General features: G+C 53.1%; 64 protein-coding genes (1 of these 64 running past the window's edge). 21 read left to right on the top strand and 43 right to left on the bottom strand.

All coding sequences use genetic code 11. The features are described from left to right. The 3 genes from yyaC to E5161_RS15500 all read left to right on the top strand — a co-directional run. Positions 1-225: the final stretch of a spore protease YyaC gene (yyaC, locus tag E5161_RS15510; RefSeq protein WP_136778732.1), read on the top strand. Its footprint begins 381 nt before the window's first position; 225 of the gene's 606 nt are visible here — the last part of the coding sequence; its start codon lies beyond the left edge, outside the window; the stop codon is at positions 223-225. A 113-nt stretch (positions 226-338) separates the two neighbouring features. After that, positions 339-1085, top strand: coding sequence for a type I methionyl aminopeptidase (gene map / locus E5161_RS15505; RefSeq protein ID WP_136778731.1), 747 nt, complete (start codon positions 339-341; stop codon positions 1083-1085). 137 nt (positions 1086-1222) lie between these two features. Continuing rightward, positions 1223-2296: a Gfo/Idh/MocA family protein gene (locus E5161_RS15500; RefSeq protein ID WP_136778730.1), complete on the top strand. Its 1074-nt coding sequence runs from the start codon at positions 1223-1225 to the stop codon at positions 2294-2296. On the opposite strand, the gene E5161_RS15495 is transcribed toward E5161_RS15500, so the two are convergent. The 20 genes from E5161_RS15495 to E5161_RS21180 all read right to left on the bottom strand — a co-directional run bounded on the left by E5161_RS15495 (position 2229) and on the right by E5161_RS21180 (position 14935). Further along, a complete protein-coding gene (locus E5161_RS15495; RefSeq protein ID WP_136778729.1) occupies positions 2229-2837 on the bottom strand; it encodes a histidine phosphatase family protein in 609 nt (202 codons plus the stop codon). The genes E5161_RS15500 and E5161_RS15495 overlap by 68 nt on opposite strands. Positions 2838-2862: 25 nt before the next feature. After that, complete coding sequence (locus tag E5161_RS15490) at positions 2863-3708, bottom strand: aminoglycoside 6-adenylyltransferase (RefSeq protein WP_136778728.1); 846 nt, start codon at positions 3706-3708, stop codon at positions 2863-2865. A 30-nt stretch (positions 3709-3738) separates the two neighbouring features. After that, complete coding sequence (locus E5161_RS15485; RefSeq protein WP_136778727.1) at positions 3739-4695, bottom strand: D-2-hydroxyacid dehydrogenase; 957 nt, start codon at positions 4693-4695, stop codon at positions 3739-3741. 14 nt (positions 4696-4709) lie between these two features. Then, positions 4710-5903: an MFS transporter gene (locus E5161_RS15480; protein WP_136778726.1), complete on the bottom strand. Its 1194-nt coding sequence runs from the start codon at positions 5901-5903 to the stop codon at positions 4710-4712. After that, positions 5900-6877 carry an ABC transporter ATP-binding protein gene (locus E5161_RS15475; RefSeq protein WP_136778725.1) on the bottom strand — a complete coding sequence of 326 codons (978 nt, stop codon included), beginning with the start codon at positions 6875-6877 and terminating at the stop codon, positions 5900-5902. The genes E5161_RS15480 and E5161_RS15475 overlap by 4 nt, the downstream gene beginning before the upstream one ends. Before the next feature lie 14 nt (positions 6878-6891). Continuing rightward, positions 6892-7692, bottom strand: a complete 801-nt coding sequence (locus E5161_RS15470; RefSeq protein ID WP_136778724.1) for an ABC transporter permease — start codon at positions 7690-7692, stop codon at positions 6892-6894. 4 nt (positions 7693-7696) lie between these two features. Continuing rightward, positions 7697-8488, bottom strand: coding sequence for an ABC transporter permease (locus tag E5161_RS15465; RefSeq protein WP_136778723.1), 792 nt, complete (start codon positions 8486-8488; stop codon positions 7697-7699). 56 nt (positions 8489-8544) lie between these two features. Continuing rightward, positions 8545-8895 (bottom strand): hypothetical protein, encoded by a 351-nt coding sequence (locus E5161_RS15460; RefSeq protein WP_136778722.1) that lies wholly within the window; start codon positions 8893-8895, stop codon positions 8545-8547. A 14-nt stretch (positions 8896-8909) separates the two neighbouring features. Then, a complete protein-coding gene (locus tag E5161_RS15455) occupies positions 8910-9362 on the bottom strand; it encodes a hypothetical protein (RefSeq protein WP_136778721.1) in 453 nt (150 codons plus the stop codon). A 111-nt stretch (positions 9363-9473) separates the two neighbouring features. Continuing rightward, the gene (locus tag E5161_RS15450) at positions 9474-10157 is read right to left on the bottom strand and encodes a class I SAM-dependent methyltransferase (protein ID WP_136778720.1); all 684 of its coding nucleotides are present in this window, start codon (positions 10155-10157) and stop codon (positions 9474-9476) included. A 96-nt stretch (positions 10158-10253) separates the two neighbouring features. Continuing rightward, entirely contained in the window at positions 10254-10673 is a 420-nt protein-coding gene (locus tag E5161_RS15445; protein ID WP_211246744.1) for a GNAT family N-acetyltransferase, read from the bottom strand. Positions 10674-10700: 27 nt separating this feature from the next. Continuing rightward, the gene (locus E5161_RS15440; RefSeq protein WP_136778719.1) at positions 10701-11306 is read right to left on the bottom strand and encodes a LysE family translocator; all 606 of its coding nucleotides are present in this window, start codon (positions 11304-11306) and stop codon (positions 10701-10703) included. 9 nt (positions 11307-11315) lie between these two features. Then, complete coding sequence (locus E5161_RS15435) at positions 11316-11738, bottom strand: GNAT family N-acetyltransferase (RefSeq protein ID WP_136778718.1); 423 nt, start codon at positions 11736-11738, stop codon at positions 11316-11318. A 10-nt stretch (positions 11739-11748) separates the two neighbouring features. Further along, positions 11749-12252, bottom strand: coding sequence for a DUF4188 domain-containing protein (locus E5161_RS15430; RefSeq protein ID WP_136778717.1), 504 nt, complete (start codon positions 12250-12252; stop codon positions 11749-11751). A 35-nt stretch (positions 12253-12287) separates the two neighbouring features. After that, a complete protein-coding gene (locus tag E5161_RS15425; RefSeq protein WP_246042324.1) occupies positions 12288-12620 on the bottom strand; it encodes a helix-turn-helix domain-containing protein in 333 nt (110 codons plus the stop codon). Between the two features lie 33 nt (positions 12621-12653). Next, entirely contained in the window at positions 12654-13061 is a 408-nt protein-coding gene (locus E5161_RS15420; RefSeq protein ID WP_136778715.1) for a DUF1801 domain-containing protein, read from the bottom strand. A gap of 87 nt (positions 13062-13148) precedes the next feature. Next, a complete protein-coding gene (locus E5161_RS15415; protein WP_169306715.1) occupies positions 13149-13400 on the bottom strand; it encodes an SHOCT domain-containing protein in 252 nt (83 codons plus the stop codon). Between the two features lie 79 nt (positions 13401-13479). Further along, a complete protein-coding gene (locus E5161_RS15410; protein ID WP_169306714.1) occupies positions 13480-14151 on the bottom strand; it encodes a BsuPI-related putative proteinase inhibitor in 672 nt (223 codons plus the stop codon). Positions 14152-14246: 95 nt separating this feature from the next. Next, positions 14247-14735: a VOC family protein gene (locus E5161_RS15405; protein ID WP_246042301.1), complete on the bottom strand. Its 489-nt coding sequence runs from the start codon at positions 14733-14735 to the stop codon at positions 14247-14249. A 131-nt stretch (positions 14736-14866) separates the two neighbouring features. Beyond that, positions 14867-14935 carry a hypothetical protein gene (locus E5161_RS21180; protein ID WP_246042320.1) on the bottom strand — a complete coding sequence of 23 codons (69 nt, stop codon included), beginning with the start codon at positions 14933-14935 and terminating at the stop codon, positions 14867-14869. 216 nt (positions 14936-15151) lie between these two features. On the opposite strand from E5161_RS21180, the gene E5161_RS15400 reads away from it, so the two are divergent. Then, positions 15152-15328, top strand: a complete 177-nt coding sequence (locus E5161_RS15400) for a CsbD family protein (RefSeq protein WP_136778712.1) — start codon at positions 15152-15154, stop codon at positions 15326-15328. A 55-nt stretch (positions 15329-15383) separates the two neighbouring features. Here the strand turns inward: E5161_RS15400 and E5161_RS15395 are convergent, their stop codons facing one another. Further along, positions 15384-16142: a hypothetical protein gene (locus tag E5161_RS15395; RefSeq protein WP_136778711.1), complete on the bottom strand. Its 759-nt coding sequence runs from the start codon at positions 16140-16142 to the stop codon at positions 15384-15386. A gap of 200 nt (positions 16143-16342) precedes the next feature. Between E5161_RS15395 and E5161_RS20865 the strand changes: the two genes are divergently transcribed. Continuing rightward, on the top strand, positions 16343-16510 hold the full coding sequence (locus E5161_RS20865) for a hypothetical protein (protein WP_169306713.1): 168 nt from the start codon (positions 16343-16345) through the stop codon (positions 16508-16510). A 40-nt stretch (positions 16511-16550) separates the two neighbouring features. On the opposite strand, the gene map (E5161_RS15390) is transcribed toward E5161_RS20865, so the two are convergent. The 4 genes from map (E5161_RS15390) to E5161_RS15375 form a co-directional block, all read right to left on the bottom strand. After that, the gene (gene map / locus E5161_RS15390; RefSeq protein WP_136778710.1) at positions 16551-17297 is read right to left on the bottom strand and encodes a type I methionyl aminopeptidase; all 747 of its coding nucleotides are present in this window, start codon (positions 17295-17297) and stop codon (positions 16551-16553) included. Positions 17298-17321: 24 nt separating this feature from the next. After that, complete coding sequence (locus E5161_RS15385) at positions 17322-18416, bottom strand: M24 family metallopeptidase (protein WP_136778808.1); 1095 nt, start codon at positions 18414-18416, stop codon at positions 17322-17324. Between the two features lie 110 nt (positions 18417-18526). Next, positions 18527-18991 (bottom strand): DnaJ family domain-containing protein, encoded by a 465-nt coding sequence (locus E5161_RS15380; protein ID WP_136778709.1) that lies wholly within the window; start codon positions 18989-18991, stop codon positions 18527-18529. A 62-nt stretch (positions 18992-19053) separates the two neighbouring features. Beyond that, complete coding sequence (locus E5161_RS15375; RefSeq protein ID WP_136778807.1) at positions 19054-19980, bottom strand: aldo/keto reductase; 927 nt, start codon at positions 19978-19980, stop codon at positions 19054-19056. A gap of 122 nt (positions 19981-20102) precedes the next feature. Here E5161_RS15375 and E5161_RS15370 point away from each other — a divergent pair, with 122 nt between their 5' ends. Together E5161_RS15370 and kamA are read left to right on the top strand one after the other, a co-directional pair. Next, the gene (locus tag E5161_RS15370) at positions 20103-21599 is read left to right on the top strand and encodes a sigma-54 interaction domain-containing protein (protein WP_246042299.1); all 1497 of its coding nucleotides are present in this window, start codon (positions 20103-20105) and stop codon (positions 21597-21599) included. Positions 21600-21677: 78 nt separating this feature from the next. Continuing rightward, complete coding sequence (kamA, locus tag E5161_RS15365; protein WP_136778805.1) at positions 21678-23087, top strand: lysine 2,3-aminomutase; 1410 nt, start codon at positions 21678-21680, stop codon at positions 23085-23087. 84 nt (positions 23088-23171) lie between these two features. On the opposite strand, the gene E5161_RS15360 is transcribed toward kamA, so the two are convergent. The 4 genes from E5161_RS15360 to E5161_RS15345 are packed head-to-tail and all read right to left on the bottom strand — an operon-like array spanning position 23172 to position 27104. Next, positions 23172-24440, bottom strand: coding sequence for a peptidase (locus E5161_RS15360; protein WP_136778708.1), 1269 nt, complete (start codon positions 24438-24440; stop codon positions 23172-23174). Further along, entirely contained in the window at positions 24437-25111 is a 675-nt protein-coding gene (locus E5161_RS15355; protein ID WP_136778707.1) for a 3-oxoacid CoA-transferase subunit B, read from the bottom strand. The genes E5161_RS15360 and E5161_RS15355 overlap by 4 nt, the downstream gene beginning before the upstream one ends. Continuing rightward, a complete protein-coding gene (locus tag E5161_RS15350; protein ID WP_136778706.1) occupies positions 25054-25773 on the bottom strand; it encodes a CoA transferase subunit A in 720 nt (239 codons plus the stop codon). Before E5161_RS15350 ends, E5161_RS15355 begins: the two co-directional genes overlap by 58 nt. Further along, a complete protein-coding gene (locus tag E5161_RS15345) occupies positions 25770-27104 on the bottom strand; it encodes an aspartate aminotransferase family protein (RefSeq protein ID WP_136778804.1) in 1335 nt (444 codons plus the stop codon). The genes E5161_RS15350 and E5161_RS15345 overlap by 4 nt, the downstream gene beginning before the upstream one ends. A 233-nt stretch (positions 27105-27337) precedes the next feature. Here E5161_RS15345 and ablB point away from each other — a divergent pair, with 233 nt between their 5' ends. Further along, positions 27338-28225 carry a putative beta-lysine N-acetyltransferase gene (gene ablB, locus E5161_RS15340; RefSeq protein WP_136778705.1) on the top strand — a complete coding sequence of 296 codons (888 nt, stop codon included), beginning with the start codon at positions 27338-27340 and terminating at the stop codon, positions 28223-28225. Here ablB and rpoN read toward each other — a convergent pair. From rpoN to E5161_RS15320, 4 genes are all read right to left on the bottom strand, one after another. Next, a complete protein-coding gene (rpoN, locus tag E5161_RS15335) occupies positions 28190-29518 on the bottom strand; it encodes an RNA polymerase factor sigma-54 (protein WP_136778704.1) in 1329 nt (442 codons plus the stop codon). The two genes, ablB and rpoN, sit on opposite strands and share 36 nt — an antisense overlap. A gap of 18 nt (positions 29519-29536) precedes the next feature. Next, positions 29537-31168 (bottom strand): flavin monoamine oxidase family protein, encoded by a 1632-nt coding sequence (locus E5161_RS15330; RefSeq protein WP_136778703.1) that lies wholly within the window; start codon positions 31166-31168, stop codon positions 29537-29539. A 166-nt stretch (positions 31169-31334) separates the two neighbouring features. After that, entirely contained in the window at positions 31335-32804 is a 1470-nt protein-coding gene (locus E5161_RS15325; RefSeq protein ID WP_169306712.1) for an ATP-binding protein, read from the bottom strand. Between the two features lie 103 nt (positions 32805-32907). Further along, positions 32908-34173, bottom strand: coding sequence for an MFS transporter (locus tag E5161_RS15320; RefSeq protein ID WP_246042297.1), 1266 nt, complete (start codon positions 34171-34173; stop codon positions 32908-32910). Positions 34174-34272: 99 nt separating this feature from the next. Here E5161_RS15320 and E5161_RS15315 point away from each other — a divergent pair, with 99 nt between their 5' ends. Next, positions 34273-35505 carry an aminopeptidase gene (locus E5161_RS15315; protein ID WP_136778700.1) on the top strand — a complete coding sequence of 411 codons (1233 nt, stop codon included), beginning with the start codon at positions 34273-34275 and terminating at the stop codon, positions 35503-35505. Between the two features lie 54 nt (positions 35506-35559). Here the strand turns inward: E5161_RS15315 and E5161_RS15310 are convergent, their stop codons facing one another. Next, complete coding sequence (locus E5161_RS15310) at positions 35560-36333, bottom strand: arylamine N-acetyltransferase family protein (protein ID WP_246042295.1); 774 nt, start codon at positions 36331-36333, stop codon at positions 35560-35562. Between the two features lie 164 nt (positions 36334-36497). On the opposite strand from E5161_RS15310, the gene E5161_RS15305 reads away from it, so the two are divergent. After that, entirely contained in the window at positions 36498-38081 is a 1584-nt protein-coding gene (locus E5161_RS15305; protein ID WP_136778699.1) for an ATP-binding protein, read from the top strand. Positions 38082-38232: 151 nt separating this feature from the next. Further along, positions 38233-38712 carry a C40 family peptidase gene (locus E5161_RS15300; protein WP_136778698.1) on the top strand — a complete coding sequence of 160 codons (480 nt, stop codon included), beginning with the start codon at positions 38233-38235 and terminating at the stop codon, positions 38710-38712. Positions 38713-38782: 70 nt separating this feature from the next. Here E5161_RS15300 and E5161_RS15295 read toward each other — a convergent pair whose 3' ends face one another. Continuing rightward, on the bottom strand, positions 38783-39130 hold the full coding sequence (locus tag E5161_RS15295; RefSeq protein WP_136778697.1) for a hypothetical protein: 348 nt from the start codon (positions 39128-39130) through the stop codon (positions 38783-38785). 179 nt (positions 39131-39309) lie between these two features. On the opposite strand from E5161_RS15295, the gene E5161_RS15290 reads away from it, so the two are divergent. Further along, positions 39310-39840: an RNA polymerase sigma factor gene (locus E5161_RS15290; protein WP_246042293.1), complete on the top strand. Its 531-nt coding sequence runs from the start codon at positions 39310-39312 to the stop codon at positions 39838-39840. Further along, positions 39827-41041, top strand: a complete 1215-nt coding sequence (locus E5161_RS15285) for a hypothetical protein (RefSeq protein ID WP_136778695.1) — start codon at positions 39827-39829, stop codon at positions 41039-41041. The genes E5161_RS15290 and E5161_RS15285 overlap by 14 nt, the downstream gene beginning before the upstream one ends. A gap of 19 nt (positions 41042-41060) precedes the next feature. Here E5161_RS15285 and lspA read toward each other — a convergent pair whose 3' ends face one another. Together lspA and E5161_RS15275 are read right to left on the bottom strand one after the other, a co-directional pair. Beyond that, positions 41061-41531, bottom strand: a complete 471-nt coding sequence (lspA, locus tag E5161_RS15280; RefSeq protein ID WP_136778694.1) for a signal peptidase II — start codon at positions 41529-41531, stop codon at positions 41061-41063. After that, entirely contained in the window at positions 41528-41854 is a 327-nt protein-coding gene (locus E5161_RS15275; RefSeq protein ID WP_136778693.1) for a winged helix-turn-helix transcriptional regulator, read from the bottom strand. Before E5161_RS15275 ends, lspA begins: the two co-directional genes overlap by 4 nt. A 147-nt stretch (positions 41855-42001) precedes the next feature. On the opposite strand from E5161_RS15275, the gene E5161_RS15270 reads away from it, so the two are divergent. From E5161_RS15270 to E5161_RS15260, 3 genes are all read left to right on the top strand, one after another. After that, positions 42002-42370, top strand: a complete 369-nt coding sequence (locus E5161_RS15270) for a DoxX family protein (protein ID WP_136778692.1) — start codon at positions 42002-42004, stop codon at positions 42368-42370. A gap of 62 nt (positions 42371-42432) precedes the next feature. Further along, positions 42433-42870, top strand: a complete 438-nt coding sequence (locus tag E5161_RS15265) for an Rrf2 family transcriptional regulator (protein WP_136778691.1) — start codon at positions 42433-42435, stop codon at positions 42868-42870. Positions 42871-42955: 85 nt separating this feature from the next. Further along, a complete protein-coding gene (locus E5161_RS15260) occupies positions 42956-43597 on the top strand; it encodes an NAD(P)-dependent oxidoreductase (RefSeq protein ID WP_136778802.1) in 642 nt (213 codons plus the stop codon). 61 nt (positions 43598-43658) lie between these two features. On the opposite strand, the gene rsgA is transcribed toward E5161_RS15260, so the two are convergent. From rsgA to helD, 3 genes are all read right to left on the bottom strand, one after another. Continuing rightward, positions 43659-44747 carry a ribosome small subunit-dependent GTPase A gene (rsgA, locus tag E5161_RS15255; protein ID WP_136778801.1) on the bottom strand — a complete coding sequence of 363 codons (1089 nt, stop codon included), beginning with the start codon at positions 44745-44747 and terminating at the stop codon, positions 43659-43661. 341 nt (positions 44748-45088) lie between these two features. After that, the gene (locus E5161_RS15250; RefSeq protein WP_136778690.1) at positions 45089-45676 is read right to left on the bottom strand and encodes a guanylate kinase; all 588 of its coding nucleotides are present in this window, start codon (positions 45674-45676) and stop codon (positions 45089-45091) included. Positions 45677-45745: 69 nt separating this feature from the next. Next, positions 45746-48103 (bottom strand): RNA polymerase recycling motor HelD, encoded by a 2358-nt coding sequence (gene helD / locus E5161_RS15245; protein ID WP_169306711.1) that lies wholly within the window; start codon positions 48101-48103, stop codon positions 45746-45748. Positions 48104-48319: 216 nt separating this feature from the next. Between helD and E5161_RS15240 the strand changes: the two genes are divergently transcribed. Further along, the gene (locus E5161_RS15240) at positions 48320-49720 is read left to right on the top strand and encodes a SpoVR family protein (RefSeq protein WP_136778688.1); all 1401 of its coding nucleotides are present in this window, start codon (positions 48320-48322) and stop codon (positions 49718-49720) included. A gap of 71 nt (positions 49721-49791) precedes the next feature. Next, complete coding sequence (locus tag E5161_RS15235; protein WP_136778687.1) at positions 49792-50676, top strand: SDR family oxidoreductase; 885 nt, start codon at positions 49792-49794, stop codon at positions 50674-50676. A gap of 62 nt (positions 50677-50738) precedes the next feature. On the opposite strand, the gene E5161_RS15230 is transcribed toward E5161_RS15235, so the two are convergent. Both E5161_RS15230 and E5161_RS15225 read right to left on the bottom strand, forming a co-directional pair. Further along, the gene (locus E5161_RS15230; protein ID WP_136778686.1) at positions 50739-52088 is read right to left on the bottom strand and encodes an MATE family efflux transporter; all 1350 of its coding nucleotides are present in this window, start codon (positions 52086-52088) and stop codon (positions 50739-50741) included. Positions 52089-52280: 192 nt separating this feature from the next. After that, positions 52281-54176, bottom strand: a complete 1896-nt coding sequence (locus E5161_RS15225) for a PrkA family serine protein kinase (protein WP_136778685.1) — start codon at positions 54174-54176, stop codon at positions 52281-52283. Positions 54177-54294: 118 nt separating this feature from the next. Between E5161_RS15225 and E5161_RS15220 the strand changes: the two genes are divergently transcribed. Next, complete coding sequence (locus E5161_RS15220) at positions 54295-55140, top strand: DUF2161 domain-containing phosphodiesterase (RefSeq protein WP_136778684.1); 846 nt, start codon at positions 54295-54297, stop codon at positions 55138-55140. Then, positions 55137-55460: a Rieske (2Fe-2S) protein gene (locus E5161_RS20860; protein WP_169306710.1), complete on the top strand. Its 324-nt coding sequence runs from the start codon at positions 55137-55139 to the stop codon at positions 55458-55460. The genes E5161_RS15220 and E5161_RS20860 overlap by 4 nt, the downstream gene beginning before the upstream one ends. A gap of 21 nt (positions 55461-55481) precedes the next feature. Here the strand turns inward: E5161_RS20860 and E5161_RS15210 are convergent, their stop codons facing one another. Then, a complete protein-coding gene (locus E5161_RS15210; RefSeq protein ID WP_169306709.1) occupies positions 55482-56621 on the bottom strand; it encodes an aminotransferase class I/II-fold pyridoxal phosphate-dependent enzyme in 1140 nt (379 codons plus the stop codon). Positions 56622-56782: 161 nt separating this feature from the next. On the opposite strand from E5161_RS15210, the gene E5161_RS20855 reads away from it, so the two are divergent. After that, complete coding sequence (locus E5161_RS20855; RefSeq protein ID WP_169306700.1) at positions 56783-56929, top strand: hypothetical protein; 147 nt, start codon at positions 56783-56785, stop codon at positions 56927-56929. Positions 56930-57108: the final 179 nt, after the last annotated feature.

Raw genomic sequence — 57108 nt, 5'->3', positions numbered from 1 at the left:
CCAGGATCCGGCGTGCATAAAGAGCTGTCTCCGGTAGGGGATATTCATATTTCCGGTGTGGTGAACGTTGCCGGATTCATGGAATACCTCGTGCTTCAAACGACTCGCCTTCATGTCGTCATGTGCATGGCAGATTTGATCGCACGCAGCGTATACAGGGCAGTAACAGCCTCAGCCAGAGGACAGGTCTCTCCGCAAGACCTCGTGGTTACGCAAAACGGATAAACCGACGTCACAGCCGTTGCCCGTCAGCCCCTTGTTCCCGCGAGGGGTTTCTTTTGTTGCGCACGTCATATAATATGATTACATTCGCTTTAGGGTAAGGAGAATTGAGATTCATGATTCGAATCAAGACGCAAGAGGAAATCGCGAAAATGAAAAAAGCCGGAGAAATTCTGGCCGCCTGCCACCGGGAAGTTGCGACGCTCATCCGGCCGGGCATCACGACAATGGAAATCGACCGATTTGTCGAGTCATTTTTAAAGAAACACGGGGCGACACCGAAACAGAAAGGCTACCACGGTTATCCTTATGCCACCTGCGCTTCCGTCAACGACGTCATCTGCCACGGCTTCCCGAAAGAAGAACCGCTCCGGGACGGGGATATCGTTACGGTCGACATGGTGGTGAACTTGGACGGCTGGCTGGCCGATTCCGCATGGTCTTATGCTGTCGGGCATATCTCCAATGAAGCGGAGCATCTGCTCACGATCACCAAACAGGCGCTGTATATCGGCATCGAGAAAGCGGTCATTGGCAACCGGATCGGGGACATTTCGCATGCGATCCAAACGTTCGCGGAAGGGAACGGATTGTCGGTGGTGAGGGATTTTCTCGGGCATGCCATCGGGCAGGAGATGCACGAAGATCCGCAGGTGCCGCACTACGGCCCGCCCGGCCGGGGACCCCGGCTCCGGGAAGGCATGGTCATTACGATCGAGCCGATGCTCAATCTCGGTTCGTACGAATGCACCATCGATCCGGACGGCTGGACGGCCAGAACGATCGACGGCCGGTTGTCGGCACAGTATGAGCACACCATCGCCATCACCAAAGACGGTCCTCTCATCCTGACCGAACAGTAAACAACCAACGGCGGACTCCATCTCCCGGAGCCGCCGTCTTTTTATGCGTTGGTGTTGTCCACCCCTCATGAAGTTCATGTACAATAAACGATAATAGGCGAGAAAAAGTATTTATGATTGTTCAGGGGGGATCCGGAATGAGCGCTGCTCATCGAATAGCCGTTGCAGGCTGCGGCTCTATGGCGAACGAATGGGTAAAATACGCGATCGGACGAGACAACGCGGAGATTGTGGCTCTCGTGGACATTAACCCGGAGGCCGCTTCCGCTATGGCCGACCGCTATGGTTTAACATGCGCGGTGTATACCGATGTGGAAAAAGCCGTGAAAGAGTCGGGAGCCACACTTGTATTCGACATCACGATCCCTTCCTCTCACTTTCAGGTAGGGACCACGGCCATGCTCCTGGGATGCGATGTATTCTCGGAAAAACCGCTGGCGGAGACATTAGACCAGTGCCGGGAGATGGTCCGGATCAGCGAGGAGACCGGCCGTATGCATGCCGTCATGCAGAATCGGCGGTTCAACCCGCAAATATTGGCGCTGAGCGGCTTGATCCGGTCCGGAACGGTCGGCAAGCCGGGATACGCGGGCGTCGATTTCTTCCTCGGCCCGCATTTTGGCGGATTCCGCGATGCGATGGACAACCCTCTGCTGCTCGACATGGCGATCCACACGTTCGATCAGGCACGCAAAATACTCGACGCCGATCCGGTATCCGTTTATTGCCACGAATATAACCCGCCCGGCTCCTGGTACGCAGGCAACTCATCGGCGGTTTGCATTTTTGAAATGTCGGACGGTTCCGTATTCTGTTACAGGGGTTCTTGGAGTGCGGAAGGAGCACAAACCTCGTGGGAAGGCGAATGGCGGGTGACCGGAGAACGCGGCACGGCGATATGGGATGGTACGAATCCGCCGTACGCGGAAATCGTCGCGCGAGGCGACGAGGAAGGCAAATTCATCCGCGACTTCGTTCGCGTCGAAGCCGAAGTACCTACAACGCGCCATACGTTCCACGCAGGGTGCCTGGACGAGATGTTCGATGCGCTCGAGCAAGGCAGACGTGCGGAGACCGATTGCCGGGACAATATCCGCAGCATGGCCATGGTATTCGGCGCGGTCGAAAGCGCCCGCAAAGGCGTTAAGGTGATGATAAATGATTCACGGATGCGAACATCTCAATCTGATAACAGCCAGTCTTATAGATGAGTTTTGTAATGGAACACTCGGGGATGAGACTGCTTTGGCGGATGATGAATTGAGGTTGCCAAAAATCTAGCTCTTCTTCTGAAAATTCGTTAACAAGAAAATCGGTGATCAGTCCTCCGTGTGTGACAACTACAAAGGCGGAATCATAGCGGCTCGATTCCGCCAATTCCATTAAGCATGCAGACAGGCGCTCACCTGCGCGTCTGGCAGAATCACCGACAGGCGGCAGGAAGTCCCGCTCACGTGTGCATCTGTCCCACATCGCAACGAATTCATCAAAGCTTTGGCCGGGCAGATCGCCCCAATTCGCCCGCTCTCTTAAACGAATATCCTCTGATACGGGCGCGAAAGATACGGCAGCGATGAACGCTGCCGTATCTTTCGCCCTTCTCAGAGGACTGCATAGGACTGCCTGGACAGGCAGACTCCGAAAATACCGGGCTGTCGCTTGAGCTTGCGCCACGCCTTCTTTCGCGATCGGAACATCTCCGATCGCCTTTTCTTTGATCGCGTGTCTCACCAGATAAAAGTTCGCGCTCATGCCGCACCTCTTTCGGCCGGTTCCTTCACATTCTGTGAACAGCTTTCAAATAAGACGTGACCTGTTTGTCCTCGTCGAGGGCATATACAAAGCCAAAATGTTCAGCCACGCCGATAGCAATTTCCCGAAACAAATCGCACATCGTAAACAGCGCCTGCCAAATATGCTCGTAATCGCCGTCTGCGTAGGTTCGGACAAATGCCTCCCAGTGGCGCGGCTCAAGGAACTTTACGAAATATTTGCCGGCCTTTCCGGGACTCTCCTTAAAGCCGGTCTTGATCCCGATATGCCACGTTAACATCATCATCAGCATATCCCGGACCGGACCTTCGAACATCGTTTTCGCGTAAGGCAACTCCCGTCTCCAGAGGCCTTTGGCGATATAAGTGCTGACCCACCAAAATTCGTTGCAGCAATCCGAGAATTGATTGGCGGTAGGCGGCATAGGCAAATAATCGCGATTGCCCGGCGGCGGGAGAGGAGGAAGAATGCCGTCCTTGTCCAACAAAGGAACGCTCAGGCTGTCAAAGTGCAGCTTATTCAGCTTGTCGAGTGGATGAAACGTAAGATCGATGCGATTGCCGTCCGTGAACAGCATCAGAAAAGCAAAGCTGTCGCGAGGGTCGTCATCGGCCAGGCTGTTCTCGTCCGGTGTCTGCATGATGAGAATATCTCCGAAGCGCTGGATCCAGCTGCGATCTGCAACGAATGATTCCAGTTCGGATACCACATAGACAATGTCGTAGTCTTGAAAACGATCGCGCGGGGCAGTGGGATCGCCGCGTGACCCGCTCATGACGACCGCTCGAATCCGCGTATCCTCCTTCGCGAATCCAAGAATCAAATCCAACATCATTCGTTCGCTTCGCACGGTTTCACCCTCCCCCACCGATTGCGGATCTCAATATTGCTTCGCGAAATCAACCCGGTTCACGGACGGCTCGCGCCCGTTCAAGTAGTCCTGTAAATTTTGCAGAAAAATATCCATCGCCCGTGCGTCATATTCGACGTTTGATCCGGCATTATGCGGTGTCATGATCACGTTGTCCATCTCCCACAACGGGCTCTCGGCAGGCAAAGGCTCCTGCTCAAATACATCCAGACCCGCTCCGGCAATCGATCCCTCACGCAATGCCTCAATCAGCGCCTCGGTATCCGTCGTGGCTCCACGCCCGATATTGAGATAATAGGCAGTGAGTTTCATCGCCTGAAACTCAGCACGGCCGAACATGTGGCGTGTACGCTCGGTCGAAGGGAGCGTGTTCACCACGTAATCGCTTTGCTGAAGTACTTCATGCAGTCCCGTCAGGTCGAACATCCGATCCACATTGGGAGTAGGCTGGCCGGAAAGACGAACGCCGAGCACTTTCATCCCGAACGCCTTGGCCAGTCTGGCCGTTTCTTCCCCAATGGCTCCGACCCCGATAATCCCCACCGTTCGACCGTGGATTTCATTTAGCTGACCGAAGCTTCCCCACTCTTTCCGCCCTTGATAGCGAACGGCCGTATGGAGCTTCCTGGCGAACATCATCATCATGGCCAATATATTTTCGGAGATCGGATAGGCATGAACCCCGCTTGCGTTGGTTATCTTCACTCCGTGCTTGGCGAATGCTTCGAGCGGCAATTGGTCGACGCCGGCCCCCCAATTTTGCAGCCAACGCAGCTTCGAATCCGGGCCTAATACCTCTTCAGCGGCAACTCGGCTCCAGGCGATTAAAATTTCGGCATCTTTCAGACGTTCTTTCCAAAGCGTGGAGTCCTGGGTTCTCTGAACAATCTCCCACCCTTTGGCCACTTCTTGAATTCTGGCGATTTGATCGTCGGGCAGACGAATCAGACTCACGATTGTACCCATGCATGCCACTCCCATCATCCGTTTAAAGTATTCATGCTCGCTTGTTTATTTTCCGTGTACAACACTCTGCCAATGATCACTAACGCCGCTGTGACCAGCACGATAGGGATGAAAAAAATGTTCGGCGATATGCCTTTGACGGTGAACGGCAACAAATATCCGATAAGTGAAGCTGCTTGCGATATGACGATGTACAGGCTGGCCCCGAAGCCTGTGTAGTTGATAAACATGCGCTGCACATATCCCATGGCGACTCCGTACAAAATCGAGACCGATAACGAATACACCGGCTGCACCGCGAAGAACAGCCCGATCGGCGAAGCCGCCGCATATACGGCATACGCGACGACCGCACATGCGCCACCCAAGAAAATAATCGACTTGCTGCCGTACTTCGCGACCCAATACCCGGTCAATGTCATGAACAGCAGCTCGAATACCGCCTGACAGCTCCATAGATAGGAAAACAAATCCGGCCGCTTGAACAGTTCATTAAACACGAGCGGCAAGTACAAACCGCGAATCGCGTCGGCACAAGAGATCATGAGCAGCGCGATCAGCATGATTAAAGAGAACGGTTCGCCGCGTTGCGAGGATTTCGCTTCCTTGTCCCCTGCTACCTCGCGGTAAAACAGCAGCAGCAAGAAAAGTCCGGCATACCCCGCCACATTGCCCCACAGTACGCCTTGGAATCCCGTTACGAGATACAGGTTGGCGCCCAGGAGCAGCCCCATGAAAAATCCGACGCTGAAGCCGGCTCTCAGCCACAGCATGGCGATTTCGACAATGGACTCGGCCTGTTTGCTGAATTGGCTGCGAGCCATCGCGAAAATTTGCCCCATAATGAGCCCGGACGGGGCCATCGCAATCGCCATACCCGCCAGAGCCCCGGCATAATCGTCGGCTTGAATATAGACGATGAGGCCGGCCAAGCAAATGACCGAGGCGATCAGGGGCAAACCTTTTTTTCGCTTGATTCTGTCGCTGACAATGCCTACGCCGAGCGTCACCATCATGTTCAACAGGAGTGTGATGGAGAATATGGACGCGATTTCCCCCTTGGATAAACCGAGGGAATCGCTCATATAGACCGCATTCATGGGAGCGAGTATGCCCGTGCCGATGCCGTAAACAAAAATAGACGTCAGCAGGGAAAGAGCTCCATTCAAACCGACAAAACGTTTCAAATCCGCTGTAATTTTGCTCATTTTTCAAATATCCTTCTCACGGTATCTTCGATATCCGGTTCCTTCACATTCACCTCACGGATCCGATTCGTTTGCGCTAGTTGGGTGATAGCGTCGACGAGGCTGATGATGTTTTTATCGATGGAGACATACTTGCGCTGTCCGTCTTCCTGAATAACCTTTAACCTACCATCACTCACTTGAAGTGCCGCGTCCTCCTCCAAATCGAGGATAACAATCGTAGAATCGCTGTAAGTCTGTTTAAACTCGTGCAGAGTGCCGTCGAACATTTTTCTCCCATGGTCGATCATGATGAGCCTGTCGCATATTTCCTCGATGTCGTTCATGTCATGCGTGGTCAGTATGACGGTGGTCGCTTTCTCCCGGTTGATCTCGCGGATAAACTTCCGGATTTTGCTTTTTGCCACCACATCCAGACCGATCGTTGGTTCGTCCAAATACAAGATCTCCGGGTCATGAAGCATCGCCAGCGCCAGATTGGCACGCATTTTTTGTCCCAAGCTGAGCTGTCTCGTGGGTCGCCTTACAAATTCTTGCATATCGAGCAACTCGACGAAAAACTGAACATTTCGTTTGAAAGCCGCAGCATCGATTTTGTACATCCGCTTGTACAAATCGAACGTCTCCTCCATCGGCAAATCCCAGTACAGCTGTGAACGCTGACCGAACACGACCCCGATACGACCTGCGTTACGTTTGCGGTTCTCGTGAGGAACCAGACCGCCTACTTCTATTTGTCCCGAGGTGGGTACAAGAATACCCGACAGCATTTTGATCGTAGTAGACTTGCCAGCTCCATTGGCGCCTATGTAACCTACAAGCTCGCCCTTCGCGATGGAGAAATCGATTCCGTCTACAGCCGTCTTGATCTCATAGGGTTTGTAGACAAGTGACTTCAGCGCGTTGGCGAAGCCTTTTTGCCTCGGATAAACCCGAAATTGCTTCGTCACATTCTGCATCTCGATGAATGCCATTCTTCATCTCCTTCCTAAGATCCCGTGCTTTTATATCGGTTGATGCCGAAATGCCAGAACCAAAGGGCGAGCGCGAACATCACAAGCCCGACGAGCGGTGTCATGAATTGAAAGGCAGGATGAAATACCGAGAAGTCCTGTTTGCCCAAAAAAAACTGCGCCGGATAAAAGTTGATGAAGGCGAATGGGATCACGAAAGTGAGCAATATTTGGATACTTTTGTGATAGATGGATAGCGGATAGTTGGCAAAATCTCGAAATTGAAACAGAACGTTTTGCATACCGTTGCTGTCAACAATCCAAAAAGCCGGAACAGAAGTGAAAAGGAATACTGCCCCTTGAATTAATGCTCCGCCTATGAGGATAAGCAGTAACATCAATATATTCGTGAATGTAAACGGAATATCCAACATGACGAAACTAACCACAGTGACCGGAACCGCCAATACGACATGGGTGATGTAACCGAAATTAAATTCCCGGCTTACTAAATACAGGAAGGGGTTCAGCGGGCGGGTCAGTATTTCGTCGAATTCACCTGTTCGTACCAAGTGCGATAATTGTGTGCAGGGATTGTAAAAGAAAAACCCGGCCAGTGCGTAAGAGTTAAGGCTCAAGGCGTAAAGCAGCACGACCTCGAACGGCTTCCAGCCTTGAATATCCTGAAACCGATGAACCATGACCCAGATGAGAAGCAACTGTACTCCGTATGCGATCCATTGGGCGAAAAACCAGAACAGGAACATTTTCCGATACTCGATATGGGATACGATTCGGATTTTGATAAACTCCAAATACAGCTTAAAGGTGTGCATCCGCTCACCCCCCTTGTACGGTCAGCTTTGTTTGGATTTTGCTCCACATGAACCGCTCGACTAACCAGAGAACGACCAGCCATGCGAGTTGAATCACTATGATAGACATTGCTTCGGAAGGCGTGACGCGACCCAGGTAAATATTGATCGGTTCAAAATAGATGAGCCGGAAAGGTAGGAATAGGGTGACTTCGCGCAAAATATCCGGATAAAACCAGATCGGCACGAATGTTCCGCCGAACAGCGTTACCGCTGTGAGGAGGAACCAGGAGGTAGGATGCGCCGCCTTCGACCAGAACGAGATGAGTCCCACGATATAGTTGATGGAGAAGATGATAAGGATGCCGAAAAACAAGCAAACGATGAAAAGCGAGAGCATGAGAGGATCGGCGGGCATCTCGAAGCCATAGATGAGCGCGGCCAGGATACATACCGGCAGAGCGTTGAGCAGCACTTGGTAAAGATTTTCGCCGAGCTGGTCGGCATAAACAAAGTACTTAAAACGAATGGGCCGCAAAAAATCCACAGCGATCGTGCCGTCCACTACTTTCGCTGCGATTTTATCTCCCATCCGCGTTTGCGTAAGCGCTGACACAATTGCCGATATGACGATAAAGTTCAGCATGTCCATCAACGAGACGCCGTTGATGGAGTCACGTCCGGCATACAATGCTGTCCACACATTCACCATAATAAATACTCTCAAACAAGTCGAGAGCAGGTAAATATATGCGCTGGTCCGATAAACGAATTTCTGTTGGAACGATTTTTGCAAAAACAGTAAGTACGTGCCCAATTCGATTCCCCTCGCCCGACTTGGCTTACTGGCACTTGCGGATGAAAACGGATTTTTTATATAGCGTCCACGATACGCTTGATCACTTGTTCCTCAGTGGAATCCGTGAATTCTTCGCGGTTGATGATCAATTCTCTCAGCAGCTTTTCGTCGTCGTTTCTGCCGATCAAGGCTTTGCCCAGTTTCATGAGCCACGTTCCTTTTTTATAGACCCTTATGATCAACCGGCGATCTTTGGCATCCCAAATCAGACGCGTCAGCCCCCCGGCACTATCAAAAACCGAATACATATTTCCATTCATCTGACTATGCTGATGTTTGGTCTTTCGATAACCTTTCGGTTTCAGGCTTTGCTCCACTTCTGTTTCAATTCGCTCATAAAATTCCTTTGTCATTTGAAGGTTCATGGCATGGTCCCTTTTCACTTTTTAGGTTTGTTACCTTGCTTCATAAGAACTAAGTTCCTTAACCCATTCTCTTCAAACTCCACTTCATATTCTTCTTCAAGTTCAAACAATCTTGTTCTATGCTTTTCTTTTAATTCACTTACCGGGCCGATTTCCTTCAATAAATCCCTGTTCGCTAACTTCATTGAGAGCTGTTCCCAAAACGTGGAATCGTCATATTCTTCAACAATTGGCATGATCGATTCCTCGAATTCCATTGTCGTATAAAAACTGGTTCCTTCTTCGGTTACTACGTCATCTGCTTGAAAATTTTTAGCATGAGATAGTATGTAATGTTGGAGCAGTTCGTACTTTTCCAGTCTTTCGTCGCCTTCCGCTCCTGTGCGTGTGGCGTTTGCAAGCCAATTGCCTAGGAACAACAATTCAATCAAGTCTCTGTATTGTTTATTCGTGAGTTCGATTTTCACTTATGAAGTCTCCTTTTATGATTTTCCCGTAAGTCGACCATACCACGCCACGGGATGAATGTTTATTCCAATGTACCATTAATGGGTTTGAGTGTGCCAAGGTCTTCAAGCTTATGGTTTGACAGCCGACCAAATGTATCTCCATTCTTTCATTCCCAACGTGCCACCATCTATTTTATATTCATCAATCAAGGAGTAAAACTGTTGACGATTCTCATGCAATCTATAATCAATATTTCCCGGCATGTCTGAAAGAAACTTGGCCAGTTCATTTTCATCGGGAAACAAAATTGTAGCTTGATCAAATATATCAATGTTAATCCTTACGAAACCGTTACTCTCCAAGCGTTCTTTCACCTTATCCATGGCACCGGAATGGATGCCCATAATCTTGCCGCCGGATTTCAAAATACGAGGATGATTGATTATTGATGTCGGACCTCGACGGCTGTAGATCAAATCGAATTCAGCATCTTTAAACGGCAACTGCTCTTTAGTTGTAGTCCAAATAAAACGAATATTGATCGGAGACGATTCATTTTGATTTTGTACGGCGATTTTGATCATTTCCTTTGAGTTATCAAAACCGGTTATTTGCCGTGAGTATGGAGACATTCGTATCGTAAAGTCACCATGTCCGCATCCTGCATCCAACGCGTGTTCGCACTCTGATAACAAAGATATTAGTCGTTCTTCGAATATTTTTTCCCCCGAAATCCCTTCAATTCGGAACGATGCACGTGTCTTGTATCCGCCATTCCGGCGGGCAATCTCATCATACCATTCAACTCCCACGGACAACCCTCCTGGTATTACAAAACGACCCAGCCTCAGATCGCTGTTATCCTAAGCTGGATCGGTGTTGTGCGTGTCATCTTCTTTTATGTTCGATCACAAGTCTTTCCTAAAAAATACTTCTCCGATTCCACCTTCATTTATGCCGGCAATAATGCCTACTTCTTGAAAGCCAATATGTCTATGCCATGCTTGGGGCTCAGCTTCGTTTACCTGAGACGAGCTATACAAGTTACTGTGACCTGTATTTCTCAGGTGTTCCTCTACAAATTCCATGAGCTGCTTGCCGATGCCTTTACCTCGATGATCAGGCAAAATAAAAATTAGCCCGATATAAGGGATTTTGGACCAAATATACTCTAATCGCAAATATCCGATAATTCGACCTTCCAGCTCTGCAATGATCGCTTCTTTGTTCCCAAGCTTCCACTTCAGAAACTCCGGTTCGAAATGAGAATCCATTTTCGTGACGTTATCGAAGTCATCACTGCCCGCAAATCTGACGATGTATTCCACGTCCAGGCCCCCTTGACGCAGGATGATTTACATGAACGTTTTGTAAAGACTATACATGCCGAATCCCAGTAAAATAAAGGCCGATAGACTGTTGATCCATTTCATGATCCTCGTACTCATCATTTGTCTGAAGGATCCCACAATGCTGATTAAGAAAAGCCACCAAATAGCGGATCCCACAAACACTCCTAGAACCAGAAATAATGACTGATCCGATTCCGATGCTATATTCATTCCAGCAAATATCCCTACAAACGAAACAATGGTTAAAGGATTTGTCAAAGTCAAAAGCAGTGTCGTACCGAATGTCTTCATGTAATTTAGTCTTGCGATGTCCGGTGCATGATCATGCCGGATAGGCGCTCTAAACGTTTTGTAAGCCAAATAGAGTAAAAACACCGCGCCTAAAACGTTGATCCAGATCGATTGCTTGATTAAAAACTGCATGACCAAAGACAGACCCAATGCCGCTACGCTGCCATAAACGGCATCGGCCGTCGCAGCTCCCAAACCGGCAGCGAATCCCATTATCCTTCCTTGATCAAGCGTCTTCCGTATACAAAGTACACCAATTGGTCCAACCGGTGCGGCAATGGAAAAACCGAGGATGATTCCTTTTAGTATTGGAGCCATTTTGTCTCCTTATAATTCCTTCATCAAGTAATAATGTTTATACCCTCGGGGTGCATTATCGATAACTGCAATCTCTTTATAGCCATGCTTCTTGTAGAACTCCGGCGCTTGAAAACTGAAGGTATTGAGTTTAATAAATGTGCAGCCCTTTTGCCTGGCTATTAGCTCTATTTCATTCATCAGCTTCGAGCCAACCCCGTGCCCCCTAAAGTTTTGGTCAACCCACAATATATCGACCTCTATCCAGTTCCAGCATACCGCACTATTTAATCCGCCAATAATCGTACCCTCATGATTTTTAATATTCAGGTTGATTTCCTCGTACACGTTCATTATTTCTTCAGCTACGTGCTCTGCATTGAATTTGACTAGGCTCTTTCTGACAAACTTACTCTCCTCAGCAGAGCTCGAATGAATTTGAAATGCTCTCATGCTAACCTCCTTATGGATTATCAGGAGTCGGAACAGCCGGATCATTTTCTCCGCCCATTCTTCTTCTGGATGTTTCCTTCATGCCTACTGCCGGAATGTGTCTTCCGGCTTTGGCTAAACCAAATTTCGGCATATTCCCATACACGCACTCATACTGTCCAGGACCGATCACATACGTTTCATGGTAAATGCCCACCGTTCCGTCGGTCCCAATCTTTTTATTGAAGTTCTTCCAAGCCTCGAGATGAAGTCCTTCACGAGCATACTTCTCGAGTTGTTCGTAGCTTTTCCAATATTGAAGTAGAATCGGTCCTCTCAAACTCCAAAAAATTTCTGTGCTGATAAAGCCAAGCTCCGGATTTTGATAGAGTTCTCTGATCATGGGACCCATCGCTGTAAAAACTGGCAACCATTTATGTATAGCGAACATTCGGTTAATTCTCATCCCAATGACAAATACAACGAATGAACCTTCCATCTCGGCTGTGTATCTGCCTGGAATCGCTTTTGCCATCCCAATCACTCCATCATTGTGGTGATTTCGGCTGATTAATATTGAGTTCTTTGTGTTGTAGCTTGATTTAACCAATCATTTAAGCCATTGGTGCTTATGTAAATGTCTTTTCCGATTCTAATCATCGGGAACAACTTGCCTGTGAAACTGCCGTTATTATTTAGCGCGTTCTCTTCGGAGGAAATGATGGTTCTAACCTGGAACTCGGAGAGATTTAAATATTCCGCAGTTTCCTTCAATGTCATTAAAGACTTGAGGCTGTGATCACTTGAATATTTATTTTGTCCTTGATGATTTTGAATGATCAAACAGCCAATTATGATTGAGACTCCTAAAATAGCTGAACTAAGGAGAAGACTTAAATTCATTTGTTTCAACAATTTGACCCCCTATATGGCATTTTACTCAAACCCTGGACTTGTTACTTCCATCCACTTCACTACGAGTTCTGCAAGCTTCTCTCGAGCAGCTTCCACTTCGCTCCTATTGGCGAATTTTACAATCGCCCTGTCGCCGGTAACCCATTCTAACAAGCCCGTGGTGTCCTCAAATAGAGGTTCATTGCCTTGATTCGCTTTGGGTTTGGCACCGCAATGAAAGATGAGTCGAAAAAAGCCTTTCCCTTGCAAATTAAAGGTCACTCGATCTTCGTTATGCATACAGAAGCTCGGCGCATTCCATTTAATATGTTCCGTAATTTGTTCATTTGCACCTAAAATGATTTTTCGAACTTCCTCAATTTCCATCTTCAGCGGATGCTCGAGTTTATTCAAAAATTCGAGTACTTGTTGATGACCGGAAGGTTTCATTTCCTCACTCCTCACTTTCCATAATTATACATTCAATAGCGAATAAAATTAAACCCCTTGGAAACTTACTTCCAAGGGGCACGTGCTTCACTGATAGTTTGCAAATAATATTTCTTTCTTTTTCGTAAATTCTTCTTCTGAGATGATGTTCTTTTCTCTCAACTCATTAAGTTTTAATAATTGATCATGCACGTTAGCTTCCGGCTTCGCTTTTGCGAATGATTTAACTGTCGCTACGATTGAAAAAGGTACTGCATATAACAACCCTAGAATTCCCCATCCGGCTGCTGATTCAGGATTATCAGTACCCGATAGCGCTAATATAAATAATAAGCTCAATGAAAACCAAACGATTCCGATTTACCGCCGATTCTGCAAAAGAACCGGACGGTATTACAGGTTGATACTTCCACCATCGTTACTTCACAACAAAAGACACTTCAACGCTGGCGGTCTTCCCATCTCTAGGCGTGAGCCAAGCCTCAAGTGTGTAATCCCCTTTTTCCAGACCAAGCGCAGTCGTATCAATCTCATAGGACAATGCTTCTCCTTGCTTGATTACTTCTTCCCCCAAAACTTGAGCGAACGAAGCAAGAGAGGAGTATAAATAGACTGTTTCACCCTTGCTGTTTTTGACTGCAAAATCATATCGCTGCGAAGATGTAAATTCCAATCTCACTTCACGTTCCGTTTGGTTTTTCACGGAGTACGTATACTTACCGGCTGACGTTTCCGTTAAACTTGGCTCCAATCGCCCCACCCATATCCCATGTGGATTGTTATCGGTAATCGCAATGGTTCGAGTTGATCCATCCCAGGCGACATTCTTATTGAACTCCTTGGTCATAAAGCCGATCGGAACATAAGTTGTGCCTTTGTATTGGAACGTAACAGGCACATTCTCCATGCCGTTGTGGAATTGATTGGCCTGGTCTCCCGACACGATTGTATTACCGTTTAAAGTGATCGTCAGCGGTTTGGTATTCACTTTGATCGATTCCACATATTGGCTTGCATAACCGACACCCACCGTTAAGACGCTGCCGAGGATCATTCCGCCAACCAACGTTTTGGCCAATTGTTTCTTCACGCTGAATTCCTCCTCTGTTGCATTGTTGTACCTATTCAGACGCAAATCATTAACCAAAATGTTGCATTCCATAAAAAAGATGCTTAGCAGCATCTTTAGAAACGGATCATGGCTCCTCTTGCATCGAATTCCGCTGTTGAATTCCAAGCGACTTCCCACGCATTTCCTTCGGGATCTAAAAAGTATGATGTTCTGCCGCCCCAAAATGCATCGCTGGCTTCCCTTATAATTTTCCCCCCAGCCGCCCGCACTTCATCCGTGACTAGATCTACTTGTTGCGGTTGGTCTACATTAATCGCGAAAGTAATCCCTTTAAACCCGCTTGTTGTTTCAACGGACTCCAGTCCGGAATCTTTAATCAGTTCTTCCAAAGGAAATAAGGACAACAAGACTCCAGCCGTCGTGAACACACAGTAATGATCCGAGCTGATCTCCAACTCGCTCCAGCCTAGTTTTTGATAAAAGGATCTCAACGCAGGAAGATTTTTTGCACCAATCGTAATTAAGCTTACTCTCTCTGGTACCACATCAATCGCCTCCAAAATGAATGGATGAATAGGTTTTATTTTAATTCTTAACTCCATTGTGATATCATATGAGCTAAGAAGCCGAGTGCGGCTAACACTCGGCGACACAATTGGCTTGGATGGGCTTATCCCTTCTAGGTCTTAGACGGTAAAAACCCACCTTCGGCGGTCAACCTTGGGGTGGGTTTTTACTTTCTCTTGTAGTTGTTTCCGATGTAAGTTAAAAGGGCAATTACACAAGTTGCGAAAAGAATCATGATCGTTATTGCGTCTCTCAACTCCATGGTCTCACCTCCTTTCGAAGGGAAACCATGCCCACCCAAGATTCAATTGTAACTTCATTATACCATTACGCCCCAAATAAAGAGAACAAACGTTTGGTTTGTTTGTCTTCATTTTCCGTACCCGCATTGGCTTCGACATCCTCCGAAAAGGGTAAATACATGGTACCCCAGCGAAAGGAGATGTTGAACATGGGTGACCATAACGGAATCAGCGATAAAATCAAAGGCGGCGTTTCCAAAGCGAAGGGTGAAGTGAAAGATCAGGTTGGGAATGCCACGGATAATACCCGTCTTCAGTTGGAAGGGAAAAAGGATAAGCTAAAAGGCGAGGTTCAGGAAAAAATCGGCGAACTGAAAAGCCATTGACCCACGCTAAACAAACACCTGCAAGGCACAAGCCTTGTGGGTGTTTGTTTTTGTATCACTTCAGGATCCGCAGCATTTGAACGACCGGACGACCGTCACCCTTCAGGACAGCCTCTCGGCTTTGAAGCTGGGAAGAGCCGTCCCCGTCCAGAAAGATACCGTCCTGAAGCGCGTAAAAAATGCCGATAGATTCCACGATTGCCTTACGAAAAGCGGCTAGCGTACCTTCGTTGCTGCTGACCACCAAGTACACATTGCCTTCAAAATCATAGACGGCAGCAGAACGCAGCCGTTCTTCATCCGCAAAAGGCGCATGTTCCTCCAACATTTGCTCCATCCATATATCATCCTGTGAAAGACTCATACTAATGCCGCCCTGCGCCCAGTAATGAGTACGGTTCGAAACAATCAACTCCGACGCCTCGCGGGCGACTTGCACGCTGAGTTTGTCGATGCTGCCGTCCCACACAAGCGTCCCTCTCGCATACTTTACATTTGTCATTCCAACACCATATGTACCGGCTGCCTGGTTTACGGGGACATCATTGACAATGGCAATGCTGAGCAACTCTTTTTGATAGAAAAATCCCCCATTAATGCCGTAATAACGAGTCGAAGGCACATTGTCATGAATACTCTCGGGCATCAAATTGGAGGGTCGGGTGCGTAAATAATGAAGCTCCATACCGTTCGAGGCCCTCTTATGTCCATATGTATAATCCCTCGGTGCATTAGGAACTGGAACACGTCTATCGCTAGTCGGCCAAGCAATCCAGAAAATGCACAAACTAAAAACTGAGACGATCAGAACCATGGTGCCAAATCTCTCGGGATGTCGGCGTTTCTCCGTTTGCAGCGTATGAATCCCCTCTTATCTGCATGCGCACTGTATCTCTAATATTTCAATAAGCACTCTGTTTTCCCTTTCCCGGCAAATGGGAAAACTGCTGCTGCGGGCGGATAGCGAAATTTGGAAAGGGACACGCTAATGGACCGGAAGGGAGGTTTTCGCATATGCCGGATGAGAAAATCCGCGATGAAACGGACGGAGATCCCAGCACCCAATACGAGGATACGAGTGCTTATGAACGATACGGGTTCAGGGTCGGAGACAACAGTGAAATCTCGGGCGAGGATGAGTCGGAGAGACCTGCTGACTTGCTGCCGGGAGCGGATTATTAAAATAAGCGAAAGAGGTTGCGTGAGCAACCTCTTTCCTTGTTCAGGCAACCGTTAAAATAATCGGCTGATCCCGCGTAATCACGATCGTGTGCTCATGCTGGGCGGCCATGCATCCGTCCGGTACGGTCAATGTCCAGCCGTCTCGCTCTTCCCACACATGCTCGGCGCCGGTTGACAGAAAAGGCTCGACCGTGATGACCAGACCTTCCGTTAGCACCCGTTTGTCGCGCCGATTGTAAACCGGCAAAATCTCCTCCGGATACTCATGGATCGATCGGCCGACTCCGTGGCTGCACAAGGTTTTGATCACCCGATACCCGCCGTGCGCCGCCTCGCGTTCGACGATTTTGCCGATTTCGCTCACCAGCACTCCATGCTTAAGCGAGGAGATGACTTTCATCATCGTATCGTGCGTGTGACGGCAAAGACGCGTGACCGCTTCTGAATACGGCGGAATTTGAAAAGAGTGCCCTGCATCCGCCACATAGCCGTTCTTCTCCGCGCATACATCGATGTTGATCAGATCGCCCGGCTGAATGACCTGATCTCCCGGCACGCCGTGCGCGACGGCCCGGTTCACGCTGATGCAGGTATAGCCCGGAAAATTGTACACTTTCTTCGGGGCCGACACGGCTCCCTGGCGGCGAAGCAGCTCACCGCCGATGTCGTCCAATTCCCTCGTGGTCATGCCGACCCGCACGCTGCGCTTCATCTCTTGTATCGTGGACGCCACGATACGGCCGATTTCCTTCAGATGTTCCAAGTCCTCCAACGTGCCGACCGTCATGCTCCCAGCCTCCAGTAATTCAAGCTATACACCAATTACGGTCCATTCTTTCGGGAAAGATGTCAGCACTTCGGCGCCGGTCGGTGTGACCAGGACGTTATCCTCGATCCGCACGCCGCCAAGACCCGGAATGTATATGCCCGGTTCCGCCGTGAACACCATGCCCGCTTGCAGTAAATCCGGATTTAGCCCGTGGATGGACGGATACTCATGGATCTCCAGCCCAAATCCGTGGCCTGCGCGGGTGATGAAATATTCACCGTCTCCCTTACTTTCAATGACTTGGCGTGCCGCATGATCCAGACTCCCGAACGTAACGCTCGGGCGCACCGCTTCAATCATTTTCATGTTGGCCTGAAGCACCGTATCGTAAATCTCTCTGCATCGCGTATTCACTACACCAACGGCGAAAGTCCGTGTCAAATCGGAGGCATAGCCGTCCACAAACACACCCGCGTCAAAAAGCAGCAGCTCGCCTTCCTGGATCTCCTTGGTCCCGGGTACTCCGTGCGGCAATCCGGTTTTCGCACCCGATAACACCATGGTGTCGAACGAAGGGGCGTCAGCTCCGAGCTTCTTCATCCGATATTCCATCTCCGCTACGAGGTCGATTTCCGTAACCCCCGGCTTCACGTATGGAATCACCGCACGAAACACTTCTTCGATACATACAATGGCCCGCTTGATAACGGCGATCTCCGTCTCGCTTTTAATAACGCGCATCCTATTGAGTTCCGGCTCCACATCGACCGCTTGCATCGCACCTGTGGTCTGCATCAGCGCTTCGTAACGATTCACGCTCAGATGATCTTTCTGGATCCCGATCCGCGCCACCTTTTCCGGCAGATGCCTTTTCAAAATCTCGTAAGGATTGTCCGTGTCTTCATGCGCGTAAATTTGCGTAACCGTGGACACGCTTGCCGCTTTTTCATAATCCAGCTTGGGTACGACCAGGAATGGCGATTCGCCTTTCACGCACACCAGCGCCAAAAACCGTTCATGCGGCTCCGAATAAAAACCCGAAAAATAATACACCAGCTTCGGCAATGTCACCAGAATCACATCCGGCGCATCCGCTCCCTCAAACAAGTCGTACAGTTTCTCTACGCGTTCCTTCACCGTATCTACCGTCCTTTTCACCATTGCAGCTTTCAACCATAATCCCTATTATACTCCAATCCGGCCCCGTCGCTGTATCCGAGCAAAAAACACAGGCGCGCCTGTGTCGGTTAAGCCCATAGATGGAACAGCTTGTGCATGTCTTCTTTGGTGATTTTACGCTTTTGCAGCACGACGCTGGGGACCATCGTATTGTATTTTTTGATTTTTCTGTTGATGTCGTCGAGCTCTCGTTCCACTTGTTTGGCGTCTGGATGGGTGGCATTGAGCAGCGCTTGCATTTGATCCCTGATCTCGTGCTGCAGCATCAACCAATCGGGCAAGACGTTGGCATTTTTCAAAATGCTGTTTGCCAGATCGCCATCGGGAACTTCCATCGGTTTCCCTTTGCCCGGCAGATGTTCGAACGTGCCTTTTTTCATTTCTTCGTTATAGATTTGTTGAGCCCAATGCTCCACAGAGACAGTGGAATTCCAAAATGCTCCGGGAGCCGCCGGTTCTTCGTCCTCCGTTGCTCCCGCAGGATCGGCTTCCCAGTTGCGGCTGGATAGGTAAAGAATCCGCTGCGGGTTCACTTAACTCCGAGGTTTGCGGATGCTTTCTCTTTCTAAACCACCTGAACATGCCGAAGTCCCCCTCAATTCTGAAGATCCAGCCACCGGATTTCCTCGTGCGTCAAGCTCACCCTTAACGCCTCCGCACTCGAAAATACTTCCGCCGGCGTCTGGCTTCCGATCAGCGCGCAGGTCGGAAACGGCTGGTGCAGCACATAAGCAAGCGCGATTTGGTTGGCATCGGTACCTTTCTCTTCGGCCAGCCTCGACGCCCTTCTATATCGCTCCCAATTTGCTTCGCTGTAATAGACTCGCACCGCTTCCGGATCCTCACGTTTTTCTGGCGAGTACCGGCCGGTAAAAAAGCCCCCGGCTTGCGAAGACCAAGACAACAGCGGAAGCTGCGTGCGGATGTGCCAAGCGATATCCTCCGCTCCGGCGGATACGCAGCCGGCCCAGCGGGGCTCGTTGGGCTTGGCCAGGCTCAGATTCGGGCTGTTGCACGCAAACCCGGTCAAGCCGTGCCGTGCGGCGTAAGCATTGGCTTCCTCGAGCCGCTTCGTCGTCCAGTTGGAAGCCCCGAGCGCCCAACATAATCCCGCCTCCAGCGGCCCTTGAAGCAATTCGAGAATTTCGCCGACCGATTTGTTCGGATCGTCCCGGTGCAGCATGAAAATATCAACATACTCCGTCTGCATCCGCTCCAGCGATTCCGACAAATCGGCGTCGATCGCCGATTTCGTCATGCGAGGTCCCGCTGCGTCGGGATGAGCCCCTTTGCCGATCAGCGTCATCGAGGAACGATTGCCCCTTTCCCGCATCCAGTTGCCGATCGCTTTCATCCCGTGAGGCCCATACACATGCGCCGTATCGATCGCGTTCCCGCCGGCCGATATGTAGGCGTCCAACAACTCTGCCGAATATTCCATCTTCTCGTCGCTGAGCATCATGGATCCCATAATCAGTTTGGAAACCGGCTTCTCCACTCCCGGTATCGAAATATAACTCATCTGAGGTGTTGTCAACGTCCGGACCCCCTCACTCGTTTTATAATTTTTATTCCCGGCCCGCCGCGCCAATCCCTGCCTGCAATTGTGTTTTTTGCGTGTCAATCGAAAAAGGGGCAGGTATAATGAAAAAATGGGTGATGTTTCCATGCACTCCAATGGGGAAGGTGAGTCGATTGGCGGGCGACAGCGGCTTTGCATCCGAGTATTTCGAAAAAATATTGAATATAGTCGACGTCGGCGTCCACCTGATCGACCGGCAGGGGATGACCGTCTTTTACAACGATAAAATGGCGGAGATGGACGGCTTCCGGCGCGAGCAGGTGATCGGCCAGAACATATTCCAGCTCTACCCGTCCCTCACCCATGAGACGAGCACGCTCGCCACCGTTTTGCAAACCGGCAAGGAGCTTCCCGAACACATCCAAACCTATTACAATTCCTCCGGCAAACGAATCACGACGATTAACCGCACTTATCCGCTGCTTGATCACGGAGAAGTCGTCGGCGCGCTGGAAGTGGCCAAAGATATTACGAACATTGTTCAATTGCACGATCAGATTCTCGATCTGCGTCACCAGCTGCACGAAGCGCAGCAAAAGCAGAACAAAAACAAAGGCACCGCCCGATACGAGTTCAGCGATTTGATTGGCCGCAGCAAGCCGTTCGCGGATGCGCTTTCGCTGGCCAAAAAAACGTCCCGCACCAGCTCTCCCGTCATGATTAGCGGCCCGACGGGCACCGGCAAAGAACTGTTCGCGCAAAGCATTCATAATGCCGGTGTCCGGCGCAGCCGGCCGTTCATCGCGCAAAACTGTGCGGCCGTTCCCGCGGATTTGCTGGAGGGACTCATGTTCGGCACCGCCAGAGGGGCATTCACCGGCGCGATCGACCGGCCCGGCTTGTTCGAGCAAGCCAACGGGGGCACGCTGTTTTTGGATGAGTTGAACAGCTTGGATCTATACCTGCAGGCTAAGCTGCTTCGCGTGCTGCAGGACGGGATGGTGCGCCGCATCGGCGGGACAACCGAGCAGCAGGCGGATGTCCGCGTCATTACGGCGATGAACACGGATCCGAAGGACGCGCTGGAAAAGGGCATATTGCGGCACGATCTATATTTCCGCCTCAGTGTCGTCAATCTGTATCTGCCCCCGCTTCAGCAAAGAAGCGAAGATATTCCGCTGCTTGCGGAACATTTTATTGAGAAATTCAATCCGCTGTTCGGGGTCACCATCAACGGCATCTCCCCGGCCGCGCTCGAACGGCTGCTGGCTTACTCCTGGCCGGGCAACGTGCGGGAATTAAGCCATGCGATCGAGTCCGCTTTCAACATGTTGGAACTCGGCGAGGAGCGCATCGAAGAACATCATTTGCCGGCCCATATCCGGGAGTTTCACGTAGCGTACTCGCCCGCTCGGGTGCCTGCGCCGCGCAGCCAAGCAGTGGATCCGCACTCAGTCGGCAGGTTGACCGATCGGGTGCAGGAGTTTGAACGTTTATCCATACTCGAGGCGCTGCACAAAAACGACTACAATATCACCCTTACCGCCCAAACCTTGGGCATCAAGAGGCAGTCGCTGCAATACAAGATGAAACGTTATGGGATCGTGAGGAAACCTTGAACTTGGCATGCTTCTTGCGACCTTGAGGAGCGAGATCTCCCGGGAGGTGTGCAAATCATGAGCATGTCTATGAGCGATATGCAGGGAGGGACGAATTTTGTACCCCTCAGCAGCAAGCGGCACTGGAAAGACGTAGCTTTATGGAAAGGCGTAACGGATGAACAATGGAACGATTGGATATGGCAGCTCACCCATACGATCAAGACGTTGGACGAATTGAAGCAAGTGGTCAATCTGACCCCCGACGAAGAAGAAGGCGTCCGGATTTCCACCCGGACGATTCCGCTGAACATTACGCCGTATTACGCCTCGCTGATGCATCCGGACGATCCGCGGTGCCCGATTCGCATGCAGTCCGTGCCGATTTCCGCCGAACTGCTGAAAACCCCTTACGACCAAGAGGATCCGTTGTCCGAAGACGAAGATTCGCCTACGCCCGGGCTGACGCACCGTTATCCGGACCGGGTATTGTTTCTCGTCACAAACCAATGCTCGATGTATTGCCGGTATTGCACGCGCCGACGTTTCTCCGGTCAGGTGGGCATGGGCGTCCCCAAGAAGCAGATGGACGATGCCATCGACTATATCCGCAGAACGCCGGACGTCCGGGACGTCCTGCTTTCCGGCGGCGACGGGCTGCTGATCAACGATCAAATCCTCGAATATATCCTGAAAAATTTACGGGAAATTCCTCATGTCGAGATTATCCGCATCGGTACGAGGGCACCGGTCGTGTTCCCGCAGCGGATAACGGAGAATTTGTGCACCATGATCCGCAAATACCATCCGGTGTGGCTGAACACCCATTTCAACCACCCGCTCGAAATGACGGAAGAAGCTAAAAAAGCTTGCACGATGCTGGCCGACGCGGGGGTGCCTCTCGGCAACCAGGCGGTCATTTTAGCGGGGATTAACGACAGTACGCATATTATGAAAAAACTTATGCATGAGCTCGTCAAAATTCGCGTCCGCCCCTATTACATTTACCAGTGCGACTTGTCCGAAGGCATCGGCCATTTCCGAGCTCCCGTCTCGAAGGGACTCGAGATTATCGAATCGCTGCGAGGCCATACTTCCGGTTACGCGGTACCGACGTTTGTCGTGGATGCCCCCGGAGGCGGCGGCAAAATCGCGCTTCAGCCGAACTATCTCATCTCGCAAAGCCAGGACAAAGTCATTCTGCGCAACTATGAAGGCGTGATCGTCGGTTATCCGGAACCGAAAAATTACGTGCCGGGCAAGGCGGACGAATACTTCAACGAAATTTATGGGATCGAGAAGCGGCCGGAAAGCACCGGCATCGCCGCACTCATGAAGGATGAGAGATTCAACCTCGTGCCGGAAAACTTGCGCCGCATCAGCCGAAGGAAAATGTACGAGCAAATGCCGGATCACACCTCGCTCAAGGACCGCCGCCAAAAACGCGACGAAATGAAAGAGAAGCTGATCCAAGCGAAACTGAAGCAAACTCCTCCAGCGCCTAAGTAATCTTTACAAAATAACCGCGACTCAGTAAAAAGACCTTGCCTTCACCGGCTAAAGCCGGTACAGGCAAGGTCTTTTTCGCACGAATTACTCCTCTTCCAAACCGCACCATTGTACCAGCGTCAAAGCCATGATCTCCGCGGCGCGAAACATATCCTCCAGTTCGATGTACTCATTCGGGTAGTGGGCGACATGGGTGACACCCGGCCCGAACACGACGGCAGGCGTGTCTCCCAGCAACGTGAGCAGGCCGCCGTCCGTGCCCCATGGGGATGCCTGAATCACCGCTTCCTTCCCCGTCACTTCCTGATACTGTGACGACAACACCGCAATCAGCTCATGCCCCGGATCCACGCTGCCCGGCACCCACCTGGCGCCGAACCACTCCAGTGATACAGGAGTCTTCGCGAACCAGGCATCCTTCTCTTCAAGCCGCTCCATCCATCGCTCCATGGCTTCCTTGGCATGCTCGATCGCTTCTTCCGGCGCGACGCCCATTCTTCCTTCGAGAACGACCGAATCCGGCACGGAGGAAGGCCAGTTGCCGCCTCTTATGACGCCGATATTGATCGGAATCGGGATCGGATTGCCCGCATACAGCGGATCGGTCATCGCCGAATTCCTCGCCTGCTCGAGCTCCCGGATATGCTGGACGACGATCATGCTTTTCTCGATCGCGCTGACCCCTTCATACCGGGTTCCTCCGTGGGCGGAACGCCCTTTGACCGTCACGCGGAACCACATGGATCCTTGCTGCTTCGGAAAAATCCGCATGTTCGTAGGCTCGGGAATGAGCGCGGCATCCGCCCGATAGCCGTTCATTATGGCCGCAAGAGTCCCCGCTCCTCCGCTCTCCTCTTCGACGACGCTTTGGAATATGACGTCTCCCTTCAGCCGGACCCCCAGCTCCCGCAGTGCCTGAATCGTCAACAGCATCGAGACGTTGCCGCCTTTCATATCCGTCGCGCCGCGTCCGAACAGCTTACCGTCCGCCACTTCACCGCTGAACGGATCATGCTGCCACTGCCCGCGGTCACCCTCCGGCACCACATCCATATGCCCGTTCAAAATCAAAGAGCGGCCCCCGCCCGTCCCTTTCAGTACGCCGACGACATTCGGACTGCCCGCAAACCGGTCTCTCGGCGAATAAAAATACGGGTGGCTCCGCAAAGCTTCCCCGTCCGGCTCCCACACCCGCACCGCGAGTCCCATCTCGCGCAGCATCCCAGCCACGAGCTCCTGCGCCTCCCGCTCCCTTCCTTGCGTACTCGGAAGCCGCACCAAGCTTTGCAGCAAAGCGGTGCCTTCCTCACGATGAGTCCGCATCCACTCCCGAACCTTGCTTTGCAGGCTCATGGCGCGTCCCCTCCTATGTACGCGACGGTATCCGGGATTTGCAACTCGGCTTCCGTATAGCGGACCACTTCTTCAACCGTATAGGGAGCCATTACTTCCCGTAAAACGAGCCCTTCCCCCGTGACCTCCATGACCGCCATATCCGTGATAATCAAATCCACGCACTCCCGCGCCGTCAGCGGCAGCTCGCACTCCTTTCGAATTTTCGACTGGCCGTCCCGGTTCACATGGTTCATGAGCACGACCACTTTTTTCGCTTTCTGCGCCAACTCCATGGCCCCGCCGATGCCGGCCGCCCGTTTGCCCGGCACGATCCAGTTCGCCAAGTCGCCCCTCCCGCTCACCTCAAGCGCCCCGAGCACGGTCATGTCGATGCCGCCGCGGCGGATCATCGCAAACGCGATGGCGCTGTCGCAATAAGAGGCGCCTTCCACTATGGTGACGGGATACCCGCCGGCATTGCAGAGAAAGCCGTCCTCTTTCCCCGGCTCCGGTGTCGGCCCGGCGCCTAGAATCCCGTTTTCCGCATGGAAAACAACCTGGACCCCTTCCGGGATAAAATCCGCCACGCGCGTCGGAATCCCGATGCCGAGGTTCACCACCATACCGTCCTTCAACTCCCGGGCTGCGCGCCGCGCGATGCGGTCGCGGCTTTCTTCTCCCATACCCATTCCCAATTCACCCCTTTGCCCGGAATGACCCTATCGACGAATATGCCCGGCGTCACGACGTTTTCCGGATCCAGCTCCCCAAGCGGGACGATCTCATCCGCTTCCGCAATTGTGTATTGCCCGGCCATCGCCACGAGCGGATTGAAATTGCGCCCGGTTTTGTCGAAGACCAGGTTGCCGAACGGGTCTGCCTTGCGGGCATGAACGATCGCCACCTCGGCGGTCAGCGCCGGCTCCACCAAATATTTGCGCCCATCCACAACCACCGTTTCCTTGCCTTCCTCGATCATCGTGCCGATCCCCACATCGACGAGTATGCCGCCGAGTCCGACGCCGCCGGCCCGGATTTTTTCCGCCAGCGTGCCTTGAGGATAAAACTCGACTTCCAAGCTTCCCTCTTCCATTTGCTGACCTGCGTACGGATTGGATCCGATATGCGACGTGATCACCTTGCGCACCCTGCCTGCCGTGACCAGCCTGCCGATGCCGATCCACGGAAATGCGGTGTCATTGCCGATAAGCGTGAGGTTCTTCACTCCCTTTTCGAAAATGCCGTCGATCAGCGAGGGAGGATTGCCGATGCCGCCGAAACCGCCGTACATCAATGTGCAGCCGTCCGTTATCCGATTCAGCGCTTCCTCCAGCGTTCCGATTTTGTTCATGGCGTCACCTCCCGCATCACTTCGACCATCGTCTCATCGAACATGCGAACGAGCTCATCCATTTCTTCCTCCGAAATGATGAAAGGGGGAGCGACGATCACAGCATCTCCCGCTCCATCGACACCGCCCGCGGCCGGATACAGCAGCAGCCCTTTCTCGAAGGCTTTGTCGGTCACGCGCGCGGTCAAACCCAGCGAAGCCGGAAAAGGCTCCTTGCTGCCCCGGTCGGCCACAAACTCCACCGCAAGCAGCAGCCCTTTGCCCCGGACATCGCCGATGATCGCGTACCGGCCGGCCAATTCCATTAGCCTGCTGAGCAGCTCGCGGCCCTTCTCCTCGGCCGCCTGCACGAGCCCGTTCTTCTCGATATATTCCAGCACGGCCAGCGATACGGCCGCCGACTGCGGATTGGCGCTGTAGGTGTGGCCGGCCATCACCACTTTCGAGCCATGCAGAATCGGCTCCATCACATGGTCTTTCACCAACGTGGCGGCCATGGGCGTATATCCGGCGCTCATCCCTTTGCCGAGCGCGATCAAATCCGGCTCCACGCCCCAATGCTCCATGCCGAACATCGCGCCCGTCCTGCCGATTCCCGTCATGACCTCATCCGCAATGAATAAAATTTCATAGCGCTCGCAAATCTCTTTGATTTTCCGGTAGTACCCCTCCGGCGGCACAATGGCGCCTCCGGCTGCGCCGATGACCGGCTCGGCGATGAAAGCGGCGATATGCTCGGCTCCGATCCGTTTCACGGCCGATTCCAAATCATCGGCGCAAGCGGTTCCGCATTCCGATGGCGTCTTTCCCATCGGGCAGCGGTAACAATAGGGCGGCGCGACCAGCGGGAACTCTTCCAGCAGCGGAATGAACCGCCTCCTCCGCAGAACGTGACCCGACATCGACAACGCGCCCAGCGTAATGCCGTGATAGCTCACTCTGCGGGACAGCACCTTGTATTTGCTTGACTGGCCCTTCTCCTGCCAATGCTGAATAGCGATTTTCATCGCCGTCTCGGTCGCTTCCGAGCCGCTGTTGACGAAGAAGGACCAATAACCGCCGCCCGGCGCCAAATCGCTCAGCTTCTTCGCCAGCCGTTCGGCCGGTTCGCTCGTAAACTGGGAGCGGTACACGAACGACACTTTTTGCGCCTGCTCGTGCATCGCCTCGATCACTTCCGCCGTGCCGTGTCCGATGCCTGCCGTTACCGCGCCTGAGGAAGCGTCCAAGTAGGCTTTTCCGTTCTCGTCGTACAAGTACGAGCCCTTCCCATACTGAACGGTAGGATAACGATAATTCAACAACGGCTTGATCAAATGTTCCCGCTCGATGGCGGCCACCCCCTTCCGCCTACGTAGAAGCAATTTTCATGCCAATTTACCACGGCACATGCCGGACACCAGACGAATGCCGGGCTCTACCTGCGATGCCAAAAATTTTGCACCCCGCCGCACGCCCTGCAAAATTTTCATCCGCCGCCCGACCCGTCCCCGTCACAAACCGGCTTGCAAGCTGGCATCCTTTTTGCATCTCACCCGATTGTACGGAAAAGGAGGAATCGCACATGCCCGACGTCAAAGCCTACTTTGAAAATGTGGTGGAAACCGAAAGTGCCTTTACGCTCCACATCTGTCTCGACTACTTCAACCGCAGGCTGCGTGTGGACGATTACCGGGGTGACGTGGACGCGATTTGCAAACGGGCGGCCGATATCGCGAGCTCACACGCCTTTACGAAAATTTTCGTGAAATCGCGTGAGGAGGATTGGCCGGATTTCCTGTCCAGAGGGTATATGCTGGAGGGCATTTACAAGGCATACTTCAACGGACGCGATGCTTTCTGCATGGCGCTCTATTTCGATCTCAACCGGCGAACGAGCGATTATTGGATGGAGGAAGACGACATCCTGCGCCAAGTGCTGGAGATGCCTCCTAAACCGGAACAATCTACCGCCTTGCCGCAGAATTTTACGCTGCGCGCCGCCGCCCTGGAAGATGCCGAACGGCTGGCCGTTCTCTACCGTCATGTTTTTCCGAGGTATCCGACTCCGATGGACGATGCCGCCTATATCGAAAAGGTGATCGGCGACGGTACGATATTCTATGTGTCGGAACACGAAAACAGCCTCGTCAGTGCCGCCTCCGCAGAAATCAACCGCGTATACAGAAACGCCGAGATCACTGATTGCGCCACACTGGCGGAATTTCGGCGGCACGGGATGATGAGGCTGCTCATCCGTGCTTTGGAGGATGACCTGAGGTCCCGCGGCATTCATTGCGCTTATTCCCTGTCCCGGGCGCTTTCCTTCGGCATGAATGCTTCTTTGTTCCAATTGGGATACCGGTACTGCGGCAGATTGACCAAAAACTGCGACATATACGATAAATTCGAGGACATGAATCTGTGGGTGAAAGTTTTACCGGGGAGCGTTCCTTCTACGGACGGAGGATAAAATGCCGAGCTGCTCGCGATACTTCATGACGGTGCGGCGGGAGACCGGTATGCCTTCTTCCTGCAGCAAATCGGCCAGTTGCTGGTCGGAATAGGGCTGGGCCGCATCTTCCCCGGCGACCCATGTCCGGATTTTCTCCTTGACGCTTTCGGCGGAAGCCTCATCGATCAGCCCGCGGTTATAGCCGGCAGGGAAAAAATACGTCAGCTCAAACAAGCCCCACGGCGTCTGTGCATACTTGCCGGACGTTGCGCGGCTGACGGTGGATTCATGGAGATTCAGCTTATCGGCGATATCCCGCAAGTTCATCGGCTTGAGCCGGGACGGACCTTCCCGGAAAAATGCGTCCTGCTCTTCCACAATGGCCTCGGTCACCCTGAAGAGGGTCAGCCGCCTTTGCTCGATACACTTGATCAAGAAGGCGGCGGACCGATACTTCGCGGACAGGAATTTTCTCGCGGACACCTCTTTCCCGCATTCCTCCGCCAATCGCTCGTATTGCGGATGTATCTCCAGCCGGGGAACCGTCGCATCCGGGATGGAGACGACGAACCGATCCCCGGCTTTTTCGACGATCACATCGGGGACGATGTACTTGACTTCGTCTACATAATAAGAAGAGCCCGGCCGGGGATTGAGCTTCTTGATCACACGAATGGCGTCCTCTACGTCATGCCGCGGCACACCGAGCTGTTTGGATATTTTATGAATCCGATACCCCCCAATATCATCGAGAAAATCATGAATGAGGCGGGGCGCGAGAGGCGGGATTTTCGGCAAATCCTGCAGCTGAAGCAGCAAACATTCCTTTAAATCTCTCGCTCCGACACCCGCCGGCTCCAAGCTTTGCACGATCCGCAGCGCGGCTTCGGCGTCTTCTTCCGCCGCCTGAAGAGTTGACGCCAGATCCTGAAGCGGCAATTCCAAATACCCGTTCGTATCCAAATTGCCGATAATATAGCGGACAATCCTCTCAATCGCTGCAGACGGCGGCTTCATGAGACGCAGCTGCTCTGTCAAATGCCGCTCCAGCGTCATCCTGCGGTCCACCGCGAAATCCAAAGTATCCAGCCCGCGGTCGCGCGAGATTCGGGCACCGCCCGCGCCGCTCATCATATCCCATCGCACGTCGATCGCTTCAAGCACGGGATTCTCTTCGAGCTCTTGCCGCACATAAGCCCACAGCTCAGGCGCGGAGAGCTGAAGAATCCGGATCGCCTGCCGCAGCTTCGGCGTCATATGCATTTTGGTGTTCTGCCGCAGGAACATCCCGCCGCTTAATCTTGCGGACAAGCGAATCACCCTTTGAGGTTAGATGGTCTGCTGAAGTGGAACTTCGGCAATGCCGGACGCTTTGAGATCGGCCAAAATTTCGTTGGCCGCCCGCTGTCCCGACTCCACCGCGCCGTTCAAATAGCCTTGAAAGTCGACGGACGTGTGCTCTCCGGCGAAGTAGCAGCCGCCTTCCTTTTCCCGTTCGATTCCGACAAACTTCGTATATTGCCCGACCTTCCAATAGGAATAGGAGCCGAGGGTCCACCGGTACCCCGTCCAATAATCCAGCGTGGCCAATCCGTTCCACTTCGCCGTAACGCCGGGCAAGACGGGCTCAAGTTGGCTTAGAAATTGCTTTGCCCGCGACTCGGGATTTCCTTTATCAAAGCTTGCCCCGATCACTCCTCCGGTGTAATTGACCAAGATCCCCGTTTCACCAGGCTGAGCGCGCGTGACGTCCCAAGTATTTTGATAGCCCGTATCCGCGTATGTACCTCCGTTGCATCCCAACTGCTCCCAATGCCGGGTACGAAATTGAACATGCAGCTTAGAATTGGTTCCCATTCCTTGCTCTTGGATCGCCGTTTTTTTCAACGGCCGGAAACCGGCTCCCTGATAATCGACGGACGAGCGGAGAATCGAAAAGGGCAGCGTGAGAACGACTTTATCCGCGTATAGCTGTCTAGAGCTGGATCCGGTCTGCAAAGTAAGGGTATAGCCGCCGTTCTTGTTTTGTTTGATCGCGGTCAGCCGCGTCCGGTAAACGATCTGATCGTTCAACGCTTCGACCAGCTTGGATACGATTTGATCGTTGCCGCCGCGGACATGGTATGTTTCGTCCGACTCGCCGAACATTTCCAACCGGTTCTTGTTGGAATATGCCAACAAATAAATCATATTCAGCGCGCTCTGATCGGTTGATTCGGCGCCGTATTCGATGTTGTACGCCACGTCGATCAATTTCCCCAGCCGGGACGTCATGCCTCCCGGAATCTTACTCTTGATCCAATCCACAATGGACATTTGGTCGAGCTCTCTGCCTCTGGCTGTGTAACGGTTATACAAAGTCGGATAGCCGGCCGCCAGCGCCTCGGTGTGAAGGGTATTCCAAATCGCTTTAAAATCTTTACACGCTTCGGCAAACGAATAAGGGCTTCCGTCAAAATAGTACAGTTCCTCCGTGCCGGCCGGCTGTGCCCGGACCACATCGTCCAATGTGAGGCCAAATTCTTTCACCAACTGCAGCAGTTCCTTATGATTCGTATCGATGAATTCTCCGCCGTGCTCGGCGATTTGTCCGTTTTCAAAATCTCCCCTTCGGGTCCAGCACCTGCCGCCCGCCCGTTCAGATGCCTCGTAGATTTCCGCCGTATAACCCGCCTTTTTGAGCTGATACGCACAGGTGAGACCGGAAAGACCGGCGCCGATCACGACGATACGGCCTGGCTCGGAAGAATCACCGGCAAATACGTCGTTCAGCTTCCATACAAAATCCGGGATCGCCGCCGCAACTGTCGCGATGGCCGCTTTCTGCAGAAACTGCTTGCGAGAAATCGATTTTTCGGTTCGCTCTCGAATGACCTGTTCTACCGGGATGTCTTTTTCGGCAGCCTCGCCCGCCACGGATACGGCATCCTTGAGCCGACGAAATAGTGGAGTACGCGCCATTTGAATTCCTCCCATAATTTCATATAAAAAAAGCCGGGAAGTCGTCCGCATGATGCTCCGGCTTCTCGGCTGATTTTCGTTATTGTTTTTTGTTGAAAACGGTTCCATTTGGGATTATAGTGGAAACTCTCTGCGGCGTATGTCGATTGGTGACGGCCATTTCAAATCAATTTTGCAGCGGAAACGTTACCGTGACCAAAGTTCCGGCGGCATCGGACGATATGTCGATCTCCCCGCCCATTTCGCGGACGATTTGTTTGGAAATGAACAGCCCGAGGCCGTTGCCCTTCGGCTTCGTCGTAAAAAACGGCGTGAACAGCTTATCCGCCAGGTCGTGCGGAATGCCGGGCCCGTTATCGCGAATCATGATCGATACACCTTGTTCATGAACCGTCTCACCAATTTGCAAATGCCCCCCGCTGTCCATCGCATCGATGCCGTTTTTGCACAAGTTCAGGATCACTTGCTTGAGCAGCTCCAGATTGGCGTTGATTTTCGGGCCGGTGGACGAAAAATGACACGACACCTGGATGCTTTTCAGATTCGCCTCCACATACACCAGCGGAAGAACGTCCTGAAGCACCTTCGCAATGTTCACCGATTCATAGACACTTTCCTTGGGCTTCCGAAGCCACAGCATTTCGGTCACCAAATGATTGATTCGGGACAACTCCGATAAAATAAGTTCAATATAATTGCGGCCCTTCTCAATCCGGTGTTCCTCCAAAATCTCGCCGATCAGCTGGACAAATCCTTTAATCGACGTAAGCGGGTTCCGGATTTCGTGGGCAGCACCGGCCGCCAATTGGCCCACCACGGCACTCAGCTCCGAGACTTGCAGCAGCCTCTCGAGTCTTTTTCTTTCCGTGATATCAATCGCCGAGCCTACGACTCCCGTGATCCGCCCCTGCTCATAATAAGGCGACAGAGACTTGATTATGACCCGGTCGCCGGTCTCCAGCTCGAAACTGGTCGGTTCTCCCGACAGAGCCTTCTCCACATGAGGCTGCACAATTTCCATGACGTCGGCCGGGAACAGATCGGACAACGTTTTGCCATATACCTCGTCTGTCGTCATCCCCATGCTTCTCGCGATCTTGCCTTCCGACAATTCAAAGGTCAGCCGCCCGTCCTTGCCGAGCGTAAGCTTGAAGACGAGGTTGTCCAGCGCTTGAACGGTTTGCCTCAAATCGTTCTTGAGCGAATTGTGGACTTCCTGCTCCAGTTGCCGCCTTCTCGTGATATCCCATCCGACGGCCAAAATACACGGCTCGCCGAACAACGGGATCATTTGGAGCCGGAGCAAGTAGCTCACGAACCCGCCGTTTTTGTGACGGACGTTAATCTGTTGTTCCAGAATCTCGTCTTCCGTCAGCGTGCTCTTTACATCGTTTCTTTTATCGGGATCCACGTAGATCTTCATGTCATGAACGGTACGGCCGAGGATCTCCTCTTTGGACCATCCGGTCGTCTGGAGGACACCATCGTTAACATAAACGATTTTTCCCTCGGCTAACGTCGTGATGGAGACAAACTCCGAACGGATCCCCAAAATCCGGGTCAGGAGGAGTTCCATTAATTCGGGATCTTTCCCGCGCACAAATTGCTGATCGAAGCGTTGGATCAAGTCGGACATGCAGGGCATCCCCCGGCGATAGTTAGTTAAACATAACATTCTACATAGCCGAGCATTCTTCCTGTTCCGGTCATTCTATAAAATTCGAATCCTTTTTCCCGTGTTAAGCGGACTTGCCCTCCGGTTCCTCCATGGACTTGAAGTAGCGTTCTTTGCCGAAGAAGATGTGGAACAAAATCGAGATCAGCGTGTATACGACCGCTGTAACGGTGAACGCGTAGGCATAGCCGTAATACGGGCCGTATCGCGCAACCAGCCCCGTGCTGACGGGGGCGGCGAGGAACCAGCCCAGGTTAAACATTGCCTCCCCTGAGCTGGAAGCGAGTCCGCGCATTGACGGCTCGACATATTTCATTTTGATCGTGTTGTAAAACGGGTTGGCGGCGTTCATTAGCGCTTGTCTAAGCAAATAGCCGGCGCTCGCCAAGTAGAAATTCATCGTGTAGGCGGTGAGCAGCATGAACGGAATCGAGCTCAGCTGCAGCAGCACCACCGCCTTGGCTTCGCCGAACCGCCGCGCGATGGCGGGACCGAACAAATAAGCAAGCGCTGTAGCGCCTTGGCCGAGCGATACGACGATGCCGATCATCGTATTCGAGACGTGGAACCGGTCCTCGAAGTATACGTTCAGGTAAGGAACGATCATGCCGCCTGCGGACGAAGACAACAGGCTGAGCAATGCGAACAGCACGATGACCTGAAGCGACATTTTGTGGTTCCTGGCCGCCTCCCGCAGCCGGAACGGCGCGCCGTCCCGTCGAACCCTTGCCCCTACGGGCGAATACATCAGAACCGGAAATAAGCCGAGCGCCGCGATCCCTACACCGATGAGCAGCGTAAGCCGGAGACTCGCCACTTCCGGAACGCCGAACGAATAATGAAAAATATCGCTGAACGAGCCGCCGAGCACGTTGCCGATGACGCTCGCGAACATGACGAGCGCCATGTTGAAGCTGAACAGATGAACTCGTTGAGCGGGAGTGGAGTTATTCGCCATGAAAGGCAGCACCGTCGAAGAGACGAGGGCTTGGCTCATGCCGCCCAGGAACGCCGTCACGATCATCCCGTGCCTGGCCTCGAACAGCGAGCGCGCCGTCAAGGCGAGCACCATGGCAAAGAGCCCGAACGTCACGACCGGTTTCGAGCCGAATCTATCGTTGAGGATGCCCGCCGGAATCAGAATGATCGCGGACGCGATCGCCGTCATGGCGACCAGATCGCCCACCATCGTCTGCTCGTATCCCAATGCCCGCACATACAGGTTGTACACGAGCATGAACATGCCGAACCCGGTGTTGAACACCAAGTTAAAGACAAAAAAGAGTCGAATATTGCGGCTATACTGCTGAAGCTGTTGTTTCCATTCCATGAAAAATGTCGTCATAGGTTTTAGAGTAGCGGACTTTTGGATTTTTTTCTATCCGTAATGGTAAAATATATCGCGAGGAAAAGATTAGGAGGAACCGGGATGGATCATTTTGAGCAGAAGTTGGACAAGTACGCCGCTCTGGCCGTCGAGATCGGCGTGAACGTTCAGCCGGGCCAGACGCTGGTCGTTACGGCCCCCGTCATCGCGGCTGAGTATGTACGCAAGGTGGTCAAACGGGCATATGAAGTCGGCGCCAAAAATGTCATGGTAGACTGGACGGACGACGTCGTCACCCGGACGAAGTATGAGCTGGCACCAAGCGAGGCGTTTCTCGAGTATCCGATGTGGAGAGCCAAGGGCATGGAGGAAATGGCGGCGGACAACGCGGCATTCCTCTACATCATTGGCGACAACCCCGACCTGCTGAAAGGCATCGATCCTCAGCGGGTCGCCGATGCCCGGAAGACGGCGTCTCAAGCGCTGAAGCCTTTCAAGGATTATCAAATGAGCGACAAGGTCAGCTGGTCCATCGTCGCCGTACCTTCCCAGGAATGGGCGGACGCGGTATTTCCGTCGCTTGACCGGGACAAGCGGATCGATGCTCTGTGGGATGCGATCTTCGCGGCCACGCGCATCGATACCGAGGATCCGGTAAAGGCGTGGAAAGACCATGCCGATACATTGGACAGCAAAGCGTCCCGTCTCAACGAACGCAAGTATAAGGCGCTTCATTACACTGCGCCGGGCACCGATCTCACGATTGAATTGGCCCGTGGCCACCACTGGGTGAGCGCGGGAAGCGTGAACAAGCTCGGCAGCGTATTCATCGCCAATATGCCGACGGAGGAAGTGTTCACCGCGCCTTTCAAAACCGGCGTCAACGGTTACGTGTCGAGCACCAAGCCGCTCAGCTATGCCGGCAATCTGATCGACCACTTCAAGCTGACGTTTAAAGACGGCAAAATCGTGGAGTTCACCGCGGAACAAGGCTATGAGACGATGAAACGGCTGATCGAGACGGACGAAGGTTCGCATTTCCTCGGAGAAGTGGCGCTTGTCCCTCACCGGTCCCCGATTTCGCAGACGAACCTCATTTTCTACCAGACTTTGTTCGACGAAAATGCGTCTAACCACTTGGCGATCGGCCAAGGATACGCCTTTAACATCGACGGCGGCAAAGAAATGAGCAAAGAGGAACTGATGGTTCGCGGGTTGAACGAAAGCTTGACGCATGTCGATTTCATGATCGGATCGGCCGACATGGATATTGACGGCATTATGGAAGACGGTACGGCGGAACCTATTTTCCGCAAAGGCGACTGGGCGTTCTGATAACGCCGGCCAATAAAAACAAGGCATGTTGCCATGAAGGCAGCATGCCTTGTTTTATTTCAACTGTATTCCGAAATAAGTGTGCAGCGCGTCTTCATATTCCTCTTCCGATTTCGGAGTGAAGGTGTGAACCGAATCCCCCCTGAAGATGCGGAGTTCCTCGCCGGCAATCGTGTTTCGCCCTTCGCGGGTACGGATCGCGGCCATCTTCTCCTTCGTAAAGATCGAATCCGGGGAGTTCTCGCACCAATAGGTCGCCATGATGAAATCCTTCGGCAGCTGCGGCTCCTCGGTGAACGAATAGAGGCGGCTCCATTCCCCGTGCTTGAGCTCGCAAAGCATCCAGCCGAACTCCTCATCCTTCTCCAGCCGGTAACACTCGTCGCCTTGCTGCTGTTCCAAGTACTCTGTCATTCGAATCGGCCGGCGCGGAACGATCCCTCCTACTCCCACGTCGCATAAGTAATCCGCTTCTCCGAGCCTTACCTTCAAAACGTGGTGGCGTCGTTTGGGTGGTGGAGTCGGCTCGTCGCGCCAGAAGCGCGCCATCAGGCTGGTCACGTCATAGCCTAATTCTTGCAGCAGCCAGCCGAACAGCGCATTCAGCTCGAAGCAATAACCGCCACGCTTGCGCGTTACGATTTTGTCGAGCAGATCCGGGATCTCCAGCGATAAAGGAATGCGGCGCAAAATGTCGAGGTTCTCGTAAGGAACCGTATGGAGATGACTCTCCTGCAGTTCGGCCAGCGCCTTCGCGCTTCTGTCAAGCGGGCGGTCGAACCCGATCCGTTCCAGATACGCGCGTACCTCGGGCTTTAATTCTCTCACGGATGAAGCCCTCCCAATTCTCCGGATGGATTTGTAAAAATCATACACCACCCCCATCGCGCATTCCATAGCAAATCCGAATCTCTACTATTATTTTACAAAATCAAACCATTTCTCTTATACTGAGAATTATCGTAATTATCCGCGATCAGGGAGTGTCCCCGTTGATCATTAAGCTGATCAAAAATTACATCGTCCCCGTCATCGTCATTTTCGTCATTTTTTCCTCCTTGATCTTGGATAAAACGCCAATGGTCACGCCGTTCGTCATTTCGGGCGTGCTGCTCGTTTTTTCCATCGTTTTCGACAGCCGTTTCCCCGTTCTACGGTACACCCAATTTGTTTTTCTCGGCCTCTTCCACTACTTCGCCCACCTGAACTGGGCTCAATTGCTCTACTTTATTTTGATCGTCATCGCCCTGCAGAAATCTTCCCGCATCCTCACCTCCGTCGTCATTACAACTTTGTACACGTTGGAATATACCCTCCTGCGTCTCTCCTATCAGCCGATTAACGCTTACAACCTGTTGGTTTCCGTATATGACTGGATGACCGGTCTTTTGGTGATCGCCCTGTTCCATTATTTTCTTCTCGCCGAAAATGAAAAAAAGCTGCTGCGCGACCGTACCCGTTATTTGTCCACGCACGATGCGTTGACCGGACTTCTGAATTACGAAGGATACTTGATCAACATTCAGGAGCTGGTGGACCGGCGGGACCGCTTCATCTTGATCACCATGGATTTTCAAGATTTCAAGTCCTACAACGACCAAGATTTCCAGAGCGAAAATGAAATTCTCGTGAATATGTCCATCCGTTTAAAAGAGCGGTTCCCCGACGCATGCGTAATGTCCCGTTACGCCGGAGACCGGTTTGCGATCGCGATTCCCCAAAGAGACAACGATTTGACCGCAATCGACAGCTTGATGAGCAGCGGCAGTCTGGGCTTTCAAGTCGCATACAGCGTATGCCGGTTTCCCCAGGAAGGAGAGACCGTTTATTCGCTCATCACTTTGGCGGAGGACCGCCTCTTTCAGAACAAACGGAATATGTGGCTGCTTCGTGAGGAGCTGCGTTTTCAAGAGGAAAAATTAAAAGTCGTCGGAGAGCTGGCGGCCGGCATGGCGCATGAAATCCGGAATCCTCTCACCACCATCAAGGGGTTTATGCAAATTTCCAAAAGCAACGATTACGACATGAGACCCTGGTACGAGCTGATCATGAGCGAAATTTCCCGGATGAGCGAGCTCACGGCCGAATTTTTGCAGTTTGCCAAACCGCACATCAGCGATATGACCCCGAGACTGATGCAAAGGTGCATCGATCGCGTCCTTTTTTTGACGGAATCGGATGCCGCCCTTCGAGGGCATGGCATGGAGTATGAGATAGCCGAGGAAGACATCTACGTTATGGCCGACCGCGATAAAATGGTTCAGGTGCTGCTCAATTTGATACGGAACGCGTTCGAAGCGATGAAAGAGCCGGGCACGGTGTCCGTGCGGCTGAAACGCGATGCGGGCATGTGCCGGATCGAAGTGGAAGATACGGGATGCGGCATCTCGGAAAGCGGCCTGCAGAAGATTTTCAATCCCTTTTACACGACGAAGGAAAACGGCACCGGCCTGGGATTGTCGATCTGTAAAAAAATCATCCAGGACCACGGAGGGTCACTGGATGTGGAAAGTGTTGTGGGACAAGGCTCCTTGTTCAGGATCAAACTCCCGGTTGTGGAATATGAGCCTGTTTAGTTTAAGGATTTTCTCATGGAATTCTAATAGACACGAGAAAACCTTGATAGACCGGGCTTTTTGCTCTCAATGGAAATTTGAGGCAGTTTTTTATCTGTTATAGTGGGTTATAAGCTTTCTTACACCACTGAAACATGGAGGGATTTGAACGTTGCTTCAAGTTAAACCGTTACTTCGGAAAGTCATTGGCGTCAGTCTTTTCACAGCGATCGGATTCACGGCCATGGGCTTCGGTCACGCTCCCCAGGCAGATGCGGCTACGAAAGCCGATAAAATAATCAGTACCGGCAAAAAATATTTGGGCGTAAAATACCGCTTCGGTGCACCTTCCGGCGTTACATACGCTTTCGACTGCTCCTCTTTCACCCAATATATTTTTAAAAAGAACGGCGTTTCTCTGCCGCGCGCCTCTTATGCCCAAGCTGCAAAAGGCAAAAAAATTTCCAAGAGCCAGCTGAAGAAGGGCGATCTGGTCTTCTTCTCCCGGCCCGGGAAATCCGGCATCGGTCATGTGTCGGTCTATGCGGGGAACAATAAGCTGCTTCATGCCGCCGGCAAGTATGTCAAAGTTTCCAACCTCAGCTCGTCTTACTGGAAAAGCCACTATATTACCGCTCGCCGTGTAATCTAAACCGTAATCCGAACAGCATCAAGGGACCGGAATATTCCGGTCCCTTTGCTTTTGGCAGCGGCAATTTGCGTCACTTTCGATCGACCTGCAGTGCCAGCACTTTTTTCAACGTATACGTGTCTTTCAAGAGATCTTCGGAGATCACCTTCAGCTTGACCATCCCGGCAATTTTGGCCGGGTCGGCTCTCGAGACCAGCCTCCATACATCCGCGTCGGGAAGCGCGCCGTACAGTTTATGATCGTCATACTCCCTCCGGTAATGCTCCATCACTTTGACCCGGTACCCGCCGGTCTCCCACTCGAAAGGCCCTTGTTCCGCCATTTGAGAGAGTATCTCTTGCCGGAGCTCGCTCAACTCTTGATCGATCTCTCTTTGCTTTTCCTTCAATTGATAATATCGTTTAATTTTGTGTTCCATAGATTCCCCGCTCCTCTCCCTATGATGTCTATGAACGGGGAACGGGATTTAGACAAGATAAAAGAACCTCCGGGAGCGCATGCTCTTTACGCATTCGGAATTTGTTTTTTGAGAATTTGGAACCTTTTCATCGCTGTATTGTCTAATCTATCGAGGTGAACAGGGTGGCGTACGAATACATGAAACATGTGTCCGACATTCCGGCGGCATCGCTGCAGGATTTGATGACGGAACACGGGCAGGATGTTTGGAACTATGCGTTCCTACTGACGAAAAACCGGCACGTTGCCGACGACATCGCGCAAGATGTCTTTCTGCAGGCTTTCCTGCATATCGCCTCGTTCCGCGGACAATCGTCTTTGAAAACATGGCTGTTTTCCATTACTAGAAATCGGGTGTACAACTACAAGAAATCAGCGTTCTTCCGCAAAGTAACCTTGATCGACTACATCACACGTCTCTCGGGAACCTCATCCGCGGAGGAGCAATACATGCTCAGAACGTACACGGACAGCATCTGGCAGCTGGTCTTGAAGCTTCCGCCGAAATATCGGGAGGTGCTGATTCTCGACGCCAAGTACGATATGCCGCTCACGGAGATCGCCTTGCTGCTTCAAGTCTCGATCGGTACCGTGAAATCCAGGCTTCATCGGGCGCGCAGCAAAATGAAGGAGTATCTGGAGGAGGTGGAGCAGCATGAAAGACAGTAAACCGGAATGGTATGGGAGATTGAAAAAGGGGCCTTTTGTGGAAGCGGCATTTGATGCCGAAATGAGGCAGCGCGTGACGGAACGGATTTATCGCATCAGCCCTCAAACCCGAAATCGCCGTTTAGGTCTGTGGGCTGCTGCCGGCGTTACGGCGGTCCTTCTCATCTGTGCCGTCATCCTGCTGCCTTCCATCCGTTCTCACTTCCATTCCCCATCCGCATCACCCGGCAGCGTTGCGAATCCGGCAGGCATGACGGAGAGCTTCGTTCGGAAAAACTTGCATGTTGGCATGACGCAGGATGAGGTGAGGCGTGTGTTTGGCCAGATGTACGAGGCTCACGCTGCCGCCCGTTCATTTCCTTCCTCTCATCAGGAAGATCCGTATGATTTGAATACTTGGGCGTCAGTAAACATTTGGCGTTATGACTACAATGTCCAGAACGGATATCAGGTCAACTGGGGGGAAGAGTCGCTCGATTTCGACGTCGCGGGCATGGAAAGCGGAAAAATCGAGTCGCAGTTAATCATTGTGTGGGAAGATAACATGGTGAATCGCGCCATTTTTAAATACAAGACTTGGGACGGTATCGCCACGACGCAGATCGGCCCCGGAGTGGATGAGCCGCCTCCGGCGTCCGCTGAAGCCAGAACGGAAGTCTTGAGAGCCGTCGGCGAATCCTCCTTCGGAACGTTCGAGCTTCGGCCGGTTGCAGGAACCTCGGAGAAAATCCAGCCGCTGGGCGCACCAAGCTGCCTCGGATTGGAGACGGACGTCAACATTGCCGGCGATTACGAGCTTTTCTTTCGGGACAAAAACGGCGCCTTGCAATCGGTGTACTCCCTAAACGGGCTCGAATTCATTCAACACAACGAGGAACCCGTAGCGATGCGCAAGTTTGATTTTCCCGATGTGGAGCTGTTCTTGCTGATTCCGCGCTACACCGATTGCCATGGCTTAGAGGTATATGCCTTTGGCGTCGATAAGCAATCCGGCAAACCTTCTGTCTTCCCTTTTAAAACCCGGGATCAACACGCCACGGTCTGGACGACTTCACCGGTCAATCTGCCGGTTCTGGAGAATGGAAGTTTGATCATCGAAGGCGGAAGAGGAGCCGGTACCGACGGCGCCGTACGATACACCTTTAAGCCGGATTTAGGAAAGCGAGTACTCATGCTGGAAAGCCAGGAGCAAATCCCGTAAAAAGCGAATCAAGCCCGGCCTAGTGTTCCTTGGACCGGGCCTGCTTCCTGGAACGCCATTCTTCCCTCAGCATTCCCGCGATGATCAGGAGAATGCCGAATTGAATCGCATAGTCCGCCACATTCAGGATTCCGTCCATGAATGTGAAGGCGATAAAATCCGTTACTTGGTTATATAACAAACGGTCTATCGCATTTCCGAGCGCGCCGCCCACTAATAGTGCGGCGCCTATTTGTTGTGCGGAACTGTTCAGCAGTCCTTTTTTCCGATAATAGAGGATCATGACCGTTACGAACACGGCAATCGGCACTGAAAGCCGGCCATAGCCCTGCAGCATGCCCCTTGCGATTCCGCTGTTCTCATAACGCGTAAATTGAAGGACCTCGTCCCACACCGGAACGGAATTGCCCACCTTCATATGGAGTCGGACGGCAATTTTGGTCGCTTGGTCAATCGCAAGGACCGTCAGAGCTGTGAGGAAAAACATCATATCTGCTCCGGCTCCTTCATCCATTCACTGGCCCATTTCGCGATATCTCCGAAAAGAGGAGACAAGGCCAGGCCTTTTTCGGTCAAGGAATATTCGATGCGCACGGGCATCTCTGGATAGACATCGCGTCTGACCAATCCTTCCAACTCCAGCTCCTTAAGGCGATCCGAAAGAACCTTCCTGCTTAAATTCGGCACAGCTTTCTCGATTTCCGTAAAACGCTGAGGACCGGGCAACAGGGAATATACGATGAGAGCTACCCACCGTTTGCTCAATAATTCCATCGCTTTTTCAAAGCTGGCGCACATTTCCGGACGTTCCAAATCGATCATCCCCTATATGCTTTTATTATAATCACCCTGCAAAAAAACAACAATGTTACAAAATCACCCAAAATAACTTGACACAATATAGTTATATAAATAAACTAAATTACATAAAGTAAGTAACAATTTGTGGGAGGCTTCATCATGAACATTGCATTGTGGGTAGCTCAAGGATTGTTGGCAGCTATGTTCCTTATGGCTGGTTCTACGAAGGCTTTGACTTACGAAAAAGCAAAAGCTTCAATGCCGTGGGTGAAAGATTACTCGACCGGTTTCGTTAAATTCATTGGATGGGCTGAAATTCTGGGCGCACTTGGATTGGTGCTGCCGGCGGCATTCGGAATCGTTCCGATCCTTACTCCGGTCGCAGCGATCGGGATTGCCTTGATCATGCTGTTCGCAACGGTATTCCATGCTCGTCGCAAAGAAAATCAAGCCATCGGCATGAACGTGATCATGCTGTTAGTTGCGGCATTTATCGTAGTCGGCCGCTTGGCGATTGAAACTCTGTAATCCATAAATTTGACTTTCCACCCTGTTGTAATTACTATGATTACAACGAAAGGGTGACCGGTTTGAAAATCAGCAGCCGCTTTTCCATAGCCGTCCATATATTATCGCTGTTAGCGATATCGCCGACTGCGCATGGCACTTCGGACTGGATTGCTGACAGTGTAGGTACGAATCCCGTTATTATCCGGAGAATTTTGGGGCAACTTAAGAAAGCGGGATTCGTAAATGTTCGTGCCGGCAGCGGAGGAGCTTTCCTCGTCAAGGGACTAGACGAGATCAACCTGCTGGATGTATATCGCGCGGTGGCTGTCGTGGAAGAAGGCAATTTGTTTCATATTCACGAAGAGCCGAACCCCGCATGTCCCGTGGGTGCCAACATCCAAGTTGTTCTGGAGCTGTTGCTGGTCCGCGCTCAGGAAGCGATGGAGAAAATCCTATCGGAAGTATCGATGGAAGAGCTGGTCACGGTTTTGTCGAAACGGATCCATAGCAAAGCGTGACCGCTTTTTTTCGACCAGGATGTAACTTAAACGGTTACAACAAAACCTCTTTTCGACTCAAAATGATACATAGGAGGCTAAGATGATGAAAATCGCAGTCATCGGAGCAAGCGGCAAAGCCGGCAGTAAAATTATGGCGGAAGCGTTGTCCAGAGGGCACGACGTAACGGCTATTGTGCGCGATGGGAGCAAAGTTGCCAAGCCGAAAGCAAAGGTACTGGAGAAGGACATTTTCGAACTGGATTCCGCAGACTTGGCGGCTTTCGATGTCGTGGTGAACGCGTTCGGAGCGCCGCTGGGCGAAGAGAATCCCCACGTTGAGGCCGGAAAAAAGCTGATCGAAGCCATGAAGGGAGCTCCTGACACCCGGCTTATCGTTGTGGGAGGAGCGGGAAGCTTGTATGTAGACGAGGCCGAAACAGTTCGCCTGATCGACACACCGGAATTCCCGGATATTTTTAAGCCGACAGCATCGGGTCAAGGCCGTAATTTGGCTGATCTTGAGCAATCGGAAGGCATCAAGTGGACGTTCGTAAGTCCAGCCGCCATTTTTGACCCGGAAGGAAAGCGCACCGGCGCATACAAGGCAGGCAAAGACAAACTGATCGTCAATTCCAAGGGAGAAAGCTATATCAGCTATGCCGATTATGCCATCGCGATCGTGGACGAAATCGAAAATCCGAAACATCCGAACACCCGTTTCACAGTCGTTTCGGAATCGGAATAAAAGATCAAGCCCGCGGTTCAATATACCGCGGGCTTTCGCACCCTCATGTCAAGACATCCATTTATTCTTCTTCCTCCGCTAGACGCACTTTTCCGCGTGCGGATTTACGCGGATGAGGAGAGGATTTGACGGCCGAAACGGACTTCCGTTGTTCGGTCCTTTTTTCTTTGCGGGCAAGCCGCGCTAGCTCTCGCTCGGTTTTGAAGTAGTTGACCAGACGCTTCGGGTCCAGCGTGCCTTGCTGGATGGCGGCTTTTACCGCGCAGCCGGCTTCTCTCTCATGGCGGCAATCGCGGAAACGGCACCCGGCGGCCATCTCCTCAATATCGGAGAAGGCTTCCTTCCATCCTTCGTCCGCGTCCCACAGCTGCAGTTCCCGCATTCCGGGTGTATCCACGAGAAGCGCCCCTCCGGGAAGTACGAACAATTCCCGGTGCGTTGTCGTGTGCCTGCCCCGGGCGTCTTCCTCACGTATGCCCTGCACGCGTTGAATATTTGCATCCGAGAGCCAATTCAGAAGCGTAGACTTGCCTGTGCCGGAAGATCCCGTGACGGCGATCGTTTGGCCGGGCAGCAGGTAAGGAAGCAGCTTCTCCATGCCCTGATTCGTAAGCGCGCTGACTGCGTGAACGGGAACGCCGGGCGCGATCGCTTCGACCTCGCTTACCCGAAGGTCCGCTTCTTCGGTGAGATCGGCTTTGGTCAACACCACGACCGGACGAGCTCCGCTCTCCCAAGCCAGGATCAGGTAGCGTTCGATTTTTCGAAGGTTGAAATCCTGGTTCAAGGCATTCACGATAAAAAGCTCGTCGACATTGGAAGCGATGATCTGCTCTTCGTTCGTTTGGCCCGCCACCTTCCGTGTCATGGCAGATTGGCGGGGCAGCACAGAGTGAATCACCGCATGCCGGTCATCCAGCAATTCGGCGGACACCCAGTCGCCAACCGCGGGAAAATCTCCTCTCGTAAGCGCAAGATGCTCGAACTTGCCGGTTACGTTGGCCAAGCGTTCGCCTGATTCACAGACAATTTTATATGTGTGGGAATATTGGGCGGTCACTCGGGCAGGCTGCGCAGCCGTCGTATTCACGGGACGGTTAGCCTCCCATGCTGCCTGCCAGCGTTCATTCCATCCATAAACGAATAACATTTCTTGGTTGGTAACGTTCAATCGAAAACCCCTATTCGTCGATTAATTTGGTATTCAGGTTAGGCGGACAACAAAAAAAGCCGCAGAAATGCTGCGGCTTTCCTTGCGCACTGCGCGCCTCATCGGCGCTTTGGGCACAAAAAAACCGCGGGAGACCACCGGTCACCCGCGGCTGTCGAATTAAATACGAGCCCGTGAGACCGATGCAGATGTTGCAAACGAACAGACGACGATCGACTCGACAATCGAATGGAAGTTCACCATATGTCATCAGCCTCCTTCATTAAGATACTGGTAATTATAATCAGCGCGCACCAACCTGTCAACATTCGGCGTACGCGCTAGTCCTTATCCACCAGCCCGCGCTGCAGATACGTTTCCAGCGTATTCGTAATTTGAAAAACCGTGTCGCCTAAATCGAAGTTTTCGAAAGCATGTTCACACGACGAGCGATAGGCCATCTCGCGGTCGTAGTGACGCAGGCGGCGGGCGATGACGGCTTCATCCGTGGCTTGATTGCGCTGCCGCTCCTCCACGACCCTCCGGTCGGCGTACACGAACAGCCGGATCGCTTTGTCGCCGTACAGCTCTTTCATCCTCTCGGCTCCCTCACGGTTGAGAATCAAATAGACGACGCCGTACCGCCGCAAGCTGTTCTCCACATCCGCACGCCGGATGCCGTAACGATCCCCGTCAATTTCAACGCTTTCCAAAAATTGTCCTTCCAATTCCATCTGCAGGTAAGCCTCCATGGAAATGAAGTGACAGTCCTGGTCGTCCACTTCGCCTGAGCGGGCGGGTCTTGTGACGTAGGATATGACTTTGGCCATCCCGAACGTGTGACCGACCGCTTCCGCCACCGATTTGCGCCCCGACCCGTCAGGACCTGTGTATACGATAAGAAACTCCCGGCCGTTCCGCTCGAGCATCGACCATCATCCTCTGCCCTGTGATTTTTGTCTATCACTATAAGGATATGGGGCAGTCAGGATTCGATGTCATCGAACATTGGCAAACGAATGCGAATCCGGCAGCCATTTCGACGGCTCGCCGAGACTATATACGAGAAGGACATGCAATGCCCGCGTACATACGGTATACATCAGCTTGCGATCTCGATCTTCTCCATACCGGGCGGCGGAAGCGTCCCAGACGACCACGGCGTCGAACTCGATGCCTTTAGCCAAATACGAAGGCAGCACCGAGACGCCGCGCGGCAGCAGAGCCGAGCTGCCCGTCACATAGGTGATCGGCACCTCGTCCGGAAGCCTTTCCTTGAGCAGCGCGGCGGCATTGCCGCATTCTTTCGCCGATTTGGCGATGACGCCGATCGTCCCGTAACCGACATCGAGCAGCCGGCGGATCTCCACGGACACCAAGTCCGCCAATTTTGCTCCGTCGCGGACAAGCACCAGCTTCGGCTCTTCGCCTTCCCGCTCGAAAGGACGAATGTCGGCAGCTTCTTCGGGACGCAAAATCTTTTTGCTGAATTCGACGATCTGCTTTGTGGAGCGATAGCTGGTCGTAAGCCGCCACACGGCGGTGTCCTCCTCCGGCATGAGCCGGATCCACCCGCCGAATCCGCCTGTCTCCTGCGATTGCGCGTAGATGGCCTGATTGAAATCGCCCAGCACCGTCATCCGCGCGCGCGGAAACCGCCGCCTTAAGTAAGCGGCCTGGAAAGGAGAATAATCCTGTGCTTCGTCCACGAATAAGTGGCGGATCTCGCCTTCCACTTTGCGGAATCCTTCCAGTCCCTCCATGATGTACATTAGAGGCGTCGCGTCTTCATGATCGATCGTTTTCCGGTCCAGCGTTTCCTCCAACCGGCTCGCCATCCACTCCCAGCCTTCCGGCAGCTTGCCGTCCGGCGAGCAGGACGCGAACAGCGACCGGCTCCGGAATAGCTCCAGATAAGTGGCAACTGGATCCAGGAAGCGGTACGCTTTCACCGCCTTGCGCAGCGGCTCGACCGCCGATTCCGCCGCCCGGCGCATGAGAAGCTGGGTCATCCGGTCTTCGTCGTCGAACGCGTCCTCGTGGAATCCGCCGCGCCGGCGAATCTCCACGTATGCCCGCTGAATCTCCTCCTCGTCCGCCAGCTCGGCGGCCTCTTCGACCCAGGATTCGTCCATTTGCGCATCCACCCAGCTGGCCAGTCGTTCGATAAGCCATTTGCGCAGCTGTCCCGCACGGTAGCCGAAACCTTCCGATGCCGGAACGGAATAGAACTTCGCCGCCATCTCGTCCGCGGACGCTATTGTGTCGCCTCGGAACCGCAGCGGACGAAACCGGACTCCGCCGGACTCCAGCCGTTTGAAATAACGCTCCACCGTCTGGAAAAAGTGATCTGAGCCTTTATAGCGCACCGACCGCTCACGAGCTTCGCCCTCCGGCGTTCCTTCGGAAGCGCTCAATACCTCGGTCTGCGAGAACAAGTCCTCTACCTGAAACCGCCGGCCCAGCCGCGCCTCGATCAGCTCGCGGAACGTCATCTGCCGCATGTTGGCTTCTCCGAGCTCCGGCAGCACGCGGGATATGTACCCTTTGAACACCGGATTCGGCGAGAAGAGCACGATCTGATCCGGCGTGAGCGAATCCCGGTACCGGTACAGCAAATAAGCGACCCGTTGCAGCGCCGCTGATGTTTTGCCGCTTCCCGCCGCGCCTTGAACGACCAGCAGCCGGTGTTTTTCGTCCCGGATAATCCGGTTTTGCTCCTTTTGTATCGTGGCCACGATGCTCTTCATCGATGTATCCGACTTTTCGGACAGCACCGCCTGCAAAATATCGTCGCCCACCGTTTCGTCCGTGTCGAACACATGCTTCAGCCGCCCGGCGCGAATGACGAACTGCCGCTTCAGCTCCAGCTCGCCCCGAATTTCTCCCTCCGGCGTCTCGTAAGCGGCGGGGCCCGGCTCATGATCGTAAAACAGGCTGGACACCGGAGCGCGCCAATCGTAGACGTAGAACGTCTCGCCGTCTTCTCCCACCAGCGACGCCCGGCCGATATAGATCGTTTCCGTGTCCCGGCCTTCTTCGGCAAAATCGATTCTCGCAAAATACGGATTGTCGTGCATTTTGGCCAGCCGTTCGACGGACTCGAAAGCGAGACGGTGGGTACGTTCCCGCTCCAGCAGCAGCTCCTTCTGCTGCATGATGCTGGTCCACGTTTCGCCCATTTCGGTCGCGTCTGCGAAGCTGATCCGCACATCGTCCCAAAATTCCCGTCGAATGTCCACCACGTCGCCGCGGCGTTCGCCCAGCACTTCCAGTTCCTTGTCCAGACGGCGCTCGACCACGTCCAGCACCTCGGTCAACCGCTTCTCTTCCTCTTCCCGAGGGGATATTGTCATGTTCACAAGCCCTCTCTTCCGGAATCTCATACCCCTTGTTGTATCACGTGTGAACCCGGCACTGCAATAAGCGGCACCTGCTCGGCGCATATTTCTTCGAACAACTAGGTTATCCCGACGATTGCAGCGCCATTCCGCCGCCGGTTCACAAAGCCGAGTCCTCGCATATACATAGATTGGTGAAAACTCTGCTTGGGACAGGGGGCTTGACCGCTTATGCAGCATTCCGACGAACACCGTGCTCTTGAATACGCCATCGAAGAAATAACCGAAATCGCCAAAGGGTTCGGTCTCGAATTTTACCCGATGCGATACGAAATTTGTCCGTCCGATATCATTTATACTTTCGGCGCCTACGGCATGCCAACCCGATTTTCACACTGGAGCTTCGGAAAAACGTTTAATCGCATGAAAATGCAGTACGACTTAGGCTTGAGCAAAATTTACGAGCTGGTGATCAACTCCAATCCCTGCTATGCGTTCCTTCTCGACGGCAACTCGCTGGTGCAGAACAAGCTGATCGTCGCCCACGTGCTTGCGCACTGCGATTTTTTCAAAAACAACATCCGTTTCTCGCGCTCCAACCGCAACATGGTGGAAAGCATGTCCGCGACGGCCGAACGGATCCGGCAATATGAGATCGAGCATGGCACGGACCAAGTGGAACGCTTCCTGGATGCCGTGATGGCCATTCAGGAGCATGTGGATCCCGTTCTCCATAAGCCTTACGGACAAGACAAAAACCGGGCCATGGAATGGTGGCGCAAAGCGAACAAGGAGCAAAGCGCTTCTTCTCGAACCGCTTCCCCGTACAACGATTTGTGGGATCTGGACGAATCCGCAGAGAGTGGCGGAGCCGGGATGGAGGACCGGGGGGTCCGCGTCTCCTTTCCTCCCCAGCCGGAGAAAGACCTGGTCTGGTTCGTGCAGCAATTTTCGCCTGTTCTCGAAGACTGGCAGCGTGACATCATGAGCATGCTTCGGGAGGAGATGCTCTATTTTTGGCCGCAGATCGAGACGAAAATTATGAACGAAGGCTGGGCCACCATCTGGCACCAACGTATTATGCGCGAGCTTCCGCTTACCAGCGATGAGACGATCGAGTATGCGAAGCTCAACTCCTCCGTCGTGCAGCCTTCTCGACATTCGCTGAACCCGTACTATTTGGGGCTGAAAATATTCGAGGATATCGAGAAGCGGTTCGGCCGGGAGCGGATATTCGACGTGCGGGAAATGGACTCCGACCCTTCTTTTATCCGCAACTACTTAACCAAGGAATTGACGGACGAACTCGATCTCTATGTATTTGAAAAAAAGGGGCCGGAGTGGAAAATCACCGACAAAACGTGGGAAAGCATTCGCGACCAGCTCATCTATTCCAGGGTGAACGGCGGTTTCCCCTATCTCGAAGTCACGGACGGAGATTGGCAGCGAACGGGAGAACTTTATGTTATGCATCGTTATGAAGGGGTGGAGCTGGATTTAAAATACGTCGAGCGGACGCTCCCATACATCGTGCAGTTGTGGGGCAAACCGGTTCATTTGGAGACGATCGTGGACGACAAGCCTGTCGTCTTCAGCTGCGACGGCAAAAAAACATCCCGCAAAAATGCGTAGACCGGTTCGGATTGGTTAACTTACTTCTAGAACATGTGACGCTATCGTTGCAAAGGAAGGAGTGGGTTGCCATGACCGCATCGCAAGATCAAGGGACACCGCAGCGTCCGGATTCATTTCCGCCGCAGCATCAGAACCGCCAGCCGGGGCTGGAGACGGAGATGACGCCGAAGCCCGAAGCGGAATCTCCCGCCTACCGGCCGGGCGGCAAGCTGAAAGGGAAGGTCGCGCTGATCAGCGGAGGCGACAGCGGTATCGGCCGCGCCGTAGCCATCGCCTTCGCCAAAGAAGGCGCGGATGTTGCCGTTTTGTACTTGAACGAGGACGTTGACGCGCAAGAGACGAAAAAGCAGGTGGAAGCGGAGGGCCGCCGGTGTTTTCTGATGGGAGGAGACATCGGCGACCCAGGCCATTGTAAGATGGCGGTGGAGGAAGCGGTACGGGAATTGGGCAAGCTCGATATCCTAGTCAACAACGCCGCGGAGCAGCATCCGCAGGAGAAGCTGGAGCAGATCACGCCCGAGCAGCTGGAGCGTACGTTCCGGACCAACGTGTTCGGCATGTTTTATTTGACTCAGGCAGCGATGCCGCATTTGTCTTCCGGCTCTGCCATCATCAATACCGCTTCTATTACTGCCTATAAAGGAAGTCCGCAATTGCTGGATTACTCCTCCACGAAGGGTGCGATCGTTTCGTTCACTCGTTCGCTTTCCGGCAATTTGGCCAAGCAAGGCATAAGGGTCAATGCCGTTGCGCCGGGTCCGATCTGGACGCCGCTGATCCCTTCGACGTTCGACGAGAAGAAGGTGGCCGAGTTCGGCTCGAATACTCCGCTCGGTCGGGCGGGGCAGCCGGATGAACTGGCGCCCGCCTACGTCTATCTGGCCAGCCAAGACTCCTCCTATGTGACCGGGCAGACCCTCCACGTCAACGGCGGGGATGTCGTCAACGGGTGAGCCGATGAAACGAAGAAAGCCGTTCGCGAAATCGCGAACGGCTTTTTGCTTACAGGTTCCTCTTACACGGCGGATGCTTCTTTTAGTTTCACCTCGTGGAAATCGGTTCGGTAATAACGGATCATGACGGTTAAGCCGAGCGCGGTCAGGAAGGAATACAGCGCAAGCCACGCCCCCATACTGGCCAAGTCCAGCACGTTCACGAACAAGTACGTCAGCGGAACGAACATGAGCCAGCTCAGCACCAAGGAGGCCTTCATCAAGAACGCGGTATCCCCGATGCCGCGCAAACCGCCGGCATAGAAATTAAAGAACCCGTCGAAGATTTGCAAATAGGCTGACACCTGAATAAGGAAAGCGGCCAACTCCGCCACTTCCCGGTCTTTCGTGTAAAGCCCGGCAATATCTTGCGCCCAGATTAACTCGGCAGTACCCAGAAGGAGAAGGAAGATGCTGCCCAGAACCGCCGTGTGGGTTCCGGCCCTGCGGGCATCCGAGGGCCGCTTGCGGCCGATCTCTTGTCCGACTAAAATCGTCGCTGTGGACCCGAAAGCGAACGCCGGCATGAACCCGAACGACATGATACTGAGCGCCACTTCGTTCGCGGCCAGCGGCACGGTGCCGAGCTGCATCACGAATAAGGTGAAGATATACATCGAGATGCTCATGGAAAACTCCATCATGCCGAGCTTTCCGCTTTCTTTGCCGATCAAGGCGAGTTCACGCCAGTCGGTTGCCGGCCGTTGACGAGTGGCGAACCTTCGGTGCATCGGGCCCCAGAACACCGCCATACAAGCGGCTAATCCGACCGCCTCCCCGATTATAATCGCGTACCCCGCTCCGGGCAGACCGAGACGGGGCATTCCAAGCTCCCCGTAAGTCAATGCATAAGTGAGCACGATCATGATTACATTGGCAAGGATCGAGATGATCATGGACGTGCGGGTATCGCCAACGCCGCGGAAAAAACCGTGAAAGACGAAGCTGATCATGCCGATGGCCATCGCATAAAACCGAAGCTCAAGATACGTCGAGCCCGCGGCCACCAAATCCGGTTTTCCGCCCATCCACTGCAGCACGAGCCCGCCGGCCGACCAGCCGAACGACACGATCAGCAATCCGACGATCAAGCTGACGAACAGCGCCATGTAGGTGCGCTGAATGCCTTTGGGCATCTCGTTCGAGCCGTAATTTTGCGCCACTAAGTAATTGATCGAGTGGCCAATCCCGGAAAACGCGGCAAACACGTTGTACATGATGATGTTCGAAACGCCGACGACCGCGATGATAAGTGCGCCCAGATCGCCGACCATGATAAGGTTGATTGTACCTGTCAACGTTTGCGTGGTAAACGCGAATAACGAAGGAAGGGCCAGAAGAAGAATCTTTTTCCACTCACGTAATAAGAGCATGCTGCGCATCTTCCTTCTCTTTCTCTCAGATGCTCCCATTCTGACCGACAAAACCCGGTCTGTCAACGAAATCGAGCTTTCGCTTTGTTCCGGATTGAAGCCGGCAAGTGATCATTTCCGGGGAAATAATTGCTAGTTCGACAATAAAAGCCCCATCTCCTCGGTTCCTTCCCGGAGATGGGGCGATCACATTTACCGGTTCAGCAAACTTCCCACATAACGCAGCAGCTCGTTGGAGCAGACAGAGCAGTAACCATGCTCGTCGATCAAGCGTTTGGTCACTTCGTTGATACGCTTGAGCTGGTTTTCGTCCGGCGTCTTGGTGGACGTCGTGATTTTCACGATGTCCTTCAAATCGGTGAACAGCTTTTTCTCGATCGCTTCCCGCAGGCGCTCATGCGTGCTGTAATCGAACTTGCGGCCTTTGCGCGAAAAGGCGGAAATGCGGATTAAAATCTCCTCGCGGAATGCTTTCTTTGCATTTTCGGATACGCCGATCTGCTCCTCGATGGAACGCATCAGCCTCTCGTCCGGATCCATCTCTTCACCGGTGAGCGGATCTTTCATTTTCGCCCAGTTGCAGTACGCCTCGATGTTATCCAAATAGTTCTCGAACAGCGTCCGCGCGGACTCCTCGAACGAGTATACGAACGCTTTCTGCACTTCCTTTTTGGCTAAATTGTCGTATTCCTTGCGCGCCACCGAGATGAAGTTGAGGTACTTCTCCCGCTCCTCCTTCGTGATGGAAGGATGCTGATCGAGTCCGTCCTTCATCGCCCGCAGCACATCCAGCGCATTGATGCAGGGCAGATCGTGCTTGATGAGCGCGCTCGATATCCGGTTGATGACGTAGCGAGGATCGATGCCGGACATCCCTTCCTCCGCGTACTCGTTCTGCATCTCCTTCAAATCGGCTTCTTTATATCCCTCCACCTCTTCGCCGTCGTACATCCGCATTTTTTTGACCAGGTCCATGCCCTGTTTTTTGGATTCCTTCAGACGCGTCAAAATGGAGAAGATCGAAGCGGCCCGAAGCGCATGCGGCGCGATGTGAACGTGGCTCATATCGGATTGTCCGATCAGCTTTGTGTAAATTTTTTCCTCTTCGGTGACTTTCAAATTGTACGGAATCGGCATCACGATCATTCGGGATTGAAGCGCTTCGTTTTTCTTATTCGAAATAAAGGCCTTGTACTCCGATTCGTTCGTGTGCGCAACGATCAATTCATCGGCGCTGATGAGTGCAAACCGCCCGGCTTTAAAGTTGCCCTCCTGCGTCAGAGACAACAGGTTCCACAAAAACTTTTCGTCGCATTTCAGCATCTCCTGGAACTCCATGAGACCGCGGTTCGCTTTGTTCAGTTCCCCGTCGAACCGGTAAGCGCGTGGATCGGATTCCGAGCCGTACTCGGTAATCGTCGAGAAATCGATGCTGCCCGTCAGGTCGGCGATATCCTGCGATTTCGGATCGGACGGGCTGAACGTACCGATACCGATACGGTTCTCTTCGGAAATGAGCACCCTCTCGACCGGCACTTTTTCGATGTCGCCCTCGAACTCCGTTCTCAGCCGCATTTGACAGGAAGGACACAAGTTCCCTTCGATGCGGACCCCGAGTTCCCGCTCTACATCCGACCTCAGCTCGCTGGGAATCAGATGAAGGGGCTCCTCGTGCATTGGACATCCTTTGATGGCGTATACTGCTCCGCGCTGCATACGGGAATAGCTTTCCAACCCTTTTTTGAGCAGCGTGACGATGGTGGATTTACCGCCGCTGACGGGTCCCATGAGCAGCAGAATCCGTTTGCGCACATCGAGCCGCCGGGCCGCCGAGTGAAAGTACTCTTCCACCAGCCGCTCGATCGTCCGGTCCAAGCCGAAAATTTCACTTTCGAAAAACTTGTATTTTTTATGGCCGCCTTTTTCCTCTACTCCCTGCGACACGATCATGTCATAAACGCGGGCGTGAGCCGTCATTGCCGGTGTGGAGTCCTGCCGCAGCAAATCGATATAATCCCGGAAAGTACCGGTCCAGCTCAGCTTCTCGCTTTCGGTTCGGTACTCGGAGATCCGTCTGAATATGTCCATGCCGGTTCCTCCTCGCTCTCTGTCTCTACAAAAACGTATTACATACCTATGCGGACGGATAGACGAAGTTGACCGGAATGCTATAATGTCATGGAGATATGAGGAAGGGGGTTCCCTGTTGGCGGTATCGCGCGAAACGGAATTGTACCCGCCGGTCAAAGCTTTTTTCACCGGGCGCGGGTACGAAGTGAAGGCGGAAATAGGCGGATGCGATTTGTTCGCGGTTCGTGCGGACGAGCCGGAACCGACCATCGTCGAGATGAAAAAAACATTTACGCTGCCGCTGCTGCTGCAGGGGATCGACCGGCAAAAAACCGGCGCCGTCGTGTGGCTGGCCGTGGAGCGGAACCGGACCAAACGCGGCGCGCACAACCAGCGGTTCACGGAGCTCACGGCGCTGTGCCGCAGATTGCGCCTCGGTTTTATGACCGTTACCTTTTATAAAACGAAGCCGCCGGTCGTGGAAGTGTGGTGCGAACCGGGGAATGCTGCGGCAAGCGCGGCATTGGCTGCCGCCGAAACTTCGGTCGCCTATACGGCGGCTGCGGCAGCGGATCCGCTGCCGACCGGCCGCGCCCGCAAACGCGCTTCACGGCTGCTCAAGGAATTCCAAGGCCGAAGCGGCGATTATAATGTGGGCGGCAGTACCGGGCGCAAGCTGGTGACCGCTTACCGGGAACGGTCGCTGCAATGCGCACTGGCGCTGCTCTGTCACGGTCCTTCTTCTCCGAGGCACGTTCGCGATCGGACAAGCCTCGCCAATACGGGCAGCTTACTAAGGGACAACGTTTACGGCTGGTTTGCCAAGGTGGACAAAGGGGTTTACCGGCTCACGCCCAAAGGCGAACAAGCCCTTCAGGAATATGCGGATATTACGGCCGTTTGGGCATCCAAGTTTTCTTGGGCAGCAGATTGGCAAAGTCATATGGGGATCATCGACCCGGAGGAGGAGAAGGACGTTTGAACGAGCGTGGAAACTTGGACGCAGATTTGGGAAAACCTGAAGATTACACGGATTTTCCCGCATCCGTTGAATTGGACGGCGCTCCTTATTGGCTTGTCCTCACGGGAGAGGATAACGGGTATCGCCTGTTGTCCGCGTTATGTCCGCATGCCGGAGGAGAAGTGCGGGTGTACGAAAATATTTTCATTTGTCCGCTTCATTACTGGACGTTCTCTCAGACGGACGGAGCCTGCACGAACGTACCGGACGAACGGCTGATGCAGCGGCGGGTGGAGCTTCGGGCGGACGGCAGGCTGTATGCGGTTGGTGCTGATTTTTAGCCGGTCCGCCCTGGTTTCGTTTCAGCCGATGTCGAATCTGCCTGTAAAATCTCCGATCGCTTCTACAAGACGCGACACGCCCAGTTTCATCTGGCGCTCATCGGCATAGGCGAATGTGAGCCGCAGCGTATTTCGCTGCGGTTCTTGCGCATAGAATGGAGCTCCCGGCTGGAACATCAACCCCCGGATCCAAGCCCCTCTGAGCAATGCTTCTCCATCCAGCCCGTCGGGCAGCGTCAGCCATAAGTGAACACCCCCGGCAGGCTTTCTCCAGCGGAGACCGCGGACACCTTTTTGCGAAAGTATATCGGTCAGCCTGCGCATCCGTTGATCGCACTGCACCCGAAGCATATCGAGCAGCGGCTCTAACGGCTGCTCTTGAAGAAGTTCCAGGAAAGCCTGATGCTCCAGCGTAAGGACTTCCCGGTTATGACTCGAGTCCCCGCCGAATGGGGAGGAGAACCACCGCTCCAGCAGGGCAGGTTCGCCGGCGACCCAGCCGAATCGGAGTCCCGCCACCAGACCGGGAGGCAGTTGACCGATCGAGAGGACTCCGTCCACCGCATGTTTCTTCGCATCGTTTTCGGAATACTTCTCCGCATCGTACAATAGCATGGCCTGCCGATCGTCGCGAAGCAGGGTCACCCCGCTTATTCGGCAAATCCGGCTCACTGCATCGAATCGCTGAACCGGCCATACCGCGCCATGCGGATCGGAGCAGACCGGTGATACATACACGAGCTTCGGCCGTTGCAGCGAGATGGCGGCGGCCAAGGCATCGGGATCCATACCGCCGCTGTCCCCCGTGACCGGTTCCACCCGTACGCCCGCCTTCCGAAACATTTGCAGCGCCGAACGGGAAGTAAGAGGTTCGGTCAGCACGACGTCTCCCGGCTGTAGACCACGCTTCACCAGGCTCAAGAGCGCCGCATCCGCACCTGCCGTCAGCCGGAGATGAGACGGCTCACCGGACGTTTGTGCGTTCAACAAACCGCAGGCAAGCATCCGTTTCAATCGATCCGAGACGTCCGGGTTGGTTGTGTCGGCACCCGGTCCCCGCCTGGACCGATCCGCAGCAGCCGCGAGCCGTTCTTCCCAGTCCGAAGCCGACACGAAGCCGTCGTTCGGCCAGCCGCCCATCCAGTTGATGATTTTCTCCATATCATCCCTCCCATCGTGCCGTTCGACTGCTATCATTGTATGCCCAGCATTTCTCCGCAAGCCCGTTTGCGTTCGCGGTTCCGTATTCGGACACACTTTTTTGCGTTTTCTTTTTTTCCGGGCTTGGGTATAATAGAGGAAGTCAAGCGGAGGTGTGGGATATGTTTCTAGCGGAAGAAGCAACTCAAAGAGCGGTTCAGTTCTTGGGAATGTCCGGCAAGTTCTGGGTTGTGATGATCATAATGGCGCTGTTTTTGACGGCCATCCTGACTGCTGCTTATAACGATGACAAAACCAAAGGTCTGTAAGACCGGATGCCGGGCCGTCGATTCGTCGACGCCCGGCATTTTTGTTACGCAACCAACTAACACTAGCCGCACCCGCAACCACTCGTATTGCTTAGTCACTCTGACTGACTAACACGCGTCGCAGCCGCCACCACTCACATTCCTTAGTCACTCTAACTGACTAACACGTGCCGTACCCG

The sequence above is a fragment of the Cohnella pontilimi genome (assembly GCF_005049045.1).
GTDB lineage: Bacteria > Bacillota > Bacilli > Paenibacillales > Paenibacillaceae > Cohnella > Cohnella pontilimi.
This window is presented reverse-complemented; position numbering and strand designations above follow the sequence as displayed.

Coding starts and splice junctions, on each gene's coding strand:
- map (WP_136778731.1), top strand. CDS start 339: ATGATTCGAATCAAGACGCAAGAGGAAATCGCGAAAATGAAAAAAGCC.
- E5161_RS15500 (WP_136778730.1), top strand. CDS start 1,223: ATGAGCGCTGCTCATCGAATAGCCGTTGCAGGCTGCGGCTCTATGGCG.
- E5161_RS15495 (WP_136778729.1), bottom strand. CDS start 2,837: ATGAGCGCGAACTTTTATCTGGTGAGACACGCGATCAAAGAAAAGGCG.
- E5161_RS15485 (WP_136778727.1), bottom strand. CDS start 4,695: ATGGGTACAATCGTGAGTCTGATTCGTCTGCCCGACGATCAAATCGCC.
- E5161_RS15480 (WP_136778726.1), bottom strand. CDS start 5,903: ATGAGCAAAATTACAGCGGATTTGAAACGTTTTGTCGGTTTGAATGGA.
- E5161_RS15475 (WP_136778725.1), bottom strand. CDS start 6,877: ATGGCATTCATCGAGATGCAGAATGTGACGAAGCAATTTCGGGTTTAT.
- E5161_RS15470 (WP_136778724.1), bottom strand. CDS start 7,692: ATGCACACCTTTAAGCTGTATTTGGAGTTTATCAAAATCCGAATCGTA.
- E5161_RS15460 (WP_136778722.1), bottom strand. CDS start 8,895: ATGAACCTTCAAATGACAAAGGAATTTTATGAGCGAATTGAAACAGAA.
- E5161_RS15440 (WP_136778719.1), bottom strand. CDS start 11,306: ATGGCTCCAATACTAAAAGGAATCATCCTCGGTTTTTCCATTGCCGCA.
- E5161_RS15435 (WP_136778718.1), bottom strand. CDS start 11,738: ATGAGAGCATTTCAAATTCATTCGAGCTCTGCTGAGGAGAGTAAGTTT.
- E5161_RS15430 (WP_136778717.1), bottom strand. CDS start 12,252: ATGGCAAAAGCGATTCCAGGCAGATACACAGCCGAGATGGAAGGTTCA.
- E5161_RS15425 (WP_246042324.1), bottom strand. CDS start 12,620: ATGAATTTAAGTCTTCTCCTTAGTTCAGCTATTTTAGGAGTCTCAATC.
- E5161_RS15420 (WP_136778715.1), bottom strand. CDS start 13,061: ATGAAACCTTCCGGTCATCAACAAGTACTCGAATTTTTGAATAAACTC.
- E5161_RS15405 (WP_246042301.1), bottom strand. CDS start 14,735: ATGGAGTTAAGAATTAAAATAAAACCTATTCATCCATTCATTTTGGAG.
- E5161_RS15400 (WP_136778712.1), top strand. CDS start 15,152: ATGGGTGACCATAACGGAATCAGCGATAAAATCAAAGGCGGCGTTTCC.
- E5161_RS15395 (WP_136778711.1), bottom strand. CDS start 16,142: ATGGTTCTGATCGTCTCAGTTTTTAGTTTGTGCATTTTCTGGATTGCT.
- E5161_RS20865 (WP_169306713.1), top strand. CDS start 16,343: ATGCCGGATGAGAAAATCCGCGATGAAACGGACGGAGATCCCAGCACC.
- map (WP_136778710.1), bottom strand. CDS start 17,297: ATGACGGTCGGCACGTTGGAGGACTTGGAACATCTGAAGGAAATCGGC.
- E5161_RS15375 (WP_136778807.1), bottom strand. CDS start 19,980: ATGAGTTATATTTCGATACCGGGAGTGGAGAAGCCGGTTTCCAAACTG.
- E5161_RS15370 (WP_246042299.1), top strand. CDS start 20,103: ATGAAAAAATGGGTGATGTTTCCATGCACTCCAATGGGGAAGGTGAGT.
- kamA (WP_136778805.1), top strand. CDS start 21,678: ATGCAGGGAGGGACGAATTTTGTACCCCTCAGCAGCAAGCGGCACTGG.
- E5161_RS15360 (WP_136778708.1), bottom strand. CDS start 24,440: ATGAGCCTGCAAAGCAAGGTTCGGGAGTGGATGCGGACTCATCGTGAG.
- E5161_RS15355 (WP_136778707.1), bottom strand. CDS start 25,111: ATGGGTATGGGAGAAGAAAGCCGCGACCGCATCGCGCGGCGCGCAGCC.
- E5161_RS15350 (WP_136778706.1), bottom strand. CDS start 25,773: ATGAACAAAATCGGAACGCTGGAGGAAGCGCTGAATCGGATAACGGAC.
- ablB (WP_136778705.1), top strand. CDS start 27,338: ATGCCCGACGTCAAAGCCTACTTTGAAAATGTGGTGGAAACCGAAAGT.
- E5161_RS15330 (WP_136778703.1), bottom strand. CDS start 31,168: ATGGCGCGTACTCCACTATTTCGTCGGCTCAAGGATGCCGTATCCGTG.
- E5161_RS15325 (WP_169306712.1), bottom strand. CDS start 32,804: ATGTCCGACTTGATCCAACGCTTCGATCAGCAATTTGTGCGCGGGAAA.
- E5161_RS15320 (WP_246042297.1), bottom strand. CDS start 34,173: ATGGAATGGAAACAACAGCTTCAGCAGTATAGCCGCAATATTCGACTC.
- E5161_RS15315 (WP_136778700.1), top strand. CDS start 34,273: ATGGATCATTTTGAGCAGAAGTTGGACAAGTACGCCGCTCTGGCCGTC.
- E5161_RS15295 (WP_136778697.1), bottom strand. CDS start 39,130: ATGGAACACAAAATTAAACGATATTATCAATTGAAGGAAAAGCAAAGA.
- E5161_RS15290 (WP_246042293.1), top strand. CDS start 39,310: ATGAAACATGTGTCCGACATTCCGGCGGCATCGCTGCAGGATTTGATG.
- E5161_RS15285 (WP_136778695.1), top strand. CDS start 39,827: ATGAAAGACAGTAAACCGGAATGGTATGGGAGATTGAAAAAGGGGCCT.
- lspA (WP_136778694.1), bottom strand. CDS start 41,531: ATGATGTTTTTCCTCACAGCTCTGACGGTCCTTGCGATTGACCAAGCG.
- E5161_RS15270 (WP_136778692.1), top strand. CDS start 42,002: ATGAACATTGCATTGTGGGTAGCTCAAGGATTGTTGGCAGCTATGTTC.
- E5161_RS15260 (WP_136778802.1), top strand. CDS start 42,956: ATGAAAATCGCAGTCATCGGAGCAAGCGGCAAAGCCGGCAGTAAAATT.
- rsgA (WP_136778801.1), bottom strand. CDS start 44,747: ATGTTATTCGTTTATGGATGGAATGAACGCTGGCAGGCAGCATGGGAG.
- E5161_RS15250 (WP_136778690.1), bottom strand. CDS start 45,676: ATGCTCGAGCGGAACGGCCGGGAGTTTCTTATCGTATACACAGGTCCT.
- helD (WP_169306711.1), bottom strand. CDS start 48,103: ATGACAATATCCCCTCGGGAAGAGGAAGAGAAGCGGTTGACCGAGGTG.
- E5161_RS15240 (WP_136778688.1), top strand. CDS start 48,320: ATGCAGCATTCCGACGAACACCGTGCTCTTGAATACGCCATCGAAGAA.
- E5161_RS15235 (WP_136778687.1), top strand. CDS start 49,792: ATGACCGCATCGCAAGATCAAGGGACACCGCAGCGTCCGGATTCATTT.
- E5161_RS15230 (WP_136778686.1), bottom strand. CDS start 52,088: ATGCTCTTATTACGTGAGTGGAAAAAGATTCTTCTTCTGGCCCTTCCT.
- E5161_RS15225 (WP_136778685.1), bottom strand. CDS start 54,176: ATGGACATATTCAGACGGATCTCCGAGTACCGAACCGAAAGCGAGAAG.
- E5161_RS15210 (WP_169306709.1), bottom strand. CDS start 56,621: ATGGAGAAAATCATCAACTGGATGGGCGGCTGGCCGAACGACGGCTTC.
- E5161_RS20855 (WP_169306700.1), top strand. CDS start 56,783: ATGTTTCTAGCGGAAGAAGCAACTCAAAGAGCGGTTCAGTTCTTGGGA.